The following is a 55,351-nucleotide window of genomic DNA, read 5'->3' as shown; positions in this document are numbered from 1 at the left end:
GTACGAGAACCGCCTGGGCTTCACCCACGCGCTCAACCAGATGGGCGCCGACATCGTCGTGCACCCCAACGGCATCGACGACCCGAAGCGCCGCGTGCCCCGCCGCGCGCTCGAGCAGGCGGCCGTCATCAACGGACCGACCCCGCTGCGCGGCGCGGACATCGTGGTGCCCGACCTGCGCGGCGGCTACGCGTACGTCATCGCGGCGCTGGCCGCCGAGGGCACCTCGCGCGTGAGCGGCGTGCGGATCATCGCGCGCGGCTACGAGAAGTTCCTCGACAAGCTCAGCGCCCTCGGCGCCGACTTCGACGTCGTGGGCTGAGCGTGGCGCCGATCTCCCCGGAGCGTGCGCGGCCGGGCGGCGTCTTCCGCCTGCTCGCGATCATCGTCGTGCCGCTGTACGCGTGGTTCGCGAAGATCGAGATCCGCGGCCGCGAGAAGATGCCGCTCGACGGTCCCTTCGTGCTGGCCCCGAACCACCACAGCGAGATCGATCCGCTGACGATCGCCGTCGCCACGTGGAAGCTGGGACGCCTGCCGCGATTCCTCGCCAAGGAGAGCCTTTTCCGCGTGCCGGTGCTCGGCGCCGCCCTGCGGGCCACCAAGATGGTGCCCGTCAAGCGCGGCAACCAGGGCGCGCTCGCGCTCGAGCAGGCCAAGGTGCTCGTCGAGAACCGCAGCGGCGTGATCGTGTACCCGGAAGGCACCCTCACGCGCGATCCCGACCTGTGGCCCATGCGCGGCAAGGCCGGCGCGGTGCGGATCGCGCTGGCCGGCGGGTTGCCCGTCATCCCGGTCGCGCACTGGGGCGAGCAGCAGATCATGCCGCGCTACGGCAAGCTGCGCCTGTGGCCGCCCCGCCGGCCCGTGACGCTCGTCGTGGGCGATCCCGTCGACCTGTCGGACCTCGCCGGCCGCGCCCAGGAGCGCGCCGCGCTCGAGGAGGGCACGGAGCGCGTGATGGCCGCCATCACCGCGCTGCTCGAGGAGCTGCGCGGCGAGAAGGCGCCGCCCGAGCGGTGGGACCCCACCCAGCACGGGCAGGCCGAGACGGGGCGCCTCTGATGGGCCCGCGGGTGGCGGTGCTCGGCGCCGGCAGCTGGGGCACGACGTTCGGCAAGATCCTCGCCGACGGCGGCGCGCGCGTCACGATGTGGGCGCGGCGCCCCGAGCAGGCGCACGAGATCGACGAGGCCAAGCGCAACTCGCAGTACCTTCCCGGCATCAACCTGCCGCGCACCATCCGCGCGACGCCGCGGCTGGCGCGCGCCGTCGACGGCGCGGAGCAGATCTACCTCTCCGTGCCGAGCAAGACGGCGCGTGAGGCGCTCAAGCAGCTGCGGCCCTTCGTCGCGCGCTCCGAGGTGCCGATCGTGAGCCTCATGAAGGGCGTCGAGAAGCGCTCGGGCATGCGCATGAGCCAGGTGATCGCCGAGGTGCTGGACTGCGATCCCGCCCGGATCGCCGTGGCCAGCGGGCCGAACCTCGCGCTCGAGATCGCGCGCGAGCAGCCGACGGCCGCCGTCGTGTCGTCGAGCAGCCTCGAGACCGCCGAGCTCATCGCGCGCACGGCCACGAACCGCTACTTCCGCACGTTCGTCAACACCGACGTCGCCGGGACCGAGTTCGGCGGCGTGCTGAAGAACCTCATCGCCGTCGCGATCGGCATCGTCGACGGCGTGGGGTACGGCGAGAACACGAAGGCCTCGATCATCACGCGCGGGCTCGTCGAGATGACGGACTTCGCCGTCGCCTACGGCGCCCAGGCCGAGACGATGCACGGGCTCGCGGGCCTCGGCGATCTCATCGCCACGTGCCAGTCGCCGCTGAGCCGCAACAACACGGCGGGCCGCCTGCTCGGCCAGGGGTACACGCTGCAGGACGTCGTGGCGCACATGGAGCAGACGGCCGAGGGCCTCGGATCGGTCGGCCCGATCCTGAAGCTCGCGAAGGCGAAGGGCGTCGAGATGCCCATCGTGCAGCAGGTGAAGATGGTGCTGGACGGCGCGATGGATCCCAAGGACATCGGCCCGCACCTCACGACGGACGACGACACCCCGCAGGGCGAGAGGACGCAGAATGGCCAGGACGACCGTGGCGGTGCTCTTCGGAGGGCGTTCCAGCGAGCACGCGATCTCCTCCGCGACGGCGGGGGGAGTGCTCGGCGCGATCGACCGTGACCGCTACGCGGTGATCCCGGTCGGGATCACCCGCGACGGCGTCTTCGTGCTCGAGCAGGACGATCCCGCGCGCTTCGCGCTCGACGCCGAGCGGCTGCCCGAGGTGGTCGACAACGGCACGCGCGTGCTCTGGCCCCTGCCCGGCGAGGGGCGCGAGCTGCGCGTGCGCCGCGCCGACAGCACGGTCGACTCGCTCGGCGAGGTCGATGTCGTGCTGCCGATCCTGCACGGCCTGCACGGCGAGGACGGCACGATGCAGGGCTTCCTCGACATCCTCGGGATGCCGTACGCGGGCGGCGGCGTGCTGGACTCGGCGATCTGCATGGACAAGCACTTCATGAAGGTGGCGCTGCAGGCCGCCGGCATCGCCGTGTCGCCGTGGGTGACCGTGCGCGCGTCGCGCTGGGCCGCCGCGCCCGACGCCGTGCGCGCGGAGGCCGCCGCGCTCGGATACCCGCAGTTCGTCAAGCCCGCGCGGGCGGGATCGAGCGTGGGCGTGTCGAAGGTGCACGACGCGTGCGAGCTGGACGAGGCGATGAGCCTGGCCCTGGCCGAGGACGACAAGGTGCTCATCGAGGCCGGCATCGCGGGCCGCGAGATCGAGGTGGCCGTGCTCGAGGGCCGCGGGGGCGCGCCGGCGAGGGTGTCGCTGCCCGGCGAGATCGTGCTCACCACGCGCGAGTTCTACGACTTCGAGGGCAAGTACCTGGGCGGCGACGGCGCCGAGGTGGTGTGCCCGGCCGATCTCACCGACGAGCAGATCGCGCGGATCCGCGACGTCGCGGCGCGCGTCTTCGAGGCCGTGGAGGGGCGCGGGCTCGCCCGCGTCGACGTGTTCCTCACGCCCGAGGGCGAGGTCGTCGTGAACGAGCCGAACACCATGCCGGGCTTCACGCCGATCTCGATGTACCCGAAGTGCTGGATCGCATCGGGCCTGAGCTACGCCGACCTCATCTCGGAGCTCATCGAGCTGGGCCTCGAGCGCACCCGCTGACCGGCGCAGGCCGGGTCAGCCGACGTACTCGGCCTCGTCCGGGGCGACGCACTCGCCCGTGCGCTCCAGCTGCGACACGGCGCCGCCGAGCGCGCTGAGCACGTCGTTGCTCGAGACGCCCTGGCCGTCCTCGTCCACCGCCGTGTCGACGTAGACCGACGCGGCGGGCGTGCGGCCGTATGTCGCCATGCGCAGGCGCGGGAAGTCCGTGTCGTCGACCACCCAGTCCACGCCGCCGACCGAGACGCACTGCAGCGTGCTCGGCGCCAGCGGCTCCAGGCCGCACGCGAAGATGACCTCCTGATCCTCGCCCCACACGGCGGTCGCCTGCGCGTCGGTCCAGACCCGCGGCAGGTCGCCGAGCGCATCGGGCAGGCGCACCGAGACCTCGGCGCAGAGCGGGTCGTTCGCGAGCGGCTCGGCGGGCAGGTGCACCGTGGTGGCGCAGCCGCCGAGGGCGAGCGCGCCCGCGAGGATCGCGGCGAGCCGCGCACTCATGGCGCCCCCGGCCCGGGCGGCGGAGGAACGGCGGCGGATCACCCCTCCAGCGTATTGCGGGGTCGCGTGTGGATACCCTGAACGGATGGATCCGACCGTGGGCGAGCTGAGCGAGCGAGAGGTGCTGCGGCGCATCGCGGCGCGCACGGGCAGGGCGTCGGCGGCGATCGTGGGCCCGGGGGACGATGCGGCGGTCGTCGCCGCGCCGTCGGGCTCCGTGGTGGCCACGACCGACACGCTCGTGCACGGCCCCGACTTCCGCCTCGCCTGGTCGAGCGGGTACGACCTCGGCTGGAAGGCCGCGGCGGTCAACCTCGCCGATGTCGCCGCGATGGGCGCCCGCCCGACGGGGCTGCTCGTCGCGCTCGCGATGCCGAGCGCGACGAGGATCTCGTTCGTCGAGGCCCTCGCCGACGGGCTGCGCGAGGCGTGCGAGGCGCTCGCCCCCGGCTGCGCGGTCGTGGGAGGCGACCTCACCGTCTCCGACACCCTGACGATCGCCGTGACGGCGCTCGGCGACCTGGAGGGTCGCCCCGCCGTGCTGCGCTCGGGCGCCCGGCCCGGCGACGTCGTCGCCGTGGCGGGCGAGCTCGGCGCCGCCGGTCGCGGCCTGGCGATCCTCTTCGACCGCTTCCGCGACGACGGCGGCGAGCCGATTCCCGTCGACCGCGCGGCGCTCCGGGAGGGGGAGCCCGCGCTGCTCGACGCGCAGCTGCGGCCCGCGCCGCCCCTCGGGCTCGGCCCGATGGCAGCGATGTCGGGCGCCACCGCGATGATGGACGTCTCGGACGGGCTCGCGCTCGACGCGACGCGGATGGCCGAGGCCTCGGGCGTGCGTCTCGACCTCGATCCGGCCGCCCTGGGCGCCGATCGGCGCGCCGCCCTGGAGGGCGGAGAGGACCACGCCCTGCTGGCGACGTTCCCCGGAGACGTCCTCCCGCCCGGGTTCCGCCCGATCGGCCGCGTCGAGGAGGGATCGGGCGTCTCGGTCGGGGGCGATCCGTACGACCGCCGCGGCGGATGGGACCCCTACGCCGACTGGGACGCGCGCACCGGCTGACGCGGCGCGGATCGCTGGCTAGGCTGGCGCCATGTTCTCCTACGATCCGTATGCAGAGCTCGCCACGCTGAGGGACTTCGCGCCCCTCACCGTCACCAGCACCGACATCGCCGAGGGGCAGCCGCTGCCGAAGGCGCAGTGGGGATCGGCCGGCGGCGGGTCCGACATCTCCCCGCAGCTGAGCTGGTCGGGGGCGCCCGAGGGCACGAAGTCGTTCGCCGTGTCGTGCTTCGATCCGGACGCGCCGACCGGCTCGGGCTTCTGGCACTGGGCCGTCTACAACCTTCCGGCCGACGTGACGTCGCTCGACACGGGCGACGACCGCCCCTCGGCGGGCATCGCGCTGCGCAACGAGTCGGGCGAGCCCGGCTTCATCGGCGCCGGCCCGCCGCCGGGAACCGGCGTGCACCGCTACTTCTTCGTCGTCGACGCGCTCGACACGGTGTTGGAGCTGCCCGAGGGGGCGACGCCCGCGATCCTCGGCTTCAACCGGCACTTCCACGCGCTCGCGCGCGGCATCCTCGTCGCCACGGCGACGAGCGACTGACCGCCACGCGCCTGCACGACGCGCGCCGACGCCCGTTCCGCCGTGCCCCTCGGGGCCGGCGGAACGGGCGTTTCGCGTCCGGGCGTCAGGCGCGGTGGGTGGGCGCCTGCTCGGCCTCCGGCTCGGGGACCGGCCGAGCCGTCGCCGGCTCGTCGGCCGTGACGGGCGCGCCGGCAGCAGGGGCCGGCTCCTCCGTCAGGCGAGCGGCGGCCGGCGCGTCGTCGATCTCCGGCTCCTCATCGGCGGGCAGCGCCTCCGCCGCCGGCACGGGACGGGCGGGCACGAGCGCCTTGGCCGCGGCGATCGCGGCGGTCAGGGCGAGGCCGATCAGGCCGGCGCCGAGCACCGGTCCGCCCACCGTGACGAGCGCCTGGCCCGCATAGACGTCGGCCGTGGTGGCGCTGCCGTCGAGCAGGGTCGTGCTCATGTTGTCGATCGTGGGGAAGCTCATCGCGAATCCGGCCGCGGTGGCGGCGAGCGATCCGATCAGCAGCACCCAGTAGGGCGCGCTGGTGATGAGTCGGGGCGTGCGGGGCATGATTCTCCTCGGGTTCGCATGCGGACTCCGCCACGATCCCCGGCGCGCCCATGCGCGGCCGATGCGTTCCCTATGCTCCCGCTGTGGATCGCCGCGTCAGGCCACGGGGCGCTTCAGCCGCAGCACCACGACCGTGAAGGCGGCGGCCGAGAGGGCCGCGAGCACCATGTGGATGCCGACGAGCAGCTCGGGCAGGCCGTTGCGGGCCTGGAAGACGCCGACGATCACCTGCACGGCGATGACGGCGAGCAGCGCGACGAGCCACGGCAGGGGGCGGAGCCGGCGCACCGCGGCGATCACGACGAGCGCGACCACGAGGGCGAGCAGGATGTAGCCGGGCCACGAGTGCACGTGCGCGAGCACGGTCGCATCGAAGCCGTCGCGGATCACGGCGGCATCGCCGGAGTGGGGCCCGTTGGCCGTGGTGAGCACGCCGAAGAGGATCGTGAGGGCGAGGACGAGCGTCGTCGCGTGGGTGAGGGCGGCGAACCACGCCGGCACGGCGCGCTCGCGCGGGCCCGGCACGTCGTGCAGTCGCACGAGGTAGGCGGCCGTGACGCACACGAGCACGAGCGACGAGACGTAGTGGAAGCCCACGATGAAGGCATTCAGCTCGGTCAGCACCGTGATGCCGCCCACGAGCGCCTGCGCCACGACGCCGGCGACGACGATCCACGCGAGGATCTGCAGGTCGCGGCGGGCGGGCAGCGAACGCACCGAGTACACGGCCGCGGCGATCACGGCCAGCAGCAGCACGGCGGTCGCCGCCCAGAACTCGCCCACGGCGAGGTAGGCGACCACCGCGGCGGCGATGCCGCCCAGCGCGAACCACACCGCCGCCAGCACGTCGCGGCGCGTGCCCACGGCGCGCAGCGTGAGCAGCAGCACGGCGATCGCGACGATGCCGACCGCGCCGGTCATCGTGCGGTTGCCGAACTCGATGAAGCCGTGGATGCCCATCTCCTGCGTCGGCACGAGCGACTCCGGCGTGCACAGCGGCCACTCCGAGCAGCCGAGGCCGGAGCCGGTCAGGCGCACGGCGCCGCCCGTGCCGATGATCGTCGTCTCGAAGAGGAACGAGAGCCAGGCGAACAGGCGCAGCCAGCCGCCGCCGACGGCGGCGGCGCGGGGCGCGGTGAGCGGGGGAGCGGCGGGTGCGGTGGCCATGCGGGTGGTGCCTCCTGATCCGCTCCGAATCCGACACGCACGGCGCCGTGGGGGAGCGAACCTGTAGAATTGAATCGCTGAAAAAACGGGCGGTTCCGCCCGTGGCGACAGCAGACAGTCTAAGGCGCGATCCGCGTCGCAACGGGGCCCCAGTACGGCACTCCACTCCGGAGCGCCGGGCCGGCTGACACCGTTTCGGGACCCATGAGGAGAGTAGAGACCGCATGTCTGATGTGCTGATCGACCGCCCCGAGCTCGAAGGTCTGGGGGTGTACGAATTCGGCTGGCACGACCCGGACGTCGCCGGCGCGAGCGCCAAGCGCGGCCTCACCGAGGCCGTCGTCCGCGACATCTCGGCCCTCAAGCAGGAGCCGGAGTGGATGCTGAAGACCCGGCTGAAGGCCCTCTCGCTGTTCGAGAAGAAGCCGATGCCCACGTGGGGCGCCGACCTCAGCGACATCGACTTCGACAACATCAAGTACTTCGTCCGCTCCACCGAGAAGCAGGCCCAGACGTGGGAGGACCTGCCCGAGGACATCAAGAACACGTACGAGAAGCTCGGCATCCCCGAGGCCGAGCGTCAGCGCCTCGTCGCCGGCGTAGCCGCGCAGTACGAGTCCGAGGTCGTCTACCACCAGATCCGCGAGGACCTGGAGGCGCAGGGCGTCATCTTCATGGACACCGACACGGCGCTGCGCGAGCACCCCGAGTTCTTCGAGGAGTACTTCGGCACCGTGATCCCGTCCGGCGACAACAAGTTCGCCGCGCTGAACACGGCCGTGTGGTCGGGCGGATCGTTCGTGTACGTGCCCAAGGGCGTGCACGTGGAGATCCCGCTGCAGGCCTACTTCCGCATCAACACCGAGAACATGGGCCAGTTCGAGCGGACCCTGATCATCGCGGACGAGGGCAGCTACGTCCACTACATCGAGGGCTGCACGGCGCCGATCTACAAGAGCGACTCGCTGCACTCGGCGGTCGTCGAGATCATCGTGAAGAAGAATGCCCGCGTGCGCTACACGACGATCCAGAACTGGTCGAACAACGTGTACAACCTCGTCACCAAGCGCGCCGTCGCCCACGAGGGCGCGACGATGGAGTGGGTCGACGGCAACATCGGCTCGAAGGTCACGATGAAGTACCCGTCGATCTTCCTGATGGGCGAGCACGCCAAGGGCGAGACGCTCTCGGTGGCCTTCGCGGGCCCCGGTCAGCACCAGGACGCCGGCGCGAAGATGATCCACATGGCGCCGTACACGCAGTCGTCGATCGTCTCGAAGTCGATCGCCCGCGGCGGCGGCCGCGCCGGCTACCGCGGCGAGGTGCGCGTGGACGAGAAGGCCCACCACTCCGCCAACACGGTGCGGTGCGACGCCCTGCTCGTCGACACGATCTCGCGCAGCGACACGTACCCCGCGATCGACATCCGCGTGGACGACGTGCAGCTGGGCCACGAGGCCACGGTCTCGAAGGTGAGCGAGGAGCAGCTGTTCTACCTCATGAGCCGCGGCATGCCCGAGGACGAGGCGATGGCGATGATCGTGCGCGGCTTCATCGAGCCGATCGCCCGCGAGCTGCCCATGGAGTACGCCCTCGAGCTGAACAAGCTCATCGAGATGGGCATGGAAGGATCGGTCGGCTGAGATGACGGCCCCCACGCAGGCGCCTGCAGAGGCGCAGAACGAGCACGCCCACCGCGACCCCGCGACGGTCATCATCCCGCCGCAGGACGAGGTGACGGTCCCCGTCCAGACGCGCTCGGAGCGCCCCCGCTCCTACGAGCCCGCCGACTTCGGCACCCCCAGCGGCCGCGAGGTCAACTGGGTGCACGCCCCGATCAAGCGGCTCTCGCCGCTGTTCGAGCGCGCGGCCGAGAACGACGGCGTGACCTACGCCTTCGATGCGGGTGAGCGCTACGACGCGGGCACGCTCGCGATCGGCGCCGCCCCGCGCGGCGAGGTGTTCGAGCCCGAGGACCTGCCCGCCGCCGTGGCGTGGCAGGGTTCGCCCGAGGCGCGGTTCATCCGCATCCCGCGCGAGGAGGAGGTCGCCGAGCCGATCGTCCTGCGCATCACGGGCCAGGGCGCCGAGCGCCGGGCCGATGCGCACCTCGTGATCGAGGCGCAGGAGCACAGCCAGGCGGTCGTCGTGCTGCGGCACGAGGGCGCGGCGCAGCTGGCCGAGAACGTCGAGATCATCGTGCGCGACGGCGCGACCCTCACGGTCGTGGCCGTGCAGCGGTGGGACGACACGGCGATCCACGCGGCGGCGCACCAGGCGCGCGTGGGCCGCGACGCCACGCTGCGTCACTTCGTCGTGAGCTTCGGCGGCGGCGTCGTGCGCGTGAACCCGAACGTCGAGCTCGCGGGCGCAGGATCGAACGGCGAGGTCTTCGGCCTGTCGTTCGCCGACTCGGGCCAGCACCTCGAGAGCCAGGTCTACCTGCACCACAAGGGCCCCGAGACGACCGGCAACGTGCTCTACAAGGGCGCGCTGCAGGGCGCGAGCGCGCGCAGCGTGTGGATCGGCGACGTGCTCATCGGCCCGGACGCCGTCGGCACCGACTCGTACGAGGCCAACCGCAACCTCGTGCTCACGAACGGCGCGCGCGCCGACTCGATCCCGAACCTCGAGATCCAGACGGGCGACATCAAGGGCGCCGGCCACGCGTCGGCCACCGGTCGCTTCGACGACGAGCAGCTGTTCTACCTGCAGGCCCGCGGCATCGACGAGGCCGAGGCACGTCGCCTCGTCGTGATCGGCTTCCTCGCCGAGATCGTGCAGAAGCTCGGCCTGCCCGAGCTGGAGGCCGAGCTCTCGGCCGCGATCGAGCAGGAGATCGCCGCCGGGGAGGGGATCGCCGCGTGAGCGCGACCCGCGTCTGCGCCAAGAGCGAGCTGGTCCAGGACCAGGCTCGCCGCGTGGAGGTGGACGGTGTGCCCATCGCGCTCGTCCTGGACGCCCAGGGCGAGGTGCACGCGATCGGCGACACCTGCACGCACGGCGACATCTCGCTGTCCGAGGGCTTCGTCGAGGGCGACTCGCTCGAGTGCTGGGCCCACGGCTCGGCGTTCTCGCTGCGCACCGGCAAGCCGCTGAACCTTCCGGCCTACGAGCCGGTGCCCGTCTACGAGGTGACGATCGAGGGCGACGACGTGCTCATCGATCCCACCGTCATCAAGTCGGCCTGAGCCAGGCCCCACGAACTCTCCACAAGAAGGAATCAACATGACTGTCCTCGAGATCAAGGACCTGCACGTCACGGTCGAGACCGACGAGGGGACCACGCCGATCCTCAACGGCGTGACCCTGACCGTGCGCTCGGGCGAGACCCACGCCATCATGGGCCCGAACGGCTCGGGCAAGTCGACGCTCGCGTCGACGATCGCCGGCCACCCCAAGTACACCGTCACGGGCGGATCGATCACGCTCGACGGCGAGGACGTGCTGGAGATGGCCGTCGACGAGCGCGCCCGCGCCGGACTGTTCCTGGCCATGCAGTACCCCGTCGAGATCCCCGGCGTGACGGTGGCGAACTTCCTGCGCACCGCCAAGACCGCCATCGACGGCGAGGCCCCCGCCATCCGCACGTGGACGAAGGAGGTCAAGGAGGGCATGTCGGCCCTGCGCATGGACCCCAAGTTCGCGCAGCGCAACGTGAACGAGGGCTTCTCGGGCGGCGAGAAGAAGCGCCACGAGATCCTGCAGCTCGAGCTGCTGAAGCCGAAGCTCGCCATCCTGGACGAGACCGACTCGGGCCTCGACGTCGACGCGCTGAAGATCGTGTCGGAGGGCGTCAACCGCGCGAAGGAGAGCACCGGCCTCGGCGTGCTCCTCATCACGCACTACACGCGCATCCTCCGCTACATCCAGCCCGACTTCGTGCACGTGATGGTCGCGGGCAAGGTCGTCGAGGAGGGCGGCCCCGAGCTCGCCGAGCGCCTGGAGGCCGAGGGCTACGCCGCCTACCTGCCTGCGGACGCGCCCGTCGAGGCGTAAGGTCGAGGCCATGACCGCGACGCTCACTCCCGAGAAGTACGACGAGGTCACCGAGGCACTCAAGGACGTCATGGACCCCGAGCTGGGGGTCAACGTCGTCGACCTGGGCCTCATCTACGACCTCGGCTGGGACGACGAGAACGACGCCCTCGTCATCCACATGACGCTCACGAGCGCGGGCTGCCCGCTCACCGACGTCCTCGAGGAGCAGACGGCGCAGGCGCTGGACGGCGTCGTCGAGCAGTTCCGGATCAACTGGGTCTGGATGCCGCCGTGGGGTCCCGAGCGGATCACCGACGACGGCCGCGACATGATGCGCGCGCTCGGCTTCTCCATCTGATCCGCCCGACGAGGGCCCCGTCCACGGACGGGGCCCTCGTCGTTCCCGGCTTAGGATGAGACGGGTGACCACGCCTCTCGACGCCCTGCCGCTGAACCTCCTGCGGGCCCGCACGAGCAGCAAGTGGATGCGCTACCCGGACGAGGTGCTGCCGCTGTTCGTCGCCGAGACGGACTTCCCCCTCGCCGACGTGATCGAGCGCGCGCTGCTCGACGCCGTGCGCCGCGGCGACACGGGCTACGCGCCGCCGGGCGACTCCCGCATCCCCATGGCCTTCGCGGGCTTCGCCGCGCGCCGCTTCGGCTGGCGGGTCGATCCCTCGCGCGTGCGCACGACATGCGACGTCATGATGGGCGTCGCCGAGCTGCTGCGCGCCGTCACGGAGCCCGGCGACCGCGTCGTCATCACGCCCCCGGTGTACCCGCCGTTCTTCGGCGTGCACGAGGAGAGCCGCACTGTCCCCGAGACGGTGCCGCTGATCCGCTCCGACTCCGGCTGGTCGCTCGATCTGGACGGGATCGAGCGCGCCTTCGCCGCCGGCGCCCGCGCGATCCTGCTGTGCAACCCGCACAACCCCACCGGCACGGTGCACGACGCCGCCACGCTCGCCGAGCTGGCGCGGATCGCGCAGCGGCACGGCGCGTGGGTGATCAGCGACGAGATCCACTCGCCGCTCACGCTGCCCGGCGCGACCTTCACGCCGTTCCTCGCGGCCGCGCCCGAGGCGGCCGAGATCGGCTTCGCGGTCACGAGCGCGAGCAAGGCGTTCAACCTCGCGGGCCTGAAGTGCGCGCTCATCGTCACGGACGCCGACGGGCCCACGCGCGTCGTGCGGCGCATCCCCGACGAGGTCGAGTGGCGCACGTCGATCCTGGGGCTCATCGCGGGCGAGGCGGCCATGACGGCGGGGGACGAGTGGCTCGACGCGCTTCTCGCGCGGCTCGACGCCAACCGGGTGCTGCTGACCGACCTGCTCGCCGAGCACGCGCCGGGGGCGCGCTACCTGCCGCCGCAGGCGGGCTTCCTGGCCTGGGTGGACTTCGCGGCGGGCGGCTGGGGCGACGACCCCGCGCTGCGCATCCTCAAGGAGGCGCGCGTCGCGCTGAACCCCGGCCCGTCGTTCGGCGAGCAGGGGCGCGGCTTCGCGCGGATCAACATCGGCACCGGGCCGGAGATCCTCACGGAGGCGCTGCGCCGCATCGGCGGGGTGCGGGCGTCGTGAGCGCGCCCCGCGACTTCTCCGGCCCCATCCCGATCCCCGCGCACCCGGCGCCGACGCGCGAGAGCATCTGGGACCCGAAGCACGTCTGGGTGACGATCGGCTCGTTCGCGCTCATCTTCCTCGCGGCCGTGCAGTCCCTTGCCGTGACCACCGTGATGCCGGCCGTGAGCGAGGCGCTGCACGGCGAGGCGCTGTACGCCGCGGCGTTCTCGGGCACCCTGGCCGCGAGCGTCATCGGCATGGTGGCCGTGGGGGCGTGGGCCGACCGCGCCGGGCCCGTCGTGCCGCTGTACGCGGCCGTGGCGCTGTTCGTGACCGGACTGATCATCGACGCCCTCGCGCCGACGATGGGCGTGCTCGTGATCGGGCGGCTCGTGCTCGGGCTGGGATCGGGCGGCCAGCTGGTCGCGCTCTACGTGGTGGTGGCGCGGATCTTCCCCGCCGCCCTGCACGGCCGCGTGTTCGCCCTCTTCTCGGCCGCGTGGATCGTGCCGGCGCTCGTGGGGCCGTTCCTCGCCGGGGCGGTGGCGCAGTACCTGCACTGGCGCTGGGTGTTCGCGGGCGTCGCGGTGCTCGCGGTGCTCGCCATGGTCATGATCGCGCCGCGGCTGCGCGGCATCGACGAGCCCGCGGGCGCGCCGGCGGCCGGATCGCGCCGGCTCATCGTGCGCCGCCTGCTGCTGGCCGTGATCGTGGCGGGCGCGGCGCTGTCGCTCGGGCTCGCGGGCGATCTGCCCAGCCCGTGGTCGTGGGTGATCGCGGCGGCCGCCCTGTTGCTCGTCGCGGTGGCCGCGGCGCCGCTGCTGCCGCGCGGCACGTTCCGCGCGGCGCCCGGACTGCCGTCGGTCATCCTGATGCGCGGCGTGCTCGCCGGCGGCTTCTTCGGCGCCGAGGTGTATGTGCCCAAGCTCTTCATCGACGCCTACGCCTGGACGCCGACCTTCGCGGGGCTCGGGCTCACGATCGCGGGCATCACGTGGGCGCTCGGGGCGGAGCTGTCGGCCCGTCACGCCGACCGCGTCGGCAACACGCGCCTCGTGCTCACGGGCGTGACGATCCTCGCGGGCTCGGTCGCGCTCGTGCTCGTCGCGGCCGTGGCGGGCTGGCCCGGCATCGTGCCCGCGCTCGCGTGGGGCGCCGCGGGCCTCGGCATGGGACTCGTGTACGCGCGGCTGTCGGTGCTCATGCTGGCGTACTCGAGCGCCGCGAGCCAGGGGTTCAACTCGTCGGCCCTGCAGATCGCGGATGCCGTGGGCTCCTCGGCCGTCATCGCCGTGATGGGCCTCGTCTTCCTCTCGCTCGGCCCCGCCACGGGCTTCTCGGCCGTGTTCGCGCTGGCGGCGCTCATCATGCTGCTCACGCTCGTGCCCGGCCTGCGGCTCGGGCACGCGCGCGAGCTCTGACGGGCCCCGCTCAGGAGCGCAGGCCCGCGAGGATCGCGGCGACGCCGGCGTCGAAGTCGGCGGCGGTCTCGTCCGCGACGGCCGTGGGGTCGGCCTCGACGGCGCCGAACTCGGCGGCCTGGATGCGCTGCTGCACGAGCGAGGCGTGCCCGAGGACGAACGGCAGCAGCACGCGGGCGGCGCGATCGGGATCGGCGGACCTGTCGCGCCCGAACGCGGCGCGCAGCGTGTCGTGCGCCGCGAGCGCGCCGAGCGACAGCGCCGCCGAGCTCAGCACGACCTCGGCCCCGTCGCGGTGGGCCAGCAGCGCCGAGCGCAGCGCCCGCGCCGTGCCGACGACATCCGCAGCGGGGGAGGCCTCCGCCACGATCCGGTCGGCGAGCGAGGCCAGCAGCGCCTGCTTGCTCTCGACGTGCCAGTACAGCGCGCTCGGCTGCACGCCCAGCTCGGAGGCGAGGCGGCGCATCGTGAGGTCGGGCAGGCCGTAGGCGTCGAGCAGCCGCAGGGCGACGTCGACGATGCCCTCCCGGTCGTGCCGCACGCGATCGCGCATGCCTCGACTATAGTGAACGCTGTTCAGTGAACGGTGTTCAGGAGGCGGAATGGCAGGGCAGTCCTGGGAGGCGCGCGACCTCGCGCGGGTCGCGGTATTCGCGGCGCTCATCGTGGTGCTGGGGCTGATGGGGCTGATCCCCGTGCCCGGCCTGCCCGTACCGGTGACCGCGCAGACGCTCGGCGTCATGCTGGCCGGCACCGTGCTGGGCGGACGCCGCGCCGGAGCCGCCGTGCTCATCGTCTTCGTGCTCGTCGCCATCGGCCTGCCCGTGCTCGCGGGCGGACGCGGCGGCCTCGGCGTGTTCGTCGGCCCGACCGTCGGCTTCCTCCTCGGGTGGCTGCCCGGTGCGATGGTGGCGGGCTGGATCGCGCATTCCGGCCGGCTGACGTGGTGGCGGGTGCTGCTGGGCGCGCTCGTGGGCGGCATGGTCGTCGTATACGCCGTCGGCATCCCGCTGCTCGCCCTCGTCGGCGGGCTCACGCTGCCGCAGGCGGCGCTGGCGAACGTGGCGTTCCTGCCGGGCGATGCCGTCAAGGTCGCCCTCGCCACGATCCTCACGCTGCTGCTGTACCGCGCGTACCCGCCGGCGTTCCCCGCGTCGGTCCGCGCCCGGCGCGCGGCGCGGGCGCGCGCGTGACGGCACCCGGCATCGAGGTGCGCGGGCTCGGCGTCGCCATCGACGGGGCCCGCATCCTCCGCGACGTCACGGTGTCGCTGCCGCAGCGCCGGATCGCCGTGATCGGGGCGAACGGATCGGGCAAGTCGACCTTCGCGCGCACGCTCAACGGCCTCGTCGCCCCGAGCGAGGGGACCGTGCGCGTGGCCGGCATCGACGTGGCCCGCGAGCCGCGGCGCGCGCGCGAGGCGGTGGGGTTCCTCTTCACGAATCCCGACGCGCAGCTGCTCATGCCCACGCCGATCGAGGACCTCTCCCTCTCTCTGCGCGCGGCGGGGGCGAGCCGGCGCGAGGTCGCCGCCGAGGCCATGGCGGCGCTCGAGCGCTTCGGCCTGGCCGAGCGGGCCGATCAGCCGTCGTACAGCCTCTCGGGCGGGCAGAAGCAGCTGCTCGCGCTGGCGGCCGTGCTCGTGCGCCGGCCCCGCGTGGTGGTGGCGGACGAGCCGACGACCCTGCTCGACCTCGGCAACGCCCGCCGCATGGCGCGGCTGCTGCTCGAGGGCGACGAGCGCGGCCCGGTGGCGGATCAGGTGGTCATCGTCACGCACGACCTCGAGCTGGCCGCGCGCTGCGACGTCGCGCTGCGCTTCGCGGGCGGGCGGCTCGCCGAGACGGGGGAGCCCGAGGGCGTGATCGACCGGTACCGCGCGGAGTTCCCGTGATCGCGCTCTACCGGCCGGGGCGCAGCCCGCTGCACCGCGCGCCGGCCGGGGCGAAGCTGCTCGGGCTCGCCGCGCTCGCCCTGGCCGTGTCGCTCATCCCTCACACGGTCTGGACGGCGGCCGGAACGCTCGTCGGGGTGCTGCTGCTGTTCCTGCTCGGCGGCATGGGGCCGGGGGAGTTCGGGCGCCAGTTGTGGCGGGCGAAGTGGATCGTCCTCCTCCTCGCGATCTCGCAGGCGGTGTTCCTGGGGCCGGAGGCGGCGCTCATCGGCACGACCCGCGTCGTGGCGATCGTGCTGCTCGCCGCGCTGGTGACGCTCACGACGCCCATGGGCGAGCTGCTCGAGGCGCTGCAGACCGCCCTCGGCCCGCTGCGGCGCGTGGGCGTGGACCCGTGGCGCGTGGCGTTCACCGTCTCGCTCGCGATCGCCGCCGTGCCGGTCGTCGCCGGCTTCGCCGCCCAGGTGCGCGAGGCGCAGCGCGCCCGCGGCGTGCGGCTGGGGCCGCGGGCCGTGGTCACGCTGCTCGTCCTCGCGCTGCGGCACGGCGACGACGTCGCCGACGCCCTCACGGCCCGCGGCCTGGCCTAGGCCGTCTCCACCTCCGCGGCGGCATGCGGCGTGACACGCAGCCACGCGATGCGGCGGCGGTCGGTGGCGGTGACCTGGATGGTCGCGCCGGGCACGTCGATGGTGTCGCCGACGGCGGCCAGCCGTCCCAGCCGCTCGGTCACGAAGCCCGCGATCGTGTCGGACGCGCCGCGCGGCAGCTCGAGGCCCGTGAGCTCCTCGAAGTCCTGCAGGTTGAGGCGGCCGTCGATCATCCCGCTTGCCGTGGTGGCGACGCCGTCCGTGTCGTACTCGTCGAAGATCTCGCCCACGACCTCCTCCACGAGGTCCTCGAGCGTCACGATCCCGTCGGTGCCGCCGTACTCGTCGACGACGACCGCGATCTGGTGGTTCTCGGCCCGCATCTGCGTGAGGGTGGGCAGCACCCGTGCCGTCGACGGGAAGTACGGGATCGCGCGGATCGCCGACGCGAGCGCGCGGGACGGATCGTCCGCTGCCGCCTCGAAGAGGTCGCGCACGTGCACGAAGCCGACGATGTCGTCGATGGAGGTGTCCGACACCGGGTAGCGCGAGAACGGCAGCTCGCGCACCCGCTCCACCGCCGCCGACACCGTGTCGGTGGCATCGAGCGCGACGACCTCCGGGCGCGGCCGCATGACCTCGCTGATCTGCCGGCCGCGCAGCGAGAGCACGTCGTCGAGGATGCGCCGCTCGTCCTCCGGCAGGCCCTGATGGGTGGAGACGATGTCGCGGATCTCCTCCTCGCTCAGCTCGCCGGCGGTCTTGTGCGGGTCGCCGCCGAGCAGCCGCACGAGCGCGTTCGTGCACACCGACAGCAGCCAGATGACGGGGCGCATGATCGTCGCGAAGCCGTCGAGCACCGGCGCGACGGCGTACGAGAACGCGGTGTTGCGCTGGATGGCGAGCCGCTTGGGCACGAGCTCGCCGAGCACGAGGGAGAGGAACGCGATGACGAGCGTCAGCAGCACCGTCGCGACCGTGAAGGCCAGTGGCTCCGCCACGCCGAGGGCCTCGAGCAGCGGCGCGACGGACGGGGCGATCGATGTGGCGCCGTAGGCCGAGGACGCGAAGCCCGCGACGGTCACGCCGATCTGCACGGCGGACAGGAAGGTGTTGGGGTTGCGGGCGAGGGCGGCGACCTTCTGGCCGCGGCGGCCGCGGGCCGCGATGGCGTTGATCTGGCTCTCGCGCAGGGTCACGAGGGCCATCTCGGTGGCGGCGAAGACGCCGCCGATGAGGACGAAGAGCAGGACGAGGGCGATGTTCCAGAGCAGGGCGTCCATCAGCGGCCCCCTCGCTGCGGGACGGCGGCGCCCGGTGCGAGCCGGGCGCCGGGACTATGAGGGTCGGACGGATCGGACGTGCGAGCGGTGCTCACGAGCTCTCCTTCTGAGCGTCGGTGACGGGACGCGCGGTTGCGTCGTCCTCGCGCCGGCGATCGGCGCGGGTCTTGATGAGGCTGGCGACGGTGGCCACGGCGATGGTCGCGCCGATGAACAGCAGCGAGAACCAGATCGGGATCTCGGGCGCCCAGGCCACGCCCTCGCCGCCGTTGATGAACGGCAGCTCGTTCACGTGCAGCGCGTGCAACAGCAGCTTCACGCCGATGAACGCGAGGATCACGGCGAGGCCCTGCGCGAGGTAGACGAGGCGCTCCAGCAGGCCGCCGATGAGGAAGAACAGCTGGCGCAGGCCCATGAGGGCGAACGCGTTCGCGGTGAAGACGATGTACGCCTCCTCCGTGAGCCCGTAGATCGCCGGGATGGAGTCGACCGCGAAGACGAGGTCGATGAAGCCGATCGCGACGATCGTCAGCAGCATGGGCGTGACCCAGCGGCGGCCGTCCTTGCGGACGGTGAGGCGATCGCCGTGGTACTCGTCCGTGACGGGCAGCACGCGGCGCACGAGGCGCATGAACGCGCCGTCGGCGGGATTGTCGTCGTGCCCGCCGCGGGCCTGCCGGTACGCGAGCACGAGCAGCAGCGCGCCGAAGACGTAGAAGATCCACGAGAGGTTGGCGATGAGCGCGGCGCCGACGGCGATGAAGATGCCGCGCAGGATGAGCGCGATGACGATGCCGATCATCAGCACCTTCTGCTGATAGATGCGCGGCACGGCGAAGCCGGTCATCACGATGAGGAACACGAAGAGGTTGTCGACCGACAGGGCCTTCTCGGTGAGGTAGCCGGCGAAGTACTCGCCGCCGTACGTCCATCCCGAGACGAGGCCGATGCCCACGCCGAACAGCAGGGCGAGGCCGATGTAGAAGGCCGACCAGCGGGCGGCCTCGCCGACCGAGGGCGCGTGCGGCTTGCGCACGTGCGCGAAGAACTCGTAGACGAAGAAGGCGATCGTGACGAGGATCGTGATGCCCCACACGACAGGGGTGATGTTCAAGAAAGGCTCCAGGACTTGGCGTGGACGAATCGACGTCAAGGTCTTCCCCATTCCCGTGACGGGAACCGGTGGCCCGGAGTGCGATGCACCCGTAGTGACGAGCCGACCGTGTCGGAGTACTCCCCTTGCACTCTCGATCCTACGGGATCGAGATGGATGCGGGCTGTCAGCCCGGGCGGCGGCCTAGCTGAAGCCGACCACGCGGCGTGCGACGCGGTAGGTCAGCAGCGTGACGCGCCGCCCCACGGGCCCGGGCAGGTTGGCGCTCGTGCCCATCACGCCGTGGCGCAGGCGGGTGTAGATCCACGGGCTCTCGTGCTTGATCTCGCGCCACAGGGCGCGCCGCTGCGCGAGGTGCTCGGGCGTGCCCGCGCGCACGAGCAGGGCCGAGGTGATGCCGCACAGCACCTCGACGTGGTGCAGCACGTAGCCGTACAGCCCCTGCGGCACGGTCGAAGGATGGGGGAGGGCCGCGAGCACGAGGCGCGTCACCCGCAGCTGCTGGTCGACGCGGCGCACCATGACGGCGTCGTTGACCGACTGGTCCGCGCGCCCGATGAAGTAGCGGTACAGGTCGACGTCGAGGTAGTACAGCCGGCGGGTGTGCACGAGCGGCTGCACGACGTAGAGGTTGTCGACGTAGAAGGTGTGCTCGGGCAGCGCCAGCCCGGACTCCCGCAGCAGCGCCGTGCGATACGTGAGGGCGTGCATCATGAGGTACTGGCGGCGCCCGAAGACGCCCACCTCGTCCCAGCCGAACACGCGCCGGCGCGGCATGACGTCCTCGTACCGGATGTGCCGGCGGCTTCGTCCCAGCCGCTCGTGCACGTAGTTCGTCACGACCGCATCGACGCCGCCGGTGGCCTCGAGTCGCTCGAGCGTCGCCACGAGCAGGCGCAGGGCGGGCACATCCAGCCAGTCGTCGGCGTCGAGGACCTTCAGGTACGCGCCTCGCGCGGCGGCGACGCCCGCGCCGATCGCGCCGCCGTGCCCGCGGTTGCGCTGATGGATGACGCGGAAGGTGTCGGGGTGCTCGAACGCGTAGCGGTCGGCGAGCGCGCCGGTGTCGTCGTGCGATCCGTCGTCGACGACGATGACCTCGATGCGCTGCACGCCGATGAGGGGGTCGAGTGCGCGGGCGAGATACGCGGCGGCGTCGTACGCGGGCACGACGATCGTCAGCAGGGGATGCACGTATAGATCGTCGTCGAAGACGGGCGTTGGCACCAATTCAGCTCGCATTCGTGGGATCGAGACGTGGGGAGGGGAGGAGGATCCGCAGCGAGAACCAGCGCTCGTCGGCGGAGATCGACACCGTGCCGCCGTAGCGCTCGACCGTCTGCTCGATGCTGCGCAGGCCGTAGCCGTGATCGGAGCGGCGGCCCTTGCGCGAGACGATGCGGCCGTCGGCGCGGTGCAGGACGCCGTCGAAGGTGTTCTCGACGCGCAGCATGACGAAGTCGTCCTGCGCGAACAGAGCGACGCGCACCGCGCGGCGGTCGGGATCGTCCACGCGCCGCGTGTTCTCGATGGCGTTGTCGAGCGCGTTGCCCATGACGGCGACGATGTCGAGGTCGCTCATCCCCTCGAGCAGGGCGCCGTCGGCCACGCACGTGATCTCGACGCCGTCCTCGCGGGCCGCGGTCGCCTTCGCGTGCAGCACGGCGTCGAGCACGGCGCTGCCGGTGTGGAAGAGCGCGCCGTCGTCGGCGAACGAGCGCTCCAGCTCGTCCACGAGACGCGAGCGCGCGCCCGGATCGGACTCGGCCCGCAGCGCCTGGATCGCGTGCTTCATGTCGTGGTGCTTGCGCGCGGTCTCGTCGATCGCGCGCTTGGTGGCGCGGTACTGCTCGTGCTGGCTGCGCAGCAGCGACTGCATCGCCTGCGTCTGCGCGCGCGAGCGCAGCTCCATGCGCCACTCCTGCTACTGGTAATCAGCATTATTCGTTCGGGTCGAATTCGCTCTCATGCCTTCTCAGCTCGGGGTATGCTCCCCAGCCGGCACCGGTGTTCGCCGAGTGGCGTATCGCTGTGTTGACGGCGACTCCGGTGATGTCCGCGACGATGCTCGCCGGGAGTACCTGTACGAGGTGATCGAGTCTGGCGCGTTTGATGTCTCGAGCGTGGAGTCCGTGCTTTTGCAGGTTGAATCGGACGCTGGCCTCACTCAGGTGCTGCCCCGGCATCACACCTTCGAAGAGCCAGCCGGACGACACCCCGACGTATGGTCGCCGGTCGCGTGTCACCTCGAGGTGCTCCGCGAGGAGATCGGCGATCGGAGGCGGCAGAAAGAGCGGGGTCGTCCCGAACTGAACCTTGACGTGTTCTCCGGTGACCAGGACGTCTTCGCGTCTCAGCCGCACGGAGTTTCTGATCGGCTGGGCGAACACCAGAAGAAACAGGCCGATGATCCGGCTCGACATCGGGGTGGATTCGTCCTGAAGGAGGACATCGACTTTCTCCCAGAGGGCTTCCTCATCCATATTGGCTGGCGAGACGGTGGACTGCGATCGGGGCACGTCGATGTGCCTGGTGATCCTGTGTCGGGCTGCCCAGTTGAGGAATCTCCCGATGGTGAGGTTGGGATCGTGGTGCGCGAGGTAGCGGTCGACCGCTACTTGCTCGAGCGTGGGGAGGTCGAGGTCGTTCTCGTCGAGCCAGCGGAGGAAGGTTGCGATCTTGCGGAGTTCTGAGCTGTGGACGTTGGCCATTCCGACGCTGATTGGCCGGTCGAGTGCCCGCCTGCGCAGTTTCCGCAACGTTTCCCAGTTGAAGAACCTGGTGACGATGATGGCCTGTTCGGCGGGCAGGGTGTCGATGAATGCCCTGCTCCGGAGCTCGAGGTCGTTGAGTCGGACGTCGATGTCGGGCAGGGTGCCGGCAGCGATCAGCATTCGCCGGAAGTACCGGACGCGGGTTGACTGCGGGAGCTCGTTGAGTGTGTCGTGGCTGACTGGCTTCTCGCCGTGGGCCATTGCTCGGAGTGTGCGGTCGATGGGTTCGCGGCGGAGCCACCGGACCGCCGAGCGCGGGTCGCGGGCGCTGAGCAAATGCTCGCGGAGCGGGGCAAGCGCCGGGTGCACACGGCCATTCGAATCTGCAAGGACGTCGCCCAGACGGTCCTCGAGGCGGCAGCGTCCGCAGTGTGAGCCGGTCAGGTGCTCCTCACTCCCGCACCTGGCGCATCCGAACCGAGACGGTACGCCCGCGCATGCCGCGCACACGATCTGGCCGTCGTGTGATCGGAAGGCCAGGACCTTCATCTGGTCGCATGCCGGGCAGGGTGCGGCGTTTCGGCGCAGGCGGGAGTAGCAGGCGTTGCAGATGCGCTTCTCGAGGATGTCGTACCGGGCCTCGACGTCGCGGTCGCAGGAGTCGCATCGGTGCTTCCATCCGTGGCCTATGCCCGTGCTCTCGCTCACTCCGTGGGACGATGCAGTTTTGCGGGGATCGGGCGGAGGGTGCCGATGGCAGGTCCGTTGCTGCGGGGTTCGCCGACGGCACGAGGTGCGCGTGCTGCAGCGACAGGGGTCACCTCGATGAGGTCGTTGGGTGTGCAGTCGAGGATGCGGCAGAGCGCGGCGAGGACCTCGACGTTGAGCCTTTCGGGGGTCTTCGTCACGAGTCGATAGATCTGCTCGCGGGACAGGTGGACACCCTGTTCCCGGAGCGGGTCGATGAGGTCGGTGGTGTGGAACATCCCCGCGACGGCCATGACCTGCCGCAGCTGCCAGGTGATCGGGCTGTGGTCAGCGGTTGTCGGCATCGTTTCCTCCGTAGATTCGGGAGAGGGCTCGGGTCACCATTCGGGTCTTGTAGTCGTCGCCGAGCGAGGTGTAGATCGCGGTGGTGGATGCATAGGCGTGGCCGACCTGGTCCTGGACGAATTTCTCCGAGTAGCCCCACTCGATCAGGTTGGTGACGTAGGTATGGCGCAGCGCGTGCACGCTGAGCTCCGAGGGGAGCCCCAGTTGGTCACGGAGGGCTGCGAATCTCATGTCGATGTAGCGGAGGCTGACCCGGCTGCCGCGTTCGGTCGGCCAGAGCATGTCGGCTTCGTCCGTGAAACGGGGTCGTGCGTGATCCACCCACTGTGCGAGGCCTGCGGTCACCCATCCCAGCTCGGGCACGGTCAGCACCGAACGTCGGCGTGGCCCGGAGCCACGCGACCCCTTGCCCCAGCGGACCTCAACGGCACCGAACCGACCGAACCGAGGAGCCGCGCCATTGGGGCGCATATCTGCGACGTCGAGACCGACCGCCTCGGCGCGACGAAGACCGTAGGCGTAGATCGTCTTGAAGATCTGCGCATCCCGCAGTGCAGCCAGTGCGCCCTTCCGCCCTTGGTCGAGAATTGACTCAACCCGGGCGTCTGCAGCGCTGAAGAACTGCTCAAGCTCGTCATAGGTGAGTGCCCGGCGCTGCGCCCGCCCTTCGTAGTCGACGAGATGCGCCGTGGTGTTCCACTCATGACAGATCTGCTGAGGCGCCTGGCCGAAGCGGCGCTCGCACTCGGTCGCCCACTCGTAGCGCCCGTCGCAGAGGTACTCGCAGAAGAGCCGGATGATCATCTGAAACGCACGGATGGTCGACCGTGCCGCAGGACGAGCACCGGACTTCGCGTGCGTCGTGTAGTCCTCGACGTCACCGACTGACCACTCCCACGGGTATCGCCCCGTGAAGGCCTCGAAGCGGCGGATCGTGAGAATTCTGCCTTGGATCGTCGAAGCCACAAGGCCTCGGCTGGACTGTTGATCGCTCCATCCCGCGAGCATGGCGTCATAGACGAATTGCTTCTCGTCCAGCGGACGCACGTTCCCGAGCAACCGAAGAGCGGTCGCGCCGCCATGTCCAGAACTCACCTCGTAAGTATTGCACTAGATGCATCATTGATGCATCTGCGGTGAGGTCAGTGCTGCGGGATCGGCACGTTGAGAGCCGCGAGTTGTTCCTCGGAGCCGCGTGCGATCAGACGCAGGTCGTTGTCGCTCTCGTCGATGTCCCATTGCACGAATGCGCAGCAGCGTTGCTCGACCTCGACGAGGTCTCGTAGCCGGCTGATTGAGTCATCGACCTTGGCGTAGTGGATGTTGAGCTCGGAGTCGGTGCGTTCCGAGGAGAGCGCGTAGTCGGCGTCGAACGCCTGCCACTTCTCCACCTGCGCCTTGGCCTCCGCGATTGTGGGGAGCCTGCACGCGATCGGGACGTCTCTGAATGGGCCTCGTGTCATCGGATCTTCTCCTCTGCGTCGTCATCGTCAACTGCCAGGTCTTCGAGGACCTCGAACGGGGATTCCACGTCGCCGCGCCACGCTTCGATGCCCTCGCGGATCGCGAGAACCGCGACGACGAGCGCTGCGACGGAGTCGGCCCACCACCAGCCGAACAGGCTGTTGAGCAGGAGTCCGATGAACACCGCTCCGGAGAGGTAGACGCAGAGGATGAGCTGCTTGGCGTCGGCCATCACGCTCTTGGAGTCCAGCTCGCGTCCGGTGCGGACCTCGAACCAGGCCAGTAGCGGCATGATGAGCAGGCTCAGTGCGGTGATGCCGAGACCGAAGGGGCTGTGGTCGGGCCCTTCCGCCTGGATGAGGCTCAGGACGGCGTCGACGGTTACGTAGGTGGCGAGGGCGAAGAACGCGATGCCGATCGCCTTGACGGTGACCTTCTCCCACCGCTCGGGGTCCTTGCGGGTGAACTGCCACGCGATCGCGGCGGCCGAGAGCACCTCAACGACGGAGTCGAGGCCGAATCCGATCAGCGCCGCGGAGGAGGCGAGGATGCCGGCCCAGACAGCGACGATGGCTTCGATGACGTTGTAGGTGATCGTGAAGCCGACGATGAACCGGACCCGGCGGTGCAGCGTCGTGCGACGCGCGGTTGTCAGCGTGGCGCTCATGCCCGCGCCTCCGTTCCGCAGCAGCCGGGCACCGTGCAGGCCGCGTCGAGACACGGTGCGTTCTCGTCGGCGGCGAGCGTCACGTCGACCAGCGCCGCGAGCGCAGCCGTGAGGTGCGGGTCGGCGATCTCGTAGCGGGTCTGCCGACCTTCGGGCTCGGCGACGACGATGCCGCAGTCGCGCAGGCACGTGAGGTGGTTCGACACATTCGAGCGCGACAGCTCGAGGGAACGGGACAGCACAGCCGGATAGGAGGGCCCCTCGAGTAGGGACATCAGAATTCGGGAGCGGGTCGGGTCGGCCATCGCGCGGCCGAGCCGATTCATCACATCAAGACGGGAAGCAATAGTCAGCACAAGATGACTATACAGCGCGAGATGACCTATTGCGGGCCCGGGATGGAGGCACGGCTGTGGACTCAGCTCCGACGGGGCGCAGGGATCTATGCTGATCCCCGATGGGCTCGCTCCGATTCGACCACGCAGGCGTGGGATGGACTGAGGGCAACGCGATAACGAAGATCATTACGAGCACGATCTTGTCGCTGCTCATGGTCATCGGGGCGTGGACCGCGTCCCACGCAGAACCAGATGCTCTGGTGCTCGCCTCTTCGGTCACAGCCACTGACCAGACAATAGTCACTACCGCTCCAGAGACTGGCGAACTTGCGTCAGCGGGGTCGGTAGTTCTCGCGGGCAACAGCAGTGGAGCCGGACTCGGACTCACCGCGTGCTTGCTCGGCGCGCTTTGCGGGCTTGCCTTGGCCGTGTTCTTCCTCAGGCTGCTACGCGATCGCGAGCCACCGATCCTCTCGACCAGCCGCGCCCACACGAGCCAGCGGTCCCCAGTGACGGGACACGCGCCCAAACCCCCCACCTTGACTCAGCTCTCCATCTCCCGAACCTGATTCGCGGCCTGCCGCCCCTTGGGCGGCGCGTCACCGCCGGTCGTTGACCGGACGCTGTCCTGTGCCATGAATCTGTGTGGGGAGTTGTTGTCCGTGAAAGCCTGGAACAAGGTTGCGTTGGTGCTGGCGGCTGCGCTGGTGGTGTGCCTCGCGATTGCGTTGATCTGGTCGTTCGTCGCCGTGATCTTCCTGATCGCATGAACGTCCGAGGTGAGAAGCTAGAGCTGTCACATCGACGCGCGATTATTGTCGGAGCGGGACAGGCGGGGTTGGCCGTGTCCGCCGAGCTCGTTCTCCGCGGACTGATTCCGCAACGCGACTTCGTCGTCATCGACCGGGCCCCGGGGACGCGGAGCTGGGCATCGCGATGGCACTCGATGAGGTTGCTGAGCGAGGCGCGGCACAGCGCGCTCTTGCCGCACCCGTTCCCTGGTGACCCTCGTCGGCATCCACGCGTTAACGAGATGGCGTCTTATCTCACCGCGTTCGAGAAGCACATCGGCCTGACTCCGTGCTGGGGCCTGCAGGTGACCGGGGTGAGGCGGGTCGGCAACGGCATGACGCTCGAGTTGCGCACGCACGCGGGCGACGTGCAGACCCGGAACGTCGTGTGCGCCACCGGCGCGCATGCCCGTCCCCACGTCCCCGCGTGGTCCTCTGACCTCACGGTGCCAGGCACGGTGCTGCACAGCAGCCAGTATCAGTACCCACGGCAGATCCCCGCCGGGGATGTCCTCATCGTCGGCGGCGGGAACGCGGGGGTCCAGCTCGCCCGAGAACTCCTTGCGAGCCACCGCGTCACGCTGGCCACCCGCACCCCTCGACGTCGACGACCAGCGGCCGCGTATCCCGCCATGTCTGGCGACCGGCAGCGGCGCTTCACCGGAGAGCGGGTGCCCGAGCCGCTGTTCACCGATAGCTACGCGGAACTGCGCGAGGCCGGAGTCGACATCGCACCCGCGGCGGTCGGAGCGATCGGCGCAGAGGTCGTGCTCTCGGATGGACGGCAACTCTGTCCGACGTCCGTGGTCTTCGCCACCGGCTATCGGCCCGGCGACGAGTGGCTGCCGGACGACGTGCGCGCTCACCCGGGCAAGCGGGGCCGCACATCAATGCCTGGGCTGTTCACCGCCGGGCTGCCCCGGTACGGGTATCCCGGCGGGGACACGATCCAGGGCGTGCTGCGGGACGCGGCCCGTGTCGCCCGCCACATCATCCAGCGGCCATGAATGGCTGGGAACGGTAAGGAGGCACCACCATGGGAACCGGACATGACCACGCCGGCGATGCGGGGCGGACACCGCGCAGCCGGCTTCTGATCGCATTCTCGATCACGCTCTCGTTCTTTCTGATCGAGGTGGTCGGATCGATCATCACCGGCAGCTTGGCGCTGCTGGTGGATGCGACGCACATGCTCACGGACGTGATCGGGCTCGCCATGGCTGTCACAGCCGCGCAGCTCATGAACCGACCGCCGACCGAGACGCACACGTGGGGATTGCGCCGCGCGGAGGTCCTCGGTGCGCTCGCGCAGGCGGCCCTGCTTCTCGCCGTGGGCCTGTTCGCGCTCGTCGAGGGCATCCGGCGCCTGTTCGAACCTCCCGAGATCGCATCCGGAAGCCTGCTGTTCTTCGGCATCGTCGGGCTGATCGCCAACATAGTCTCGCTTCTCGTCTTGATGGGGGGCCGCAAGCAGAACCTCAACCTGCGCGCTGCGTTCCTCGAAGTGATGAACGACGCACTCGGCTCGGTCGGTGTGATTCTGAGCGCCGTTGCCATCTGGGCATTCGGGTGGTACCAGGCCGACGCGATCGCGGGCATCGTGATCGCTGCGCTGATCGTCCCGCGCACGATCATCCTGCTGCGCGCTTCCGGGCGGGTGCTGCTCGAGTCGACGCCTCCTGGGCTCGATCTGGGCAGCGTCCGACGTCACATTCTCGCGATGCCTGGTGTCGTGGCGGTTCACGATCTGCATGCATCGCTCGTGTCATCCGACCTGCCGATCCTGACTGCGCACGTGGTCGTCCGGGACAGTGCCGACACCGCGGCTCTCCTCAGCTCATTGCAGGAGTGCGTGGCCGAGCACTTCGAGGTGTCCATCGAGCACTCGACTTTCCAGCTGGAGCCCGAATCACACTCCGGAGAGGACACCGCCCATGCGTGAACATCCACAGCCATGGCGAACCGCTATCGGCATCATCGTCGGTCTGGGCCTGGCCGTAACCGCACCTCTCGGCGCAGGAGCCAACGCCCTCGAAGGAACCTTCTCCCGTGACGGATACACGAACACTGTCGCCGGGATGCCGAACTCGCCCGACTCGACAGGCGCACCGACTGTCGAGCCGGACGACGCGCCTACTCCGCACCCGGGCGAGACGTCCAGCGGGTACGAGACGAAGCCAGCTCAGCGAGGCGCGGACGGCTTGATGGCGTTTGTGGGCATCATGTTCCCGATCGTGCTCGTGGGGCCGCTCGTCGGAATCGTGCTCATGATGCGACAGGAACGACGGCGTAGAGAGCGCAGAAGTCGCGCTGTTCGGAGTTCCGATGAGAACTGACCGCGCAGTACGGTTCGCCATCGGGTGCACGGTCGCCGCCGCTGTGCTGACGATCGATCAGGTGACCAAGGCGATCGCTGTGTCCTCGCTGGGCGGACGCGACCGGATCCCGCTGCTGGGCGACCTGCTCGGCTTGCAGCTGGCGTTCAACCCCGGGATCGCACTGTCGTTCGGTGCGGATCAGACCTGGCTGATCACGATCCTGACGTCGGTTCTCACTGCAGTCCTGTGCGTTGCTCTGGTCCGTTCGGCGACCACGATGCGTTCGCTCGCACTGGGGTTCATCCTCGGAGGCGCCTTCGGGAACCTGGTCGACCGGCTCTTCGCTCCGCCCGCGTTCGGTCAGGGCCATGTCATTGATTTCCTCGCGTACGGAGAGCTGTTCATCGGCAATCTCGCGGACGTTGCCCTCGCGATCGGGGCGATCATCCTCGCCATCGACCTCCTGCGCACGCGGGCATTCCTCACCACGGCACCCTCGGACACCGCGGCCACAGTCGGCGCAGCGAAGAACGGATAACTCATGGGCAAGACCAAGCGGACCCCGTCCACTTACCAGCGCAACGCGCTCGCGCCGAGCCTCCTCGCCGCGCCGGTGCTGTTCCTCGCGCCGCTCCTGCTGGCAGGCGAGTGGGCGATGCTCGTCCTGTACGTCGTGTCGATCTTCGCGATCATCATCGGATGGTTTGCGGTCCAGGCGCGCCAGTGGTGGTGGCTCCCCGTGTTCGCCGCGATCTGTGTGCTGTGGAACCCGGCGTGGCCGATGCCGTTCGAGGGGCCGGTGTGGATGGCGGCGCAGCCCGTCGCGGCCGTGGTCTTCCTCGTCGCTGGAGCGCTCATCAAGATCGAGCGCCCCTGAGCGCCGTGGACGACGTGTCGCTTCCACCCCCGGGCCTGCTGGAGTACTTCGCGCCCGGGCCGTATCCGCCCTCGCCGCTCGCTGCACTGGGTCTGCTGCTCGCGGTCGCCTACCTGGCCGGCGCGATCCGCCTGTGGCAGCTGCGACGCCGGTGGTCGGTAGCCCGCACGATCTGCTTCCTTGCCGGCTGCCTCGCCCTCGTCGTGACGATGGGGCTGGGCGTGGAGAGCTACGGTTACGTGCAATTCTCCGTGTTCATGTTCCAGCAGCTCACCCTGATGATGGCAATCCCGCCGCTGCTCGTGCTCGGCTCGCCCGGCACACTGCTGCTGCGCGCCACGCCGCATCGCGGCCTCGGGCGTAAGGTGCTGCGCGTCGCGCACGGGGCGCTGCGCAGCCGCGCTGCCCGCTGGATGCTGAGCCCAGCCCTCGCGGTGCCGTTGTACCTGCTGGCGTACTACGGGCTCTACCTCGGCAACCTCGCCGACCCGCTGCTTCGGCTGCCATGGGGCCATCAGGCGCTTGAGATCGGGTTCTTCGTCGTTGGAATGCTGTTCACGATCCCGGTCCTCGCCGAGGATCCGCTGCCGGTGCGGATGAGCTACGGCGCCCGCGCCATCGACCTGTTTGTCGAGGCCGCCCTCCACGCGTTCTTCGGTGTGTTCATCATGATGAGCACCACGCTGATGATCAGCACTTTCGCTGAGAGCACGCTCGCACTGGGTCTCGATCCCCTCGATGACCAGCAGGTCGCCGGCGCGCTGGCCTGGTCATACGGCGAGGCGCCCACGCTGATCATGGTGCTGTACGTCATGCACCGCTGGTTCCGCGAGGACTCAGCCCGCGCGCGTGCTCATGACCGCTATGCCGACGTGCACGGCGATGACGACCTCAACCGCTACAACGACTACCTGGCACGTCTCGAACAGCGATCCAGGACTGGTCAGTGACCGGTGTACACGCGAGCGCGGATCCTGCATGACTGCGGGGCACGAGGGGGTCATCCAAGCGCATCCAGGATGACGGCGCGAAGTTGATCCGCCGTCGGCGTCCCGGCCAGTCCCACAGGAGTCCGGAACACGCGGCAGGCAAGCCCGACGGGTGGCTTCGCGTCAGCGAACGGATCAATGCCGTCGATCAGCAGTGTTGGCGAGCCGTGAAACTGGATCTTGACCGCCTCCTCCTCCGTGCGAACAGCTTGACGTGTGACCGTCACGTCCTGCCGCCCTTCGATGATCTCGAGGACGCTCCGCTCGAGCGCGACCCAATTGGGACACTTGTCGAAGTACTGCAGCGTGATCTTCACCGAACCCTCGCCCCCACACGACCGTGACGAGCTTTGGACTGCGCTCTAGGCAGGCCCCGCTTATCCCCTCGGAGCAGGTTCCGGCAGACCAAGCCGACGCCGACGACGACGAGGACGTCGGCGATGTTCCCGACGAAGAGGTTCCCGTAGGCGAGGAAGTCCGTGACGTGTCCCTGACCGATCCCGGGCGGGTTACCGAGCCGGTCGACGAGGTTGCCGACCGCACCGCCGAGGACCATGCCGAGGGCGAGACCCCACCGCAGGCCCCGTCGCCGCACGGCGAACACGACCACCGCCACCGAAGCGAGTACGCCGGCGGTCGTGAAGATCCACGTCGACCCCGCGCCGAGCGAGAACGCGGCCCCGGGGTTGTGGACCAGGGACAGGCCGTACAAGTCACCGAGCAGCGGGACCCGTTCGCCCGGCGTCAGCCGCGCGGCCGCGAGGGCCTTCGTCCCCTGGTCCAGAGCGACGCCGAGCGCGCCGACGGCGAGAGCCGCGCCGACCGCCCGCCGGGTGGGAGGCGAGGCCTTCTCGTCCGCGACACCGGCGTCGGCCGTCTCGACGGCACCCGGCACGTTCACAAGGCGGTCTTCCTCGTCCGAGCCGCGCGGAGCCCGTTGAGGATGACGATGACCTCGGCGATCTCGTGCACGAGCACCACCGCTGCGAGGCCGAGGATGCCGAACAGGGCTAGCGGGAGCAGAGCGGTGATGATCAGCAGGGACAAGATGATGTTCTGGTTGATGATGTGCCGTCCCCGGCGGGCGTGGTCGAACGCGCGCGGGAGCAGACGAAGATCGTGGCCCGTGAAGGCAACGTCGGCCGACTCTATAGCGGCGTCGGAGCCGGTCGCGCCCATCGCGATGCCGATGTCGGCGGCGGCCAGGGCGGGGGCGTCGTTGATGCCGTCGCCGATCATCGCGACCGAGCCGTGCCTGCCCAGCTCGCTGATCGCGGCGGCCTTGTCCTCCGGGCGCAGCTCGGCGCGCACGTCCTCGATCCCGGCCTGCGCGGCCAGCGCGCGGGCGGTGCGGGCGTTGTCGCCGGTGAGCATGGTCACCCCGACGCCCTGCGCGTCGAGGGTGCGGACCACCTCGGGGACTTCGGGGCGCAGCTCGTCGCGGACCCCGATCGCGGCGACCGGGACGTCGTCGCGGTGCACGATCACGACGGTCATTCCCTGCTCCTCCAGGCCCGCGACCCGGTCCTTGAGCGTCCCGGCGTCCAGCCATCGAGGGCTGCCGACGGTGACCCGGGCCCCGTCGAGGGTGCCCTCGATCCCGTGCCCGGCCTGCTCGGTCACGTCCAGGGCGGCGGGGGCTCCGGGCGAGGCGGCGGTGATCGCGGCGGCCAGCGGGTGGGTGCTGTGCTGCTCCAGCGCCGCCGCCCACGCCAATGCCTGCGCCTCGTCCACCCCGTCGGCGGTGAGGACGGCGGTGACGGCGGGCTCGTTGCGGGTGAGGGTGCCGGTTTTGTCGACGGCGACGTGGCGAATCACGCCGAACCGTTCGAACACGGCACCGGACTTGATGATCACGCCGAACTTGCTCGCCGAGCCGATCGCGGCGACCACGGTCAGCGGAACGGAGATCGCCAGCGCGCACGGGGACGCGGCGACGAGCACCACGAGGGCGCGGGTGATCCACAGCTCCGGGTCGCCCAGCAGCGACCCGATGACCGCCACCAGGACGGCGAGGATCAGCACGCCGGGCACGAGAGGGCGAGCGATGCGGTCGGCCAAGCGGGCGCGGTCGCCCTTCTCGGCCTGCGCCTGCTCGACCAGCTCCACGATCGTGGTCAGCGAGTTGTCGGTGCCTGCCGCAGTCGTCTCGATCTCCAGGGCACCGGCGGTGTTGATCGCCCCGGCCGACACCGCATCGCCGGGCTCGACCTCGACGGGGATGGACTCGCCGGTGATCGCGGAGGTGTCCAGGCTCGACCGGCCCTTGCGGACGATCCCGTCGGTCGCGATCCGCTCACCCGGACGCACCAGCATCAGCTGACCAACGGCCAGGTCCTTTGCGGCGACCTCCACAGACGCGCCATCCCGCCGGATGGTCGCGGTCTCCGGGACCAGCTTGAGCAGCGCCCGCAGCCCGCCGCGGGCGCGGTCCATCGCCTTGTCCTCCAGCGCCTCGGCGATCGAGTACAAGAACGCCAACGCCGCGGCCTCCTCGACGTAGCCGAGGATGACCGCGCCGACCGCACTGATCGTCATCAGCAGCCCGATGCCCAGCTTGCCCTTGAACAGCTTGCGGATCGCGCCCGGGGTGAACGTCGACGCGCCCAGCAGCAGGCCGATCCAGAACGCCACCAGTGCCGGGATCTCCGCCCCTGCCCATTCCAGGACCAGACCGGTGCCGAAGGCGACGCCGGAGAACACCGGGACCATGACCCCGCGGTCCCGCCACCACGGACGCTCCCGCTCCTCCTCGGCCTCCTCACCGACCCGGGTCTCCGGCTCGTCGCAGCCGCACGCCGCGCTCACGCGCCCGCTCCCGTCCCGCAGCAGCCCGGCACCGTGCACTCGGCGTCCACGCACGGCGCGTGCTCGTCCACGGCCAGCGTCACGTCCACCAGCGCCGTGAGCGCCGCCGCGAGGTGCGGATCGGCGATCTCGTAGCGGGTCTGGCGTCCCTCGGGCTCGGCGACCACAATCCCGCAGTCACGAAGACAGGTCAGATGGTTCGACACGTTCGATCGGGTCAGCTCGAGTTCGCGCGAGAGCACGGCGGGGTAGCTCGGGCCGTCCAGCAGGGTCATCAGGATCCGGGAGCGCGTCGCGTCCGCCATGGCCCGGCCGAGCCGATTCATGACGTCGAGGCGAGAAGCAATAGTCAGCATATGCTGACTATACAGCAGGTGCTGACTATTCTTGATCGTCAGGGCGCCGAGTACGCGACTGCAGAACCTCAGAATCACTGCTACTGCCGAGTCGATCCCCGTAGATATCGGACCCGGGTGACTCGGTGCCGGCCGGTGCGGTCGACCGTGCCGGGACTCTAGTACCGCTGGCTAACGTCGCGCGCGCTCGCGGGAAGCCACCGAGGACACGGCTGCGACCGGTATGGCCGTGGTCATCGTTGAACTCGACCGGCAAATCGCAGGAGTGCTCGAGGTGCGCGACGAGCTGCGGCACGAATCAGTCGAGACCACCCGATTGTGGCGGAAGCAGGACATCGACGTCGTCATGCTGACCGGTGAAGAGGACCGCACCGCTCCTCAACGACGCGCCCGCCATCGTCGGGATCGCCCTGGGCTTCACCGGCCCGCGGGCCGCGGCGTCGGTCTCATCAGGGGGCGGAACTGTCAGCAGCGAACACTTATGCTGAAGGACATGCGCCTGACCGCCGTCGACGGTACCCCCACGGGGGGCCGACGAGGTGCCGTCGCATGGATCGTGCTGGTCCTTGGGGCGGTTGCCCTGCTGCTGCTAGGCCTGTGGACGACGTCGGCGCACGACAGCATCGAACGCTCCGCTGCCACGGCGACCGTGAGCATCGGCGGGGACAGAGCCCCGTCGGACTCTGCCGTGCCCGACGCCGAGGTCGTCGTGGTGCTCGCTCCCGAGGGAGCAGGCGCGGAGGAGACGGCATTGTGCCTGCTCGGCGCGCTCTGCTGTGTTCTGCTCGCGATCGCCGCCGCCCGGTCACTCATGCACCGCCCGCGACTGCTCGCGAGGGTTCCGATCGGCGTGCTGCTGTTCTCCGTTCCTCGTCCGGTTCCCACCTTCACGCCGGTACTGACGCCTGCTCTGCTGGGGATCTCCCGGACCTGATCGCGGTCACTGCGACGTCGCCCGCCGGGGACGTCGCCCGCATGCCGTGAGGCGTCCATCGGCTGACGTGGCGCACGCAACCGTCGTGCCCGCGCGCTGAGCGCGCTCCGGCGTGCGTCGGACTGCCGATCACGAGGAGACCCATGACATCCCATCCCCGGCCGAGCCCTCGCACGGCCGTAAGCCTGCTCGCTGCCGCAGCGCTACTCGTCGCGCTCGTCGGCTGCACACCGCAGGACGGCGTGGCAGCCGGATACGACTCCGGCGTGCAGACCTACGAATCCGGTGACTTCCGCGTCGAGCAGATCCCGGTCGCCGAGCGCGGTGACCCGGTCGTGTTCGACGGCGTCACGGAGTACGACGAGCCCGCCTCCAGCGATGACTTCGCCGGTCGCGTGTACGTCGTGAACTTCTGGTACGCAGCGTGCGGACCGTGCATCGTCGAAGCTCCCATGCTCGAGGAGGTCTGGCAGAAGTACCAGCAACAGGATGTCGGGTTCCTCGGCATCAACATCTACGACCAGCCGGCGTCCGCCCGCGCGTTCGCCGCAGACAACGGGGTCACGTATCCGAGCGTGATCGACGCGGACGATGGTCAGGTGAAACTGGCGTTCGCCGCCGCGACGCCTATCCAGGCGACCCCGACGACGCTCGTGATGGATCGGCAGGGCCGGGTCGCCGGGCGCATCATCGGGCAACTGCAGTCGGCATCGATCCTGTCGACGCTCATCGACGACGTGCTCGCCGAGGTGCACTGAGATGGGTGCGGTCATCGTCGACGGATCGCTGTGGCTGGCAGTCCTGATAGCGACGCTCGCCGGGCTCATCTCATTCGCCTCGCCATGTGTCCTGCCGCTGGTGCCCGGCTACTTCGGCTATCTCGGATCCGCGGTCGGATCACCCGAGGACGGTGGGTCAACCGCGAGGCGCCGGCTGCTCATCGGAGTGGGGCTCTTCATCGGCGGGTTCACCGTTGTGTTCATGGCCGTCACGATCCTCGGTGGCGTGTTCGGGTTGTTCTTCCTGCAGCACTCGAACCTGCTCACCCGGGTACTCGGTGTGCTCGTGATCGCGATGGGGCTGGTCTTCATCGGCGTCTTCCGCACCGCTCAGCGCACAGTCCGGATCCGTCTCGGGCGCGACCTCGGTCTCGTCGGAGCGCCTCTGCTGGGCATCGCGCTCGGGATCGGCTGGACACCGTGCATTGGTCCCACGCTTGCGGCGATCATGTCGGTCTCGTGGAACATCGGCGACCCGTGGCGGGCGGGGCTCCTTGGCCTGGCGTACTCGCTCGGCCTGGGCGTGCCTTTTCTGCTGCTTGCGCTCGGCCTCGGCTGGGCAACCCGTTCCGTCGCGTTCATGCGCCGCCACATCCGGGCGTTCAACATCGCCGGCGGCGTCGTCTTGGTGCTGCTCGGCGTGCTGATGCTCACGGGCGCCTGGGGTCGACTCATGTCCGTGCTGCAGGGGGTGATGGTGAATGTCACCCTCCCGTTCTGACACCGTCTCAGCTGACCCGATGCGCCCTGCCGATCACATCGACCGGGGTGACGACGACGGGATCACAGGCCCGACCCTCGGCGCGACCGGCTGGCTGCGGTGGGCCTGGCGGCAGCTGACCAGCATGCGCACGGCGCTGGTGCTGCTGCTCCTGCTCGCACTGATCGCGGTACCGGGGTCGATCTTCCCGCAGCGGATGGCCAATCCGAACGGCGTCACGCAGTACTTCCGCGATAACCCCGACCTCGCGCCCGTGCTCGACGCACTCCAGCTGTTCGACCTGTACGGGTCGGTGTGGTTCTCGTCGGTGTACTTGCTGCTGTTCGTCTCGCTCGTCGGCTGCATCATCCCCCGAATCCGGCACCACGCGAAGGCGCTGCGCTCGCGACCACCGCGCACTCCGGCGCGCCTGGGACGTCTCGAGGACCACCTGATCGAGGACGTTCACGTGCCCCGAGGGTTGGTTGCCGACGTCGAGGCGCCGGCCGCGATCGCTGTCGCCGAACGACTGCTGCGCCGTCAGGGGTACCGCACCGAGCGCTATGACGCGGCCGGCACCTGGTCGGTGTCGGCCGAACGCGGCTACCTCCGCGAGACGGGCAATCTCGTCTTCCACGCCTCCCTCGTCGGCGTGCTCGTCACTGTGCTCGTCACCGGTGGCTTCGCGTACACCGGACAGCGGGTCATCGTCGAGGACTCCACGTTCGTCAACAGCCTCAGCGACTACTCCTCGTTCACACCCGGCCGTTTCGTCGACAACACCGCGCTCGAACCGTACTCGCTGACGCTCGACCGGTTCGATGTCACCTATGAGCTGCCGGGCGCGCCCGGTGCCGGACAGGCCGGGAACTTCGCCGCACGCCTGACGATCCGCGCTCCCGGTGACCCGGAAGGTCGCAGGGACGTGGTGCGAGTGAACGATCCGATCGACGTCGCCGGCGACCGCATCTACCTGCTCGGCAACGGGTACGCGCCGACGATCACGATCCGCAATGCGGCGGGCGAGGTCATCTACAGCGAGCCCCAGCCGTTTCTGCCCCAGGACGGCATGATGACCTCCCTCGGCATCATCAAGGTCCCCGACGGGCTGCCCGAGCAGATCGGCCTGGTCGGGTTCTTCTACCCGACCCAGGGGACGCTTCCGACCGGCGCATACACGTCCGTGTACCCGGACCTGGTCAACCCCGTCGTCACCTTCAACGTGTTCTCCGGCAGTCTCGGCATCGACGACGGCACGCCCCGCTCCGTGTACACGCTGGACACCTCCGGGATGACGCAGGTCACCGGCGGCGACACCGGCCTGGAATCCATCGAGCTCACGCCCGGACAGACCGCCGACCTGCCCAACGGCTGGGGAACGATCACCTTCGAGGACGTGTCCGGAACAGACGATCCCCTCTCCTCGGTCAAGCGCTTCGCCTCGCTGCAGATCCAGCGAGACGGCGGCGCCGGCTGGGTGCTCGCGTTCGCCTCCCTGGCAACCGCCGGTCTCATCACCGCCCTCCTCGTACCCCGACGGCGTCTTTGGGTGAAGGCCACGTTGCAGCCGGGCGACGGCGAAGGTGCGCCGCGGCTGCGGCTGGAGTACGCCGGGCTCGCGCGGGGCGAGGACCCCCAGCTCGCCCAGGCCGTGACCCGACTCCGCGACGACCACCTCCCCGCCGTCACCGACGACCCCAACTCCCCGTCCCCATCGAAGGAGAACCCATGACCACGCCCACCCCAGCCGACAAGAGGCTGTCGACCCCGGTGAAAGCGACGCTCATCGCCATCGCCGTCGTCATCGCCCTGGTGCTCGCCGCGATCGTCTACGTGAACGTCACCCGTCCCGCGCCCGTCGCACCCGACGACGGTGCGCTACCCGGCACTCGCAGCAACTCCCACATACTCGACGACGCCGGTCCAGACGCGCCCACGCTCGTGGAGTTCCTCGACTTCGAGTGCGAGGCGTGCGGCGCCTTCTACCCGTATATCGAAGAGATCCGTGAACAGTACGCCGGAGAGATCAACTACGTCGTGCGGTACTTCCCGATCTCGAGCCACTTCAATTCGATGAACGCCGCGATCGCCGTCGAAGCAGCGTCTCAGCAGAGCCGGTTCGAGGAGATGTACGCCCGGATGTTCGAGACGCAGATCGAGTGGGGCGAGGGCTCCAGCTCGGAAGCCGACCGGTTCCGCGGGTACGCCGAGGAACTGGGTCTCGACATGGACGCGTACGACCAAGCGGTCGCGGATCCCGCCACCCAGGAGCGCGTGGAGGAGGACTTCCTGGCAGGGCAGGAGATGGGCGTGACCGGTACACCGACGTTCTTCCTCGACGGCGAGAAGCTCGAGCTCAACTCCCTTACCGACCTCACCGATGCCCTCGACCGCGCCATCGCCGACTGAGAAAGCGCATCCCGTTGAGCGGGCGCCGGCGGCTCGCCCGCTGCTGCCGCTCCGCTTCGCGCTGCTTGCCGCGTTGCTCGGCGGGGTGATCCTCGACCTCGCGTACCCGTCGGTCGGCTGGTGGCCGGCGGCCTTCATCGCCATTGCCCTGGCGCTCCTGTCGCTGATCGGCCGCAGCGCGTGCGGTGCCCTCGGGGTCGGTCTCGTGTTCGGTGCGGCTTTCTTCCCGCTGCATCTGGTCTGGGTGGCGGAGTTCCTGGGGCCGCTGCCGTGGGTCGCGCTGTCCGGGCTGCAGGCGGCGCTGTTCGCGGCGGGGTCGGTGCCGATCGCGCTGGCGTACCGGTGGGCGCACCGGTGCCCACGTCGCAGTCGGTGGGCGCTCACGGCGCTTCTCGTCGGCGGCGCGTGGACCCTGCGAGAGATCGCCATGGGATCCTGGCCGTACACGGGGTTCCCGTGGGCGCGAATCGGACTGAGCCAGGCAAGCGGGCCACTCGCGGACCTGGCGTCTTGGGTGGGCATCGGCGGATTGTCCCTGCTGATCGTCGGACTGTGCGCGGCCGTGATCGAAGCGGCACGTGACGGGGCGCTCCGCTCCCTCTGGACGAGCGCCTCCCTCGCCGGCGTGCTCGCAGCGCTCGTGCTGGTGCCACCGTTCCCGACGACGCCGTCCGGCAGTTTGCGGATCGGATGGGTGCAGGCGAACGGCCCCTCGGCATACTTCGACAACCGCGCAGCCGGCGATATCCTCCGCGCGCAGCTGGCCGCCACCGAGCCGCTACTCGGTGCGCCGATGGATCTGCTGGTCTGGCCGGAGGGATCCGTCGACAGCGACCCGTTGAACGCCCCCGCTACGGCCGCGATCCTCGATGAGACGGTGCGCCGCGCCGGCGCGCCCCTGCTCGTGAACGCCGCCACGGACCGTCACGGCAGCACCTACAACACCTCACTGCTGTGGACCGGGAAGAAGGCACCGCAGCTGCACGACAAGGCGAACCCCGTGCCGTTCGGCGAGTACGTGCCCGACCGTTGGCTCTACGAGACGATCGCCCCCGATCTGATCGGGCTGATCCAGCGCGAGTACGCGCCGGGAAACAACGCACCCGTCGTGACCCTCGACGACCGCACGCTCGGACTCGCGATCTGCTTCGACGTCATCTATGACGACGTCATCCGCGCCGGGGCGTTGGGCGGTGCACAGGCGTACGTGTTCCAGACGAATAACGCCGACTTTCGCGGCACCGATGAGAACCTCCAGCAGCTCGCCATCGCGCGGATGCGCGCGATCGAGACCGGACGGACCGTCGTCAACGTCTCCACGACCGGTACCAGCCAGGTCATCGGGGCCGACGGGCGCGTTATCGATGAGGTCCCGGCCGCCGAGGCTGCGGCGCGCATCACGACCGTGCCGCTGCACACCGGGGTCACCGCCGGCATGCTGCTCGGCCCCTGGATCACCGGCGTCGCCGCCGCGGGCAGCGTCGCAACGCTGCTCCTGCTCCCACTGATTCCCGCCTTCCGGCGGTGCTTGCCCGCCGCGACCGCGAATGGATAGCCTCATGATCCGACGACTCAGTACCCTCGGCGCGGCGTTCACGCTGTCGGTCGCCTTGGCCGGTTGCGCCGCCACTGTCACGGTGCAGCCCGCGGCAAGTGCGAACGACCCACGCTGCGCCGACGTGTCGGTGCGCGTACCGGACACCATCGACGACTTGCCGCGTCGCTGGACCGATGCACAGGCGACCGCCGCATGGGGTGACCCGACCGCGGTGGTGTTCAGCTGCGGACTCGAACCTCCCGCGCCGACCACTCTTCAGTGCGTCACCATCGGCGGCGTCGACTGGATCGTCGACGAGACCGACACGCCGAACCTGCGGCTGACCACTTACGGCCGCCAGCCCGCCGCGCAGGCCTACGTCGACACCACCGTCATCTCAGCCGACCAGGTGCTCGGTGCCCTCGCCGGAGCCGTCCAGCAACTTCCCACGACGGGAGCGTGCACCGCTCCGGACAGCGACACACCACAAGGGGAGGACGCTCCGTGAAGCCCCAGAGCCTGCGTCTTGCAGGACCGGCGATCCTGCTCCTGGCAGCAATGCTCGCAGTCGTCGTCGCCCTGGTCATCGGCGGGGGTGCCTCACCGCGCCTGACCAGCGACCCGGGTGCGCTCGTAAGGTGGGGACTGCCGGCGGCGAAGCTGCTCGTCAACCTCGCTGCCGCGGCGATGGTCGGCGCTCTCGTGCTCGCGCTGTTCGGGCTGCGGGCCGGCGAACGCGAGTTCGACACGGCGCTGGATACGGCATCGATCGGCGCGGCCGTGCTGACCGTGGCGAGCGGAATCACCGGGTTTCTGACGTTCCTGTCGTCGTTCAATCCGCAGCTCTCAATCGAGGCGGAGTTCGGTCAGCAGCTGGGCCGGTTCCTCACCGAAACCGAACTCGGACGGGTCTGGCTGATCACCACGATCGCCGCGGCAACCATCACCATGCTCGCGTTCGCGGTGCGGGGGTGGGCGGCGACCTTGCTGACCGGCGTCCTTTCGGTCGCGACACTGGTGCCGATGGCCACTCAGGGGCACTCCGGCAGCCTCGCCAACCACGATGCCGCGGTGATGGCTCTCGTACTGCACGTCGTCGGGGCATCCGTGTGGCTCGGCGGGCTTCTCACATTGGTATTTCTGCGCCCAATCCTCCGGGAGCACCGCCTGCGGGTGCTCGTGGAACGGTATTCGACGCTGGCGCTCGTCGCGTTCATCGTCGTGACCGTGTCCGGCATCGCCCGCACCATGACCTCGCTCAGTGGGTGGCGTGACCTGCTTAGCGCCTACGGGGCCGTACTCGCGATAAAGGTCGGGGCACTGGTGCTGCTCGGCGCCATCGGGGCGGCACATCGGCGGCGGTTCATAGCCAGAAGCGCGACCGGAACCGGCGTGTTCTGGGTGTTCGTTCTGATCGAGTTCGCCGTCATGGGGTTGGCCAGCGGTGCCGCCGCCGCACTGGCGCGCACGCCGTCTCCTGCCGATGCCACGGCACCAGCACTGACCACGGCGGCCGAGATCCTCACCGAAGCGCCCCTCCCGCCCGAGCTGACCCTGAGCCGCTGGCTCACGACCTGGGACCTCGACCTCCTCTGGGCCGTCGTCGCCGGCTTCGCGGCGTTCTTCTATGTTGCCGGAGTCCGGCGGCTGCGCGGGCGCGGTGAGGACTGGGCCTCCTGGCGCACAGGGGCATGGCTGGGTGGCCTGCTGCTGCTCATGTGGGTGACAGGCGGGCCGATCGCCGCCTACGCCGACTACCTCCACAGCATCGACATGCTCGGCCGCCTGTTGCTTGCAACCGTCGTCCCTCTGCTGCTCGTCCTCGGTGCCCCCTTGCGTCTCGCGGACGACGCGATCCTGATTCGCACCGACGACAGTCGCGGTTGCCGCGAGTGGATTCATGCGTTCACACGATCGACCGTCGCGCGAATGCTCGGTCATCCGCTCGCAGGCGTCGGTCTGTTCGTCCTGATCCTGTGGGGCACCTCGGCCACCGGAGCGCTGCGCTGGGCGCTGGCCGACCCGCTCGCGCACGAGCTGCGCGTGGTGCTGACGCTCGCGAGCGGAGTGCTCCTGATTCGGTCGCTGCGCTCGTCGACGCTGCCGCGGGCGATGCGGAGCGTGGTCGCCGGGCTCGCCATCCTGACACCGCTCGCACTCGGCGCCTGGGTGCTCCTGCAGCCGGGGCTCATGATCGCCGACTGGTTCGGCGCCATGGGACGCGTCTGGGGTCTTGAGCCGATGGGTGACCAACGTGTGGCGGGCGTGATCGCCGCACTCGGGGCGATCCCGATCCTCGCCGCCGTCGTGATCCTCCATCCGAGAGGACGAGTGTGACACCTGCGTACACTCCAGGGGTGAGCGTCCCCCGCCAGCACCGGAGCGCGCGCGTGGTCCGCGGTCTCGCGGCCGCGCTAGTCTCGACGCTGCTGGCGGCGACCTTTCATGGTGCCGCACAAGGCCATGCCGCCCCGCTGATGAGTATCTCGGCGGCGGCCGCGTTCGCCGTGCCGATCGCGACCGTGCTCGTCGGGCGGCGCCTGTCGCTGCCGCGATTGGCGGCAGCAGTGACCGCAAGTCAGGCGTTGTTCCACCTCATGCTCTCCACAGGGTGGGATACCGTCACCAGCCAGGTTCCCACACCGGCCGGACACGTAATGCATGGGGCGGCCATGACGATGCCGGACGCGCCGCTGAGCGTGTCGGCTCACATGGATACGCGGATGTGGTTCTCTCATGTCGTAGCAGCCGTTGTGACCACCCTGGTGCTCGCATTCGGCGAACGGCTGCTGCTCATGCTGCTGGGTATCGTCACGGGGCGCCGTGCACGGCGGTTCGCCATGTTCCTCGAAGCGGCGCGCGTGCAGCGACTGCGCACACGCTTCCACACCCTGGATCTGGCGCGGCACGTGGAAACTCTCGGAGGAGCAAGGAGGCGAGGTCCGCCCGTCCGGGCGTGACCTCCCCCTCTCATCCCGCGCCGGGAGGATGCTCCCGTGCGCCCACAGAAAGATCCAGAACCATGTCACAGACATTCACACGTACTACCCGGCGCGCGTCGCTCGCCCTCGTGGCCGCAGCAGCGGCCACTCTGCTGGCGTCCTCGCCCGCTGCAGCTCACGACAATCTGCTCGACTCGAGCCCTGCCGCGGGAGAGACCGTCACGGCCCTCGACGCGGTCACGCTCACTTTCAGCGGCGAGCTGATCGACTTCGAGCAGACCAGCTATGCGCAGGTTCAGGGGCCCGACGGTCTCTACTACGAGACATCCTGCTCGACCATCGACCTCAACATTCTCACCACCCCGGTCGCCCTCGGCGAAGCCGGCACGTACACGATCGTCTGGAACGCGGTCTCCAGCGACGGACACCCCATCTCAGAGTCGTACGACTTCCAATACGCGCCCGCGGCTGACGCCGAGCCCGCGCTCGGCTGGGACCAGCCCGCCTGCCGCAACGAGGAGACGCGCGTACAGCCGGGCGCCGAGCCGACGCCGGAACCGACAGTGACAGCTGAGGACGAGGAGACGATGACGCCGAACTCCGAACCCATCAAGAGCGACACGGCTGCGCCCGCGGCTGACACGGCAGCTGAGGGCGCGATTGTCCTAGTGATCGCCGCCGGTGTCTTCCTCCTCGCCGCTGTGGGAGCCGCAACTCTCTGGGTGGTTCGCGCCCGCGCACGCCGTAAGCAATAGCACGCTCGGCTGCGTGAGGCCGTGATGAGCGCTCCTCGCCGCCGCGGCCTCACGCCGGATGTACGACCACTCTCGCTAGACCTGAAATGCGCGAGAAGCCGACCTCAACGCGGCCCTCACGGCTGCGTAGTCAGGACCACTCACGCCAACAGCCGTGGGGTGATCTGGCTGTTGCATCCGGTGATTAATGCTCAGACGCGCGTACAGGGCGATGCAGCCGCACAGGTCGACGAGGGTGCGGATGTAGAAGATCTCGGGTCCCAGGCGGCCCGAGAACGGCGTGTTCGCGTTGACGAAGCTGAGGTTCGACAGCGCGAAGGTGACCGCCGCGATGGCGCCGGCCGAGATCACCTCGCGCCAGCCCACCTCGAGCGGCTCGGCGCGCGGCATGTGGCGCGCCTCGGCCACGCCGGCGATCGCGAAGCACGCGCCGTACGTGGCGACGAGCAGGGCGACGGCGGGCGGGGTCAGCTGCCCCGTCGGGAAGAAGTAGGTGTGCAGCTGCCAGTGCAGCGAGGTGACGAGCTCGGCCAGCACGAACGCCCGCGCCGTGAGGTACGCCGTCGTCGCCCAGCCGCCGGCGACGCTCGTGCGCAGGAAGACGAGCATGACGACCACGGCGGCGAGCATGCCGACGGTCCACAGCGGCAGCGGCAGCGGCAGGGCGTCGGCGAGCAGCTGCGTGGCCACGAGCGCCGCGAGCCCCGCCGCGAGCACGGTCACGAGCGTTGCAGGGCCGACGCGCCGCCGCACGATCGCGATGTACACCAGGCACGCGCCCCACTCGGCGAGGCGGGTGCAGATGCGGGGGATGTCGGGCAGCGCCTCGCCGATCACGAGGCCGCCCCGACGGAGCCGATGTGCGCCGCGAGGGCGGCGAGGAACGCCTTGCGCTTGGGCCGGCTGATCGGCAGGACCGTGCCGTCGCGCAGGCGGCACTCGCTCTGCTCGACCCCGGTCACGTGGGCGAGGTTGACGAGGTAGCCGCTGTTGCACCGCTGGAAGGCCGCGCCGTCGAGCTCGGCCTCGAGGGCCTTCAGCGACGAGACGACCGAGTGCGTCGCGGTGTGGGTGTGGATGAGCACGCGGTGCCCGGCGGTCTCGAGGTACACGATGTCGGCGAGGTCGACGCGGTGGTGGGCGCCGTCGGCCTGGAACAGCAGGGTGCGCCGCTCGCGGCGCGCGAGCTGCGCGAGCACGCGATCCATCTCCTGCGCGAATGCGGGGTACGCGACGGGCTTGAGCAGGTAGCTCAGCGCCTGCACCTCGTAGCCGCCCACGGCGTAGCGCGGCGAGTTCGTGATGAAGACGATCACGACGTCGTCGTCCAGCTCGCGCACGCGCCGCGCGGCGGCCATGCCCGAGACGCGCTCCATCTCGATGTCGAGCAGCAGCACGTCGTACTCGGGCCGGTAGCCCGTCACGAGGCCCGCGCCGTCGTCGAACACCGACACGTCGAACCGCACCCCCCGATCCGCCTCGTAGCGGTTCAGGTGGGCGACGGCCTGCTCCCTGCTGTGCGGGTCGTCCTCGACGACGCCGACCCGCACGATGCCTTCCACGACGCCAGCCTACTGACGGGTCATGGCCGCGCTCACGATTCGCGCGGCCCCCGCGCCGGCTCGGCCGCCGCGGCATCGGCCTCGGCGTCGGCGGTCTCGGGCACCTGGCGGAAGATGACCTTGAAGATCGGGTAGAACACCCAGAACGAGATGGCGGCGTTGATGATCATCGTCACGACGTCGGCGGTCGTCTCGCCCGTCGCGCCCCAGCCCCATGTGTCGATCAGCAGCTCGTAGATGGGCGCCTTGTAGAAGCCCTGCGCGGCCGCCGCGATGAACGTGATCACGACGTACGCGACGGCGTACCAGAACGCCGCGCGCCAGATCGACGTGTTCGACTTGAACGTGATGTTGCGCTGCGCGAAGAAGTTGAGCACCTGCGCGATGAGCAGCGTGATCTGCACCGCGAGGAAGTAGGCGAGCCCGCCGCCGCCGGCGGGCAGCGGACCCGCGGCGTAGTCGAACATGTAGTACTGGCTGCCGTCCACGTTCGCGCCGATCGGCAGCCACCGGAAGTCCACGTCCACCAGGCCGGTGAAGCTGTCGAAGCCCCAGCGGAACAGCGGCATGAGCGCCAGCTGCAGCACCGTCACGCCGTTGGAGAGGAGGAAGAACATCGCGAACTTCGACAGCTCGGGATGCTTCTCCTGGAACGACGACCACCAGCGCCGGATCGAGGCGATCATGCGCGACCTCCACTCTGAGTCTCGAAGGAGCGGCGGGTGCGCCGCTCCGCCCGGCGTCCCCGCAGGAACGCTCGGATGATCTGGGCGAGACCGCGCAGGGCGCGGCCGTTCGCGAGCGTGAGCACGCCGTCGACGAGCTCGGGCGTCGCGAGTCCGCCCGACATCTTCGCGAGCGCCCGGAACGGCATGTTCAGCAGGAACAGCATGTTCAGGTCGGGCGTGCCCTTGCGCTCGGAGGAGGCGCGTCGCCCCTCGAGCAGGCGGTAGATGAGGCGCCCCAGCGCGCTGGGCGAGTCGGCCAGGCGCAGCAGCGGATCGTTCACGGCGATCCTGCCCGCCTCGTCGACGCGCAGCACATCGCGGCCGAGCAGCGCCGCGAAAGCCCCGTCCGATACGTCCGTCGTCCGCGCGGGGTACGCGGCCAGGGCCGGATCGGGCTCGCCCGCCGGGACGGTGCCCGCGACGTCGAGCGACGCGGTGAGGCGGAGGTCGCGCACGCTCGCGCCGACGCGCACCTCGTAGCGACCGGCCTCCACCTGCCACGACGCGGTCTCGGTGTCGTAGAACCGCAGGGCGCGCTCGGGGAGCGGGACGGTGATCGTGCGCGCCTCGCCGGGCTCGAGGTGCACCTTGCGGAAGCCGGCGAGCGCGAGTGCCGGGCGCAGCACGCGGCTCGCGTCCGCGCGGGCGACGTACACCTGCGCGACCTCCGCGCCGGCGACAGGTCCCGTGTTCTCGAGGGTGAAGGCGGCCTCGCGCTCGGTGACGACGAGGTCGCGGTAGGCGAACGTCGTGTAGCTGAGCCCGAAGCCGAACTCGAACGCGACGTCCGCGCCGGTGCTCTCGTACCAGCGGTAGCCGACGAACGGACCCTCCCGGTACTCGGCGGTCGCGCCCGTGGCGGGGAACGCCCCGGCGGTGGGGGTGTCGGCGAGCGAGACGGGGAGCGTCTCGGCGAGGCGCCCCGACGGGTTCACGGCGCCCGTGATCACGTCGACGAGCGCCTCCGCGCCGGCCTGGCCGCCGAGGTAGCCGTGGACGAGGGCGCGCGCGTCGGACGCCCAGGCCGTCTCGACGGCGCCGCCCGCGCTGAGCAGGACGACGACGGGCACGCCCGTCGCGGCGACCGCGCGCAGCGTCTCGATCTGGTTGCGCGGGATCTCGAGGGTCGCGCGATCCATCCCCTCCGACTCGGCCGTCTCCGGCAGGCCGAGGCACACGATCGCGACGTCCGCCTCGCGGGCCGCCCGCGCGGCCTCGGCGACGAGAGCGGGTTCGGGCGCGCCGTCGCGGCGGAAGCCCTGGGCGTGGCCGGCGAGGGCGAGCGGGGAGGCGGCGACGGCGTCGACGAGGTTCGTCACCCGCGTGGCGTTGACGAGCGACGATCCGGCGCCCTGATAGCGGGGGTTCTGCGCGAAGTCGCCGATGAGCGCCACGCGCGTGCCGGCGGCGAGCGGGAGGATGCCGCCCTCGTTGCGCAGCAGCACGGCCGACTCGGCGGCGGCGCGGCGGGCGAGCGCGTGGTGGCCCGCGACGTCGATCGCGGCGCGCGCGGCGTCGTTCGCCGTGCGCTCGATGAGCACGAGCAGCTCGCGGACGCGGTCGTCGAGGTCGCTCTCGGCGAGCTCGCCGGCCTCGACCGCCGCGACGATCTCGCGCGCCGACGTGAAGCCGGGGGAGGGCATCTCGAGCGTGCCGCCGGCGGCGACGGCCGCCGCGGCGTCGTTGCCGCCGCCCCAGTCGCTGATGACGGCGCCGTCGAAGCCCCACTCGTCGCGCAGCACGTCCTTCAGAAGGTGTGCGTTCTCGTGGGCGTAGGCGCCGTTCACGAGGTTGTACGACGACATGATCGCCCAGGGGCGGGCCTCGCGCACGACGATCTCGAACGCCGTGAGGTAGATCTCGCGCAGCGTGCGCTCGTCGAGCACGGAGTCGCTGGCCATGCGGCGCAGCTCCTGGCTGTTCGCGGCGAAGTGCTTGGGGGTGGCGGCCACGCCCTGCGACTGGATGCCGCGCACGTACGCGGCGGCGAGGCGGCCGGACAGCTCCGGGTCCTCGGAGAAGTACTCGAAGCTGCGCCCGCCGAGCGGGCTGCGCTTGATGTTGAGGCCCGGCCCGAGCAGCACGTTCACGCCCTGCGCGCGCGCCTCCTCGCCGAGTGCCGTGCCGATCCGCTCGGCCAGCTCCTCGTCCCACGCGTTCGCGACGGTCGCGGCGGTGGGGAAGCACGTGGCGGGCTCGGAGGCGGCGATGCCGAGGTGGTCGCCCGCGCCCGTCTGCTTGCGCACGCCGTGCGGGCCGTCGGCCATCCAGATCCGGTCGATGCCCGCGCGCGGCACGGGGCGCGTCTGCCACGTGTTGTCGCCGCTGAGCAGCGCCGCCTTCTCGAGCAGGGTGAGGCGGGAGATCGTGTCGTCGTGGGTCATGCGTTGCTCCTGTGGGGTGACGTCCCGCCGGTGACGGCGGGACGGGGCGGGCGCCTCGGGCGAGGACGCCCGCCCCGGTGTGCGTCAGGCCGTCGCGGCGCCTTCCGCCTCGGCCGGCGTGCCGGAGGGACGGTGACGGCGCACGCGGATCACGACCCACACGATGCCGGCCGCGATGAGCAGGCCGAGGGCGATCGTGGCCCACAGGACCCCGAGCTCCCAGCCGGCCACGTGGTACTCGAGCGTCGCGCCCGGCGCCATGCCGTTCATCGCGTTCGAGTTGGCGACCGTGTAGAGGATGTGGTGCATCGCGGTGCGCATGTTGTGCACCGCCGCGGCGCTCTCCGTGTCCTGCATGACCTTGGAGCCGGCGAAGGTGAGCTGCAGGTCGGAGCCCGCGGCGATGCCCTGGTCGGCGTACATGTAGTCGTACAGGTTGAAGTCGGTGATGACGAAGCCGTCGAAGCCCCACTCCTCGCGGAGCACGTCGGTCATCAGCGCCGTCGATCCGCCGGCCCACGTGGTGCCGAGCAGGTTGAACGAGCTCATGATGCCGAGCGCGCCGACCGTGGTGGTCTGCGGCTCGCCCTCGGCGTCGAGGTAGGGGACCTCGCCCGAGGTCTCCTTCACGGGGATCTCGAACGCCTTGAGGTAGATCTCGCGCATCGCCTGCTCGGTGACCCACGTCGCCAGTCCCTTGCCGTTGACGCGGTTGGTCTCCTGGTCGTTCAGTGCGAAGTGCTTCGTCAGCGTGTAGACGCCGCGCTCCATGGCGCCGTTCGAGACGGCCGTGGCGAGCTTGCCCGAGATGACCGGGTCCTCCGAGTAGTACTCGAAGTTGCGGCCCGCGAAGGGCGAGCGGTGCAGGTTGACAGCCGGGGCGTACCAGCCGTTGGCGCCCATCACGAGCGCCTCGTTGCCGACGGAGACGCCCATCTCGCGCGCGAGGTCGACGTTCCAGGTCTGGCCGATGAGGTACTCGGACGGGAACGCCGTGCCGGTCCACAGGCCCGGGTTGATGAACGAGCTGAAGCCGGCGGGGCCGTCGAGGTCGTTCGTGCGGATCTTGCCGATCTCCGGGATGGCCGCCGTGTTGTAGGCGCCCGAGAGCAGCACGTCGGTCATGTCCTCGACCGTGAGCTGGTCGAGCAGCTCGTCCCACTTCGGGTCGTCCGCGTCGAGGCCGCGCAGGTCGATCAGCGAGAGGTCGTTGTCGGCGCCGGTGGTCGGCATCTCCACATCGGCCTCGGCGTTGACGGCGGCCGCGTCGTACGGCTCGAAGCCCTCGACGACGGCGTCGCTCGCGACGAAGTCGTCGCCCTCGGGGGCGGTGGGGAAGGTACCGGCGAAGTCCGCGCGCGAGAACTCGGTGCGGTTCTCGTCGAACGCCGCCGAGACGTCGTCGAAGCGGTTCACGGCCGGGACCTCGTCGCTCGCGCGCCCGTCGACGTAGGCGATCGTCTCGTCCACCGTGTAGGTGATGGGCTCGACGCCCGCCGCCAGGTGGTGCGAGTCGGTCTGCAGCTTGAGCTCGTAGTCGCCCTGCTCGAGCACGTACGCGCCCGCGCCGCGCCAGTCGTACGAGGCCATGTCCTCGACGTCCATCGTGACGGTGACCGTCTCGGTCGCGCCCGGCTCGATGACCGGGGTCTTGACGAAGTCGCCCAGCACGACGTGCGCCTTCTCGATGCCGCCCGGCGTGTACGGGGCGGTGTAGTACAGCTGCACGACGTCCTTGCCGGCGACATCGCCCGTGTTCGTCACGGCCACGTCGATCGAGATCTCGCCGTCGACGTCACCGAGCTCCTGGCCGGTGACGGCCCACTCGAACTCGGTGTAGCTGAGGCCGTAGCCGAAGGGGTAGACGACGGCCTGGTCGTAGTCGAGGAAGCCCTCGGCGGCCGCGGTCTCGTAGTAGCGGTAGCCGACGTAGATGCCCTCCTCGTAGTCCACGAAGTAGGCGTCGTCGATGTTCTCGTACGCGTAGTCGCCGAAGTTGGCGAACGTCGGGTCGGCCGTGAAGTCGCGCGCGAAGACGTCGACGGTGTGGCCGGAGGGGTTCACGTCGCCGTTCAGGATGGAGCCGAGGGCCTGGAAGCCGTTGGCGCCGGGGGAGCCGACGAGCAGGATGCCGTCGATCTCCGGGTCGTCCTGCAGCGTGCCGAGCTCGAACGACGTCGAGGCGTTGACGAGCACGACGACGTCGTCGAAGTGCTCCTTCGCGAGGTTGAGGGCGTCGATCTCGTCGGTGTTCAGCTCGAGCTGGTGCGTGCCGGGCTCGGCGCGGTCGTCCCACGCCGTCATGTCGGTGGCGAGGTCGCCGCCCTCACCGCCGCCGCGGCCGATCACGACGATGGCCGCGTCGCCGTACTCGCCGAACGAGTCGATCGCCGCGTCGGTGTAGTCGCTCACCGGCATCTCGCCGATGTTGTAGTTGGAGGCCTCGGGGTCGTCCATCACGATGTTCGTGCGGCCGCCGTCGGCGGGGGCGTTGTCGGCGGCGAAGTCCGCGAGGAGGTCGTAGACCGTGTCGTTGACGGTGAAGCCGCCGGCCTCGATGCCCGCGCGGATGTTCGTCGCGCTCGTCGTGTCGGCGGTGCCCGATCCGGAGCCGCCGTAGACCGGGTCGGCGGCGCCGCGGCCGAGCAGCGTCACGGCGCCCGGCTCGAGCGGCAGGGTGCCGTTGTTCTTGACGAGGGTCATGCCCTCCTCGGCGATCTTCACGACCGTCTCGGTCGACGCGGCCTTGGCCTCGTCGACGGTGGCGTGGTCGCCCTCGTAGTACCGGGTGTCCCAGTCCTCGGTCTCGGCGGTGTTCTTGATCTCCCAGGTGCCCGCGCCCATGTAGGACTCGATGGCGCCGCGGAACATGCCGATCGCGACGTTCGCACCGACGGCGACCACCGTCACGAACGCGAGGACCGGTACCCAGATCCAGAGGAATCTCTTGTTGCTCATCGGCTTCTTCGGCTTCTTCGCCGTGACGTCGCTCACGTGCTGCTCTCCTTGCAGTTCCCGCGCCCCTGCATCCGTGCAGGCGCGTCCGGTGTCATAGGGACCTTCTCGACATCTCAGCACCCGGCCCGTCGGCGGCGCGGCCGGCATGCAGAATCTGTCGTCTGCGGTGCATAACCTGCACTCCCGGCTCGCGGGCGGCGCACGCGACGTAGGATGGGAGGCTGGCGCGGTCGCGCCCGATCCCCGAAAGAACGGATGTTCCGCTGTGCTTGCCGTGCACGACCTCGAGATCCGCGTCGGCGCGCGCATGCTCATGTCCGGCGTGACGTTCCGCGTGGGTCCCGGAGACAAGGTGGGCCTCGTCGGCCGCAACGGAGCCGGAAAGACCACCCTCACGAAGGTGCTGGCCGGCGACCTCATCCCCGCCGGAGGCCGCGTGGACCGCAGCGGCGAGCTCGGGTACCTGCCGCAGGATCCGCGCTCCGGCGATCCCGAGGAGCTCGCGCGCACCCGCATCCTCGACGCCCGCGGGCTCGGATCGATCCAGCTCGGCATGGCGAAGGCCAGCGAGGAGATGGCCTCGGACGACCCGAAGGTCGCCGAGAAGGCCATGAAGCGCTTCGGCAACCTCATGGAGCGCTTCGAGGGCCTGGGCGGCTACGCGGCCGAGGCCGAGGCGGCCACGATCGCGAACAACCTCTCGCTGCCCGACCGCATCCTCGACCAGCCGCTCAAGACGCTCTCGGGCGGCCAGCGCCGCCGCATCGAGCTGGCACGCATCCTCTTCAGCGACGCCGGCACGATGATCCTCGACGAGCCGACGAACCACCTCGACGCCGACAGCGTGGTGTGGCTGCGCGAGTTCCTGAAGTCGTACAAGGGCGGTCTCATCGTCATCAGCCACGACGTGGACCTCGTGGAGGAGACCGTCAACCGCGTCTTCTACCTCGACGCCAACCGCCAGGTGATCGACATCTACAACATGGGCTGGAAGCACTACCAGCGCCAGCGCGTGGCCGACGAGGAGCGCCGCCGCAAGGAGCGCGCCAACGCCGAGAAGAAGGCGTCGGTGCTGCAGCAGCAGGCCGCCCGCTTCGGCGCCAAGGCGTCGAAGGCCGCTGCCGCGCACCAGATGGTGGCGCGCGCCGAGAAGCTGCTGTCGGGCCTCGAGGAGGTGCGCCAGGAGGACCGCGTCGCCAAGCTGCGCTTCCCGAAGCCCGCGCCCTGCGGCAAGACGCCGCTCATGGCGTCGGGCCTGTCGAAGTCGTACGGCGCGCTCGAGATCTTCGCCGGCGTCGACCTCGCGATCGACCGCGGCTCGAAGGTGGTCGTGCTCGGGCTGAACGGCGCCGGCAAGACGACGCTGCTGCGCATCCTGGCGGGCGTCGACAAGAGCGACACGGGGCAGATCGAGCCGGGCCACGGCCTGAAGATCGGCTACTACGCGCAGGAGCACGAGAACCTCGACGTGAACCGGTCGGTGCTCGAGAACATGATCTCGGCGGCCCCCGACCTCAACGAGACCGAGGCCCGCAAGGTGCTCGGCTCGTTCCTCTTCACAGGCGACGACGTGCTCAAGCCCGCCGGCGTGCTCTCGGGTGGCGAGAAGACGCGCCTGTCGCTCGCGACGCTCGTCGTCTCGAGCGCCAACGTGCTGCTGCTCGACGAGCCGACGAACAACCTCGATCCCGCCTCGCGCGAGGAGATCCTCGGCGCCCTGTCGCACTACGAGGGCGCCGTCGTGCTCGTGTCGCACGACGAGGGCGCCGTGGAGGCGCTCAACCCGGAGCGCGTGCTGCTGCTGCCCGACGGCGTCGAGGACATCTGGAACCGCGACTACCTCGAGCTGATCACCCTGGCCTGACGGCCGGGTTGCGGAGGTCGTCACCGCCATCGGTTGCTGAACGGAGGCGCGAAGCGCCGGAGATGAAGCGACCAGCGCAACCGCTCCATCACGCGTCGAGCAGGGCGTCCTCCTCCTCGGCGTCGCGGTCGCGGCGCTTCGCGCGCGCACGCCGCGGCGGCGCGGGGATCGACTCGTCGTCGCCCTCGTCCTCGTCCGGGTCGAGATCCTCCTCGCGCTTCGCGGCGATCTCGGTGCGGATGATGTAGCCGATGAAGCCGAAGCCCATGACGGCGAACAGGATCCACTGGATCGCGTACGACAGGTGCGGGCCGGGGTCCTCGGTGGGCGGCGTCAGCTCGCCGGGGCGCTCGGCGGGCGCCGGATCCTCCGACACCATGATCCCGTAGGCGCTCACGATCGTCCCGTCGCCCGCGACATCCGCCACGGACGGCAGGTGCAGCGTCGGCAGCTGGCCCTCGGGCGCGGTGCGGCCCGACTCGGGCAGCGGCTCGCCCGGGCGCAGCCGCGCGATCACGGTGACCTCGCCTTCGGGGGCGGCGGGCACGAACTCCGGCTCGGACTCGTGGCCGGGCGGCACCCAGCCTCGGTCGACGACGAAGATCCGTCCGTCCTCGAGGCGCAGCGGCACGAGCACCTCGAACGCCGCCGTGCCGCCCTGCGCGCGATTGCGCACGAGCAGCTGGTGCTCCGTGAGGTACTCGCCGGTCAGGACGACGGGACGCCACTCGTCGGCGGGGTCGAGGTCGTCGGTGCCGGCGATCAGCTGCTCGACGGGCACGGGCTCGGCGTCGTAGTTCGCCTCGACGAGCGCGATCATCGCGGCGCGCTCCTCGTTGCGCGAGAACTGCCAGTGCGACAGGAATCCGCACACGACGGCGAACAGGGCCGCGACGAGGGCATAGACGGTCCAGCGGACCGCGGGGGAGCTGTTCTTCACGAGGCGACCCCCTCGACGACCTCGAGCGGGAAGCCGCGGGATCCGAGGAAGTCGCGCAGATAGGCGACGTGCTCGTCGCACGCCAGCCACACCTTGCGGCGCTCGGGGGCGTGGATCTTCGGGTTGCGCCAGCGGATGCTCCACGCGGCCGCGGCGCGGCAGCCGGCGCGCGAGCACGTGGGCTCGACGGGGTCGAGGCCGATCACGAGGGCTCGCCGTCCTCGCGCGGCGCCGGGCGGGGCGCCTCCGCGATCCGGATCACCCACGGATCCTCCGGCGCGGCCTGCGGGGTGGCCTCGATCCGCGCCCGCTCGGGGCTCACGGCGTGCGACACCACGCGGGGCGAGGCGGCGTTGGCCATCACCACGGCGATGTACGGCAGGAAGATCGCGCCGACGGCGAAGACCGCCGTGTGCCAGCCGTACGGCACGACGGCGGCGCACAGGATGACGCATGCGAGGCGGACGGCCATCGTGAGCAGGTAGTTGCGCATGCGCAGGTTCTCGTCGTCCTCCGGAGACATCTCCAGGGACGTCGCAGACTGGGCCCTCGACGCGCGCTTCACGATGCTTCCAGCGTACGCGTGCCGGGGCTGTGCGGCCGCTGCCCGTAGGCTGGAGGGCGGTCCGAATCCCCAGCCAGGAGGCACATCCGTGAGCACCGAGAACGTCGTCCTCGTCACCGGCGGCAACCGCGGCATCGGCCGCGCCATCGCCGAGCGCTTCGTGCGCGACGGCCACCGCGTCGCGGTGACCGCCCGCAGCGGCGAGGGCCCCGAGGGGGCGCTCACCGTGCACGCCGACGTCAACGACGGCGCCTCGCTCGACGCCGCGATCGCCGAGGTCGAGGCGCAGCTCGGCCCCGTGACGACCGTCGTGGCGAACGCGGGCATCACCCGCGACACCCTGCTGATGCGCATGAGCGACGAAGACTTCGACGCCGTCGTCGGCACGAACCTCGGCGGCGCGTTCCGCACCGTCAAGCGCGCCATCAAGAGCATGATCAAGGCACGCCGCGGCCGCATCATCCTCATCTCCAGCGTCTCGGGCCTGTACGGCGTGGCCGGGCAGGCCAACTACTCCGCCTCGAAGGCCGGCCTCGTGGGCTTCGCCCGCGCGATCACCCGCGAGCTGGGCGGCCGCGGCATCACGGCGAACGTCGTGGCACCGGGCTTCATCGAGAGCGATATGACGGCCGAGCTGGACGACGCGACGCAGGCCACCTACAAGAAGCAGATCCCGGCCGGTCGCTACGGATCGGCCGACGAGGTCGCGGGCGTCGTCGCGTGGCTCGCCTCCGATGACGCGGCCTACATCTCGGGTGCCGTCATCCCCGTCGACGGCGGGCTGGGGATGGGGCATTAGTTTTTATTGAGTCTGCGCGCGCTCGGGCTGTTCTTTTTTTGAATCTGCGCGCGCTCGGGCGCCGCTCCGCGGCTCCGCTCGCGTGCTCGCGCTCTCGCGTCCCGCGAGAGCGGAGGCGGCGCTTCGCGCCGCGGGGCCACGATCCGGCCGAGGACGACTGGCTCGCGCGCACGGCCGAGCTCGTCGCCCGCCGTCGCGCGGGCCTGCTCGCCCCGCACCGGGCGCCGCGCCTGGGCCGGTGTCAGCGCGGTCGTGCTCTTCTGCGTGGGGGTGGTGACGTTCCTCGCGCTG

At 70.3% G+C, this 55,351-nt stretch carries 60 protein-coding genes (1 of these 60 cut by a window edge); 33 read left to right on the top strand and 27 right to left on the bottom strand.

The window, feature by feature from the left end; genetic code table 11:
- The 4 genes in view from murA to ACWDR7_RS04350 are tightly spaced (each overlapping or abutting the next) and all read left to right on the top strand, a layout consistent with a single transcriptional unit that may run on beyond the window.
- Positions 1-322 carry the final stretch of a UDP-N-acetylglucosamine 1-carboxyvinyltransferase gene (gene murA, locus ACWDR7_RS04365; protein WP_449853711.1) on the top strand. Its footprint begins 1,037 nt before the window's first position, so only the last 322 of its 1,359 coding nucleotides appear in the window; its start codon lies off the left edge, out of view; the stop codon is at positions 320-322.
- Complete coding sequence (locus ACWDR7_RS04360) at positions 319-1,065, top strand: lysophospholipid acyltransferase family protein (RefSeq protein WP_449853747.1); 747 nt, start codon at positions 319-321, stop codon at positions 1,063-1,065. The genes murA and ACWDR7_RS04360 overlap by 4 nt, the downstream gene beginning before the upstream one ends.
- On the top strand, positions 1,065-2,180 hold the full coding sequence (locus ACWDR7_RS04355; protein ID WP_449853710.1) for an NAD(P)H-dependent glycerol-3-phosphate dehydrogenase: 1,116 nt from the start codon (positions 1,065-1,067) through the stop codon (positions 2,178-2,180). Before ACWDR7_RS04360 ends, ACWDR7_RS04355 begins: the two co-directional genes overlap by 1 nt.
- The gene (locus tag ACWDR7_RS04350) at positions 2,080-3,174 is read left to right on the top strand and encodes a D-alanine--D-alanine ligase family protein (RefSeq protein WP_449853709.1); all 1,095 of its coding nucleotides are present in this window, start codon (positions 2,080-2,082) and stop codon (positions 3,172-3,174) included. Before ACWDR7_RS04355 ends, ACWDR7_RS04350 begins: the two co-directional genes overlap by 101 nt.
- Positions 3,175-3,189: 15 nt before the next feature.
- On the opposite strand, the gene ACWDR7_RS04345 is transcribed toward ACWDR7_RS04350, so the two are convergent.
- The gene (locus tag ACWDR7_RS04345) at positions 3,190-3,714 is read right to left on the bottom strand and encodes a DUF3515 family protein (RefSeq protein ID WP_449853708.1); all 525 of its coding nucleotides are present in this window, start codon (positions 3,712-3,714) and stop codon (positions 3,190-3,192) included.
- A gap of 43 nt (positions 3,715-3,757) precedes the next feature.
- Between ACWDR7_RS04345 and thiL the strand changes: the two genes are divergently transcribed.
- Together thiL and ACWDR7_RS04335 are read left to right on the top strand one after the other, a co-directional pair.
- Positions 3,758-4,732: a thiamine-phosphate kinase gene (gene thiL / locus ACWDR7_RS04340; protein ID WP_449853707.1), complete on the top strand. Its 975-nt coding sequence runs from the start codon at positions 3,758-3,760 to the stop codon at positions 4,730-4,732.
- A gap of 31 nt (positions 4,733-4,763) precedes the next feature.
- Positions 4,764-5,279 (top strand): YbhB/YbcL family Raf kinase inhibitor-like protein, encoded by a 516-nt coding sequence (locus ACWDR7_RS04335; protein WP_449853706.1) that lies wholly within the window; start codon positions 4,764-4,766, stop codon positions 5,277-5,279.
- A gap of 85 nt (positions 5,280-5,364) precedes the next feature.
- On the opposite strand, the gene ACWDR7_RS04330 is transcribed toward ACWDR7_RS04335, so the two are convergent.
- Positions 5,365-5,817 (bottom strand): dinucleotide-utilizing enzyme, encoded by a 453-nt coding sequence (locus ACWDR7_RS04330; RefSeq protein ID WP_449853705.1) that lies wholly within the window; start codon positions 5,815-5,817, stop codon positions 5,365-5,367.
- Between the two features lie 96 nt (positions 5,818-5,913).
- The gene (locus tag ACWDR7_RS04325; protein WP_449853704.1) at positions 5,914-6,984 is read right to left on the bottom strand and encodes a COX15/CtaA family protein; all 1,071 of its coding nucleotides are present in this window, start codon (positions 6,982-6,984) and stop codon (positions 5,914-5,916) included.
- A 224-nt stretch (positions 6,985-7,208) separates the two neighbouring features.
- Between ACWDR7_RS04325 and sufB the strand changes: the two genes are divergently transcribed.
- From sufB to ACWDR7_RS04290, 7 genes are all read left to right on the top strand, one after another.
- The gene (gene sufB / locus ACWDR7_RS04320) at positions 7,209-8,627 is read left to right on the top strand and encodes a Fe-S cluster assembly protein SufB (protein ID WP_449853703.1); all 1,419 of its coding nucleotides are present in this window, start codon (positions 7,209-7,211) and stop codon (positions 8,625-8,627) included.
- A 1-nt stretch (position 8,628) separates the two neighbouring features.
- The gene (gene sufD, locus ACWDR7_RS04315; RefSeq protein WP_449853702.1) at positions 8,629-9,852 is read left to right on the top strand and encodes a Fe-S cluster assembly protein SufD; all 1,224 of its coding nucleotides are present in this window, start codon (positions 8,629-8,631) and stop codon (positions 9,850-9,852) included.
- The gene (locus ACWDR7_RS04310; RefSeq protein WP_449853701.1) at positions 9,849-10,175 is read left to right on the top strand and encodes a non-heme iron oxygenase ferredoxin subunit; all 327 of its coding nucleotides are present in this window, start codon (positions 9,849-9,851) and stop codon (positions 10,173-10,175) included. The genes sufD and ACWDR7_RS04310 overlap by 4 nt, the downstream gene beginning before the upstream one ends.
- A 37-nt stretch (positions 10,176-10,212) precedes the next feature.
- Positions 10,213-10,983 (top strand): Fe-S cluster assembly ATPase SufC, encoded by a 771-nt coding sequence (sufC, locus tag ACWDR7_RS04305; RefSeq protein WP_449853700.1) that lies wholly within the window; start codon positions 10,213-10,215, stop codon positions 10,981-10,983.
- 10 nt (positions 10,984-10,993) lie between these two features.
- Positions 10,994-11,323, top strand: a complete 330-nt coding sequence (locus ACWDR7_RS04300) for a metal-sulfur cluster assembly factor (RefSeq protein WP_261167227.1) — start codon at positions 10,994-10,996, stop codon at positions 11,321-11,323.
- Between the two features lie 64 nt (positions 11,324-11,387).
- Positions 11,388-12,545, top strand: a complete 1,158-nt coding sequence (locus tag ACWDR7_RS04295) for a MalY/PatB family protein (RefSeq protein WP_449853699.1) — start codon at positions 11,388-11,390, stop codon at positions 12,543-12,545.
- A complete protein-coding gene (locus ACWDR7_RS04290) occupies positions 12,542-13,948 on the top strand; it encodes an MFS transporter (protein WP_449853698.1) in 1,407 nt (468 codons plus the stop codon). Before ACWDR7_RS04295 ends, ACWDR7_RS04290 begins: the two co-directional genes overlap by 4 nt.
- Before the next feature lie 10 nt (positions 13,949-13,958).
- On the opposite strand, the gene ACWDR7_RS04285 is transcribed toward ACWDR7_RS04290, so the two are convergent.
- Positions 13,959-14,501 carry a TetR family transcriptional regulator gene (locus ACWDR7_RS04285; protein WP_449853697.1) on the bottom strand — a complete coding sequence of 181 codons (543 nt, stop codon included), beginning with the start codon at positions 14,499-14,501 and terminating at the stop codon, positions 13,959-13,961.
- A gap of 49 nt (positions 14,502-14,550) precedes the next feature.
- Between ACWDR7_RS04285 and ACWDR7_RS04280 the strand changes: the two genes are divergently transcribed.
- From ACWDR7_RS04280 to ACWDR7_RS04270, 3 genes are read left to right on the top strand one after another with little or no spacing between them, the layout of a single operon-like run.
- Positions 14,551-15,141, top strand: a complete 591-nt coding sequence (locus tag ACWDR7_RS04280; protein WP_449853696.1) for a biotin transporter BioY — start codon at positions 14,551-14,553, stop codon at positions 15,139-15,141.
- On the top strand, positions 15,138-15,842 hold the full coding sequence (locus ACWDR7_RS04275) for an energy-coupling factor ABC transporter ATP-binding protein (protein WP_449853695.1): 705 nt from the start codon (positions 15,138-15,140) through the stop codon (positions 15,840-15,842). Before ACWDR7_RS04280 ends, ACWDR7_RS04275 begins: the two co-directional genes overlap by 4 nt.
- Positions 15,839-16,432: an energy-coupling factor transporter transmembrane component T family protein gene (locus ACWDR7_RS04270; protein WP_449853694.1), complete on the top strand. Its 594-nt coding sequence runs from the start codon at positions 15,839-15,841 to the stop codon at positions 16,430-16,432. The genes ACWDR7_RS04275 and ACWDR7_RS04270 overlap by 4 nt, the downstream gene beginning before the upstream one ends.
- Here ACWDR7_RS04270 and ACWDR7_RS04265 read toward each other — a convergent pair.
- From ACWDR7_RS04265 to cmtR (ACWDR7_RS04220), 10 genes are all read right to left on the bottom strand, one after another.
- On the bottom strand, positions 16,429-17,715 hold the full coding sequence (locus ACWDR7_RS04265) for a hemolysin family protein (RefSeq protein WP_449853693.1): 1,287 nt from the start codon (positions 17,713-17,715) through the stop codon (positions 16,429-16,431). The genes ACWDR7_RS04270 and ACWDR7_RS04265 overlap by 4 nt on opposite strands.
- A gap of 91 nt (positions 17,716-17,806) precedes the next feature.
- Complete coding sequence (locus tag ACWDR7_RS04260) at positions 17,807-18,829, bottom strand: TerC family protein (RefSeq protein WP_449853692.1); 1,023 nt, start codon at positions 18,827-18,829, stop codon at positions 17,807-17,809.
- 183 nt (positions 18,830-19,012) lie between these two features.
- Complete coding sequence (locus tag ACWDR7_RS04255; protein ID WP_449853691.1) at positions 19,013-20,023, bottom strand: glycosyltransferase family 2 protein; 1,011 nt, start codon at positions 20,021-20,023, stop codon at positions 19,013-19,015.
- 37 nt (positions 20,024-20,060) lie between these two features.
- Positions 20,061-20,741 (bottom strand): ATP-binding protein, encoded by a 681-nt coding sequence (locus ACWDR7_RS04250; protein ID WP_449853690.1) that lies wholly within the window; start codon positions 20,739-20,741, stop codon positions 20,061-20,063.
- Between the two features lie 28 nt (positions 20,742-20,769).
- Complete coding sequence (locus ACWDR7_RS04245; RefSeq protein ID WP_449853689.1) at positions 20,770-22,251, bottom strand: hypothetical protein; 1,482 nt, start codon at positions 22,249-22,251, stop codon at positions 20,770-20,772.
- On the bottom strand, positions 22,248-22,595 hold the full coding sequence (locus tag ACWDR7_RS04240; RefSeq protein WP_449853688.1) for a helix-turn-helix domain-containing protein: 348 nt from the start codon (positions 22,593-22,595) through the stop codon (positions 22,248-22,250). Before ACWDR7_RS04240 ends, ACWDR7_RS04245 begins: the two co-directional genes overlap by 4 nt.
- Positions 22,579-23,691 (bottom strand): tyrosine-type recombinase/integrase, encoded by a 1,113-nt coding sequence (locus ACWDR7_RS04235; protein ID WP_449853687.1) that lies wholly within the window; start codon positions 23,689-23,691, stop codon positions 22,579-22,581. The genes ACWDR7_RS04240 and ACWDR7_RS04235 overlap by 17 nt, the downstream gene beginning before the upstream one ends.
- A 47-nt stretch (positions 23,692-23,738) precedes the next feature.
- A complete protein-coding gene (locus tag ACWDR7_RS04230; protein WP_449853686.1) occupies positions 23,739-23,987 on the bottom strand; it encodes a hypothetical protein in 249 nt (82 codons plus the stop codon).
- Positions 23,988-24,055: 68 nt separating this feature from the next.
- Positions 24,056-24,727 carry a cation diffusion facilitator family transporter gene (locus ACWDR7_RS04225; protein WP_449853685.1) on the bottom strand — a complete coding sequence of 224 codons (672 nt, stop codon included), beginning with the start codon at positions 24,725-24,727 and terminating at the stop codon, positions 24,056-24,058.
- Complete coding sequence (cmtR, locus tag ACWDR7_RS04220; protein WP_449853684.1) at positions 24,724-25,083, bottom strand: Cd(II)/Pb(II)-sensing metalloregulatory transcriptional regulator CmtR; 360 nt, start codon at positions 25,081-25,083, stop codon at positions 24,724-24,726. Before cmtR (ACWDR7_RS04220) ends, ACWDR7_RS04225 begins: the two co-directional genes overlap by 4 nt.
- Before the next feature lie 748 nt (positions 25,084-25,831).
- Here cmtR (ACWDR7_RS04220) and ACWDR7_RS04215 point away from each other — a divergent pair.
- The 5 genes from ACWDR7_RS04215 (at position 25,832) to ACWDR7_RS04195 (ending at position 30,001) form a co-directional block, all read left to right on the top strand.
- Entirely contained in the window at positions 25,832-26,863 is a 1,032-nt protein-coding gene (locus tag ACWDR7_RS04215; RefSeq protein WP_449853683.1) for an NAD(P)-binding domain-containing protein, read from the top strand.
- 29 nt (positions 26,864-26,892) lie between these two features.
- A complete protein-coding gene (locus ACWDR7_RS04210) occupies positions 26,893-27,798 on the top strand; it encodes a cation diffusion facilitator family transporter (protein ID WP_449853682.1) in 906 nt (301 codons plus the stop codon).
- A 383-nt stretch (positions 27,799-28,181) separates the two neighbouring features.
- On the top strand, positions 28,182-28,712 hold the full coding sequence (locus tag ACWDR7_RS04205) for a signal peptidase II (protein WP_449853681.1): 531 nt from the start codon (positions 28,182-28,184) through the stop codon (positions 28,710-28,712).
- Positions 28,713-28,715: 3 nt separating this feature from the next.
- On the top strand, positions 28,716-29,051 hold the full coding sequence (locus tag ACWDR7_RS04200) for a DUF6804 family protein (protein ID WP_449853680.1): 336 nt from the start codon (positions 28,716-28,718) through the stop codon (positions 29,049-29,051).
- A 5-nt stretch (positions 29,052-29,056) separates the two neighbouring features.
- On the top strand, positions 29,057-30,001 hold the full coding sequence (locus ACWDR7_RS04195; protein ID WP_449853679.1) for a cytochrome c oxidase assembly protein: 945 nt from the start codon (positions 29,057-29,059) through the stop codon (positions 29,999-30,001).
- Positions 30,002-30,051: 50 nt separating this feature from the next.
- Here ACWDR7_RS04195 and ACWDR7_RS04190 read toward each other — a convergent pair whose 3' ends face one another.
- The 4 genes from ACWDR7_RS04190 to cmtR (ACWDR7_RS04175) are packed head-to-tail and all read right to left on the bottom strand — an operon-like array spanning position 30,052 to position 33,204.
- Complete coding sequence (locus ACWDR7_RS04190; RefSeq protein ID WP_449853678.1) at positions 30,052-30,357, bottom strand: thioredoxin family protein; 306 nt, start codon at positions 30,355-30,357, stop codon at positions 30,052-30,054.
- The gene (lspA, locus tag ACWDR7_RS04185; protein ID WP_449853677.1) at positions 30,354-30,941 is read right to left on the bottom strand and encodes a signal peptidase II; all 588 of its coding nucleotides are present in this window, start codon (positions 30,939-30,941) and stop codon (positions 30,354-30,356) included. The genes ACWDR7_RS04190 and lspA overlap by 4 nt, the downstream gene beginning before the upstream one ends.
- Positions 30,938-32,848 (bottom strand): heavy metal translocating P-type ATPase, encoded by a 1,911-nt coding sequence (locus ACWDR7_RS04180; protein WP_449853676.1) that lies wholly within the window; start codon positions 32,846-32,848, stop codon positions 30,938-30,940. The genes lspA and ACWDR7_RS04180 overlap by 4 nt, the downstream gene beginning before the upstream one ends.
- On the bottom strand, positions 32,845-33,204 hold the full coding sequence (gene cmtR, locus ACWDR7_RS04175; RefSeq protein WP_345752643.1) for a Cd(II)/Pb(II)-sensing metalloregulatory transcriptional regulator CmtR: 360 nt from the start codon (positions 33,202-33,204) through the stop codon (positions 32,845-32,847). Before cmtR (ACWDR7_RS04175) ends, ACWDR7_RS04180 begins: the two co-directional genes overlap by 4 nt.
- Before the next feature lie 223 nt (positions 33,205-33,427).
- Between cmtR (ACWDR7_RS04175) and ACWDR7_RS04170 the strand changes: the two genes are divergently transcribed.
- The 10 genes from ACWDR7_RS04170 to ACWDR7_RS04125 all read left to right on the top strand — a co-directional run bounded on the left by ACWDR7_RS04170 (position 33,428) and on the right by ACWDR7_RS04125 (position 43,260).
- Positions 33,428-34,138 (top strand): hypothetical protein, encoded by a 711-nt coding sequence (locus ACWDR7_RS04170; RefSeq protein WP_449853675.1) that lies wholly within the window; start codon positions 33,428-33,430, stop codon positions 34,136-34,138.
- Between the two features lie 143 nt (positions 34,139-34,281).
- Entirely contained in the window at positions 34,282-34,896 is a 615-nt protein-coding gene (locus ACWDR7_RS04165) for a TlpA family protein disulfide reductase (protein ID WP_345752550.1), read from the top strand.
- Between the two features lies 1 nt (position 34,897).
- Positions 34,898-35,638, top strand: a complete 741-nt coding sequence (locus ACWDR7_RS04160) for a cytochrome c biogenesis CcdA family protein (protein ID WP_449853674.1) — start codon at positions 34,898-34,900, stop codon at positions 35,636-35,638.
- Positions 35,619-37,349, top strand: coding sequence for a cytochrome c biogenesis protein ResB (gene resB / locus ACWDR7_RS04155; protein WP_449853673.1), 1,731 nt, complete (start codon positions 35,619-35,621; stop codon positions 37,347-37,349). Before ACWDR7_RS04160 ends, resB begins: the two co-directional genes overlap by 20 nt.
- Positions 37,346-38,026, top strand: coding sequence for a DsbA family protein (locus tag ACWDR7_RS04150; protein WP_449853672.1), 681 nt, complete (start codon positions 37,346-37,348; stop codon positions 38,024-38,026). The genes resB and ACWDR7_RS04150 overlap by 4 nt, the downstream gene beginning before the upstream one ends.
- Positions 37,998-39,581, top strand: a complete 1,584-nt coding sequence (gene lnt, locus ACWDR7_RS04145) for an apolipoprotein N-acyltransferase (protein WP_449853671.1) — start codon at positions 37,998-38,000, stop codon at positions 39,579-39,581. Before ACWDR7_RS04150 ends, lnt begins: the two co-directional genes overlap by 29 nt.
- Positions 39,582-39,585: 4 nt before the next feature.
- Positions 39,586-40,071: a DUF3515 family protein gene (locus tag ACWDR7_RS04140; protein WP_449853670.1), complete on the top strand. Its 486-nt coding sequence runs from the start codon at positions 39,586-39,588 to the stop codon at positions 40,069-40,071.
- Positions 40,068-41,900 (top strand): cytochrome c oxidase assembly protein, encoded by a 1,833-nt coding sequence (locus tag ACWDR7_RS04135; protein ID WP_449853669.1) that lies wholly within the window; start codon positions 40,068-40,070, stop codon positions 41,898-41,900. The genes ACWDR7_RS04140 and ACWDR7_RS04135 overlap by 4 nt, the downstream gene beginning before the upstream one ends.
- Positions 41,901-41,920: 20 nt before the next feature.
- Positions 41,921-42,523: a hypothetical protein gene (locus ACWDR7_RS04130; RefSeq protein WP_449853668.1), complete on the top strand. Its 603-nt coding sequence runs from the start codon at positions 41,921-41,923 to the stop codon at positions 42,521-42,523.
- A 62-nt stretch (positions 42,524-42,585) separates the two neighbouring features.
- Positions 42,586-43,260, top strand: coding sequence for a copper resistance CopC family protein (locus ACWDR7_RS04125; RefSeq protein ID WP_449853667.1), 675 nt, complete (start codon positions 42,586-42,588; stop codon positions 43,258-43,260).
- 75 nt (positions 43,261-43,335) lie between these two features.
- Here ACWDR7_RS04125 and ACWDR7_RS04120 read toward each other — a convergent pair whose 3' ends face one another.
- From ACWDR7_RS04120 to ACWDR7_RS04100, 5 genes are all read right to left on the bottom strand, one after another.
- Positions 43,336-44,097 carry a hypothetical protein gene (locus ACWDR7_RS04120; protein WP_449853666.1) on the bottom strand — a complete coding sequence of 254 codons (762 nt, stop codon included), beginning with the start codon at positions 44,095-44,097 and terminating at the stop codon, positions 43,336-43,338.
- Positions 44,094-44,822: a LytR/AlgR family response regulator transcription factor gene (locus ACWDR7_RS04115; protein WP_449853665.1), complete on the bottom strand. Its 729-nt coding sequence runs from the start codon at positions 44,820-44,822 to the stop codon at positions 44,094-44,096. Before ACWDR7_RS04115 ends, ACWDR7_RS04120 begins: the two co-directional genes overlap by 4 nt.
- Before the next feature lie 32 nt (positions 44,823-44,854).
- Positions 44,855-45,508, bottom strand: coding sequence for a hypothetical protein (locus tag ACWDR7_RS04110; RefSeq protein WP_449853664.1), 654 nt, complete (start codon positions 45,506-45,508; stop codon positions 44,855-44,857).
- Positions 45,505-47,934 (bottom strand): glycoside hydrolase family 3 C-terminal domain-containing protein, encoded by a 2,430-nt coding sequence (locus ACWDR7_RS04105; protein WP_449853663.1) that lies wholly within the window; start codon positions 47,932-47,934, stop codon positions 45,505-45,507. The genes ACWDR7_RS04110 and ACWDR7_RS04105 overlap by 4 nt, the downstream gene beginning before the upstream one ends.
- An 84-nt stretch (positions 47,935-48,018) precedes the next feature.
- Positions 48,019-50,928: a glycoside hydrolase family 3 N-terminal domain-containing protein gene (locus ACWDR7_RS04100; protein ID WP_449853662.1), complete on the bottom strand. Its 2,910-nt coding sequence runs from the start codon at positions 50,926-50,928 to the stop codon at positions 48,019-48,021.
- A 229-nt stretch (positions 50,929-51,157) separates the two neighbouring features.
- Between ACWDR7_RS04100 and ACWDR7_RS04095 the strand changes: the two genes are divergently transcribed.
- Entirely contained in the window at positions 51,158-52,756 is a 1,599-nt protein-coding gene (locus ACWDR7_RS04095; RefSeq protein WP_449853661.1) for an ABC-F family ATP-binding cassette domain-containing protein, read from the top strand.
- 88 nt (positions 52,757-52,844) lie between these two features.
- Here the strand turns inward: ACWDR7_RS04095 and ACWDR7_RS04090 are convergent, their stop codons facing one another.
- From ACWDR7_RS04090 to ACWDR7_RS04080, 3 genes are read right to left on the bottom strand one after another with little or no spacing between them, the layout of a single operon-like run.
- The gene (locus tag ACWDR7_RS04090; protein WP_449853660.1) at positions 52,845-53,696 is read right to left on the bottom strand and encodes an SURF1 family cytochrome oxidase biogenesis protein; all 852 of its coding nucleotides are present in this window, start codon (positions 53,694-53,696) and stop codon (positions 52,845-52,847) included.
- Positions 53,693-53,902 (bottom strand): hypothetical protein, encoded by a 210-nt coding sequence (locus ACWDR7_RS04085; RefSeq protein ID WP_449853659.1) that lies wholly within the window; start codon positions 53,900-53,902, stop codon positions 53,693-53,695. The genes ACWDR7_RS04090 and ACWDR7_RS04085 overlap by 4 nt, the downstream gene beginning before the upstream one ends.
- Positions 53,899-54,219, bottom strand: a complete 321-nt coding sequence (locus ACWDR7_RS04080; RefSeq protein ID WP_449853658.1) for a DUF3099 domain-containing protein — start codon at positions 54,217-54,219, stop codon at positions 53,899-53,901. Before ACWDR7_RS04080 ends, ACWDR7_RS04085 begins: the two co-directional genes overlap by 4 nt.
- A 130-nt stretch (positions 54,220-54,349) precedes the next feature.
- On the opposite strand from ACWDR7_RS04080, the gene fabG reads away from it, so the two are divergent.
- Entirely contained in the window at positions 54,350-55,060 is a 711-nt protein-coding gene (gene fabG, locus ACWDR7_RS04075) for a 3-oxoacyl-ACP reductase FabG (protein ID WP_449853657.1), read from the top strand.
- Here the strand turns inward: fabG and ACWDR7_RS04070 are convergent.
- Positions 55,057-55,351 (bottom strand): hypothetical protein (locus ACWDR7_RS04070; RefSeq protein WP_449853656.1); only part of this gene is annotated, 295 nt, incomplete at its 5' end. The two genes, fabG and ACWDR7_RS04070, sit on opposite strands and share 4 nt — an antisense overlap.

The sequence above is a fragment of the Microbacterium sp. NPDC003461 genome, assembly GCF_053588335.1.
The sequence above is the reverse complement of the archived record's forward strand: the minus strand, read 5'-3'. Positions and strand labels throughout refer to the sequence as shown.

What these genes read in the sequence shown, in the direction of transcription:
- ACWDR7_RS04355 (WP_449853710.1), top strand. Translation starts at nt 1,065, where the DNA reads ATGGGCCCGCGGGTGGCGGTGCTCGGCGCCGGCAGCTGGGGCACGACG.
- ACWDR7_RS04350 (WP_449853709.1), top strand. Translation starts at nt 2,080, where the DNA reads ATGGCCAGGACGACCGTGGCGGTGCTCTTCGGAGGGCGTTCCAGCGAG.
- thiL (WP_449853707.1), top strand. Translation starts at nt 3,758, where the DNA reads ATGGATCCGACCGTGGGCGAGCTGAGCGAGCGAGAGGTGCTGCGGCGC.
- ACWDR7_RS04335 (WP_449853706.1), top strand. Translation starts at nt 4,764, where the DNA reads ATGTTCTCCTACGATCCGTATGCAGAGCTCGCCACGCTGAGGGACTTC.
- ACWDR7_RS04330 (WP_449853705.1), bottom strand. Translation starts at nt 5,817, where the DNA reads ATGCCCCGCACGCCCCGACTCATCACCAGCGCGCCCTACTGGGTGCTG.
- ACWDR7_RS04325 (WP_449853704.1), bottom strand. Translation starts at nt 6,984, where the DNA reads ATGGCCACCGCACCCGCCGCTCCCCCGCTCACCGCGCCCCGCGCCGCC.
- sufB (WP_449853703.1), top strand. Translation starts at nt 7,209, where the DNA reads ATGTCTGATGTGCTGATCGACCGCCCCGAGCTCGAAGGTCTGGGGGTG.
- sufD (WP_449853702.1), top strand. Translation starts at nt 8,629, where the DNA reads ATGACGGCCCCCACGCAGGCGCCTGCAGAGGCGCAGAACGAGCACGCC.
- sufC (WP_449853700.1), top strand. Translation starts at nt 10,213, where the DNA reads ATGACTGTCCTCGAGATCAAGGACCTGCACGTCACGGTCGAGACCGAC.
- ACWDR7_RS04300 (WP_261167227.1), top strand. Translation starts at nt 10,994, where the DNA reads ATGACCGCGACGCTCACTCCCGAGAAGTACGACGAGGTCACCGAGGCA.
- ACWDR7_RS04285 (WP_449853697.1), bottom strand. Translation starts at nt 14,501, where the DNA reads ATGCGCGATCGCGTGCGGCACGACCGGGAGGGCATCGTCGACGTCGCC.
- ACWDR7_RS04280 (WP_449853696.1), top strand. Translation starts at nt 14,551, where the DNA reads ATGGCAGGGCAGTCCTGGGAGGCGCGCGACCTCGCGCGGGTCGCGGTA.
- ACWDR7_RS04265 (WP_449853693.1), bottom strand. Translation starts at nt 17,715, where the DNA reads ATGGACGCCCTGCTCTGGAACATCGCCCTCGTCCTGCTCTTCGTCCTC.
- ACWDR7_RS04250 (WP_449853690.1), bottom strand. Translation starts at nt 20,741, where the DNA reads ATGGAGCTGCGCTCGCGCGCGCAGACGCAGGCGATGCAGTCGCTGCTG.
- ACWDR7_RS04240 (WP_449853688.1), bottom strand. Translation starts at nt 22,595, where the DNA reads ATGCCGACAACCGCTGACCACAGCCCGATCACCTGGCAGCTGCGGCAG.
- ACWDR7_RS04225 (WP_449853685.1), bottom strand. Translation starts at nt 24,727, where the DNA reads ATGAGCGCCACGCTGACAACCGCGCGTCGCACGACGCTGCACCGCCGG.
- ACWDR7_RS04215 (WP_449853683.1), top strand. Translation starts at nt 25,832, where the DNA reads ATGAACGTCCGAGGTGAGAAGCTAGAGCTGTCACATCGACGCGCGATT.
- ACWDR7_RS04210 (WP_449853682.1), top strand. Translation starts at nt 26,893, where the DNA reads ATGGGAACCGGACATGACCACGCCGGCGATGCGGGGCGGACACCGCGC.
- ACWDR7_RS04205 (WP_449853681.1), top strand. Translation starts at nt 28,182, where the DNA reads ATGAGAACTGACCGCGCAGTACGGTTCGCCATCGGGTGCACGGTCGCC.
- ACWDR7_RS04200 (WP_449853680.1), top strand. Translation starts at nt 28,716, where the DNA reads ATGGGCAAGACCAAGCGGACCCCGTCCACTTACCAGCGCAACGCGCTC.
- cmtR (WP_345752643.1), bottom strand. Translation starts at nt 33,204, where the DNA reads ATGCTGACTATTGCTTCTCGCCTCGACGTCATGAATCGGCTCGGCCGG.
- ACWDR7_RS04170 (WP_449853675.1), top strand. Translation starts at nt 33,428, where the DNA reads ATGGCCGTGGTCATCGTTGAACTCGACCGGCAAATCGCAGGAGTGCTC.
- ACWDR7_RS04165 (WP_345752550.1), top strand. Translation starts at nt 34,282, where the DNA reads ATGACATCCCATCCCCGGCCGAGCCCTCGCACGGCCGTAAGCCTGCTC.
- ACWDR7_RS04160 (WP_449853674.1), top strand. Translation starts at nt 34,898, where the DNA reads ATGGGTGCGGTCATCGTCGACGGATCGCTGTGGCTGGCAGTCCTGATA.
- resB (WP_449853673.1), top strand. Translation starts at nt 35,619, where the DNA reads ATGTCACCCTCCCGTTCTGACACCGTCTCAGCTGACCCGATGCGCCCT.
- ACWDR7_RS04150 (WP_449853672.1), top strand. Translation starts at nt 37,346, where the DNA reads ATGACCACGCCCACCCCAGCCGACAAGAGGCTGTCGACCCCGGTGAAA.
- lnt (WP_449853671.1), top strand. Translation starts at nt 37,998, where the DNA reads ATGCCCTCGACCGCGCCATCGCCGACTGAGAAAGCGCATCCCGTTGAG.
- ACWDR7_RS04140 (WP_449853670.1), top strand. Translation starts at nt 39,586, where the DNA reads ATGATCCGACGACTCAGTACCCTCGGCGCGGCGTTCACGCTGTCGGTC.
- ACWDR7_RS04125 (WP_449853667.1), top strand. Translation starts at nt 42,586, where the DNA reads ATGTCACAGACATTCACACGTACTACCCGGCGCGCGTCGCTCGCCCTC.
- ACWDR7_RS04110 (WP_449853664.1), bottom strand. Translation starts at nt 45,508, where the DNA reads ATGATCGCCTCGATCCGGCGCTGGTGGTCGTCGTTCCAGGAGAAGCAT.
- ACWDR7_RS04105 (WP_449853663.1), bottom strand. Translation starts at nt 47,934, where the DNA reads ATGACCCACGACGACACGATCTCCCGCCTCACCCTGCTCGAGAAGGCG.
- ACWDR7_RS04080 (WP_449853658.1), bottom strand. Translation starts at nt 54,219, where the DNA reads ATGTCTCCGGAGGACGACGAGAACCTGCGCATGCGCAACTACCTGCTC.